We start from the raw sequence: 57,671 nt of genomic DNA on the forward strand, positions 1-57,671 counted from the left end.
TCGTTAAAGGCACTGTGAAAGAAGTTGACGCCAAAGGCGCCATCATCGTTCTGGCCGACGATATCGAAGCGACTCTGAAAGCCTCCGAAATCAGCCGTGACCGCGTTGAAGACGCGCGCAACGTTCTGAAAGAAGGCCAGGAAGTAGAAGCCAAGATCATCAGCGTTGATCGCAAGAGCCGCGTAATCCAGCTCTCCATCAAGTCGAAAGACGATGCTGAAGAGAAAGAAGCTATCCAAAGCCTGAAGGCTGAAGAAGCTCCTACTGGCGACACCACCATGGCGGCACTGCTGCGCCAGGCAATGGCCAAACAGAACTAAGTTCTGCTTGATCATTAAAAAGGGCGACTTCGGTCGCCCTTTTTTGTGCCTGCGATTTGGTGGAGCGGCACCTCTCGCGTGAAACCAATCTTGTTACTCAATTGTCTGTTTCTTTATTCGGATCAATCGTCTATTCGCGACTAGGCTTAGGCTGAAGATCGCAGTAGTCGGGCAGATTGCCTGGCATAAGGAAGTGAATGAACAAGTTTATCGTGTTGGTCGGTGTGCTGATGTTGGCGGGCTGCGCCACGAGCGCCAAGACGCATGTGGTGCGCGGCGTCAGCGGCATCGAGGTCGATTGCTCGGGATTGGGCTCGAGTTGGGAGAAGTGTCAAAAGCGCGCCACAAAAGAATGCAAAGGCGCAGGCTACAAGGTCATTACCAGATCCGATGATGCCAAGGATGATGATCAGTATCCTTTTGGCTTCAATCCTGCGGGCTACCTGACGCGCACGATGTTGGTGATGTGTCGATAGGGTGGGCGTTTATAGAGCTTGTGCCCTGAAAACGGGCGTTTCAATGCGCAGGAAGATATGTCAATCCCTGGGCTGTTCAAAATCTTCCGGGCGTGCTAAAACCTTTCAAGCGCTGATCTAGCTGCTTGAAAAAGAAGGGAAAAATATGACGAAGTCGGAGTTGATCGAACGAATTGTCACCCATCAAGGGCTGCTCTCATCCAAGGATGTAGAACTGGCCATCAAGACCATGCTTGAACAAATGTCTCAATGTCTGGCCACCGGTGATCGAATCGAGATCCGCGGTTTTGGCAGCTTCTCCTTGCACTATCGCGCGCCGCGCGTTGGGCGTAATCCTAAAACCGGCCAGTCTGTGAGTCTGGACGGAAAATTCGTTCCGCATTTCAAGCCAGGTAAAGAACTGCGCGATCGTGTGAACGAAGAAGAGGAGGAGGGGGTTTGATCTTCGCTCTGAATTATCAAGGAGGCGTGCGTGCGTAACCTCAAACGTATTCTTCTCGGTGTTTTTGTTTTGCTGCTGGTGCTGGTTATTCTGGCTTTCATCCTTGAAAACCAGCAGTCGGTCGCGCTGATGTTTCTGGGGTGGTCGGGGCCTCAACTGCCTGTTTCGCTCGTCGCGGTTGTAGCGTTGCTAATCGGCATGCTGATTGGGCCAATTATTGGCTGGTTTCTTGGGCGTTCGACTCGAGCAGCGCGCAAACGTCTGGCGTAATCAAGGTCGGTGCGACGCGTAAATCAATTTGCACCACAGTTTGTCTATATCCATTAGTAAAACGCTCATTAAGCTGTAAAATGCTGCGCTTGTTCGATAGTGGCATATTTACACATCGATTCAGACAGACTCTGACAGAAGCCTGCTTTCCTGCGGTTTTTGCATTCATGGATTAGACGGTGCTCGTTGGTGACACTGTCAGCAACTCAAGGGTATGGTTTCGCGTGAAAATTCTAGTTACCGGCGGCGCCGGGTTTATCGGCTCGGCAGTCATCCGTCACATCATCTCCAATACCACTGACTCTGTCGTCAACGTCGACAAGTTGACTTACGCCGGTAACCTGGAGTCCTTGGCTGAAGTCAGTCAGAACTCACGTTATGCGTTCGAGCGCGTTGATATCTGCGATCGCGAACAAATTGATCGCGTCCTGCGTGAGCACCAGCCGGATGCCATCATGCATTTGGCAGCGGAATCGCACGTCGACCGTTCGATCTCTGGCCCGTCCGAGTTCATCCAGACAAATATCATTGGCACTTACACTCTCTTGGAAGCCTCGCGTCACTACTGGGCGGCCATGGATGATGCACGTAAGGCCAATTTCCGCTTTCACCATATTTCCACTGACGAAGTGTACGGTGATCTGGAAGGCCCGGAGGATCTCTTCACTGAAACCACTCCGTATCAACCAAGCTCGCCGTACTCGGCCAGCAAGGCAAGTTCCGACCACCTGGTTCGTGCCTGGGCGCGCACTTACGGCCTGCCGACGTTGGTCACCAACTGCTCGAACAACTATGGCCCTTGCCACTTCCCTGAGAAATTGATTCCTCTGATCATTCTCAACGCACTGGAAGGCAAGCCATTGCCGGTGTACGGGAAGGGCGATCAAATTCGCGATTGGCTGTATGTTGAAGACCACGCACGTGCCTTGTACAAAGTCGTCACCGAGGGTGTTCTGGGTGAGACCTACAACATCGGCGGTCATAACGAAAAGCAAAACATCGAAGTGGTGCATACCCTTTGCGCGCTGCTGGATGAGTTGCGTCCTGACTCTGCTCACCGTCCGCACGCTAGCTTGATCACTTACGTGCAAGATCGCCCAGGTCACGACCTGCGTTACGCGATCGATGCGAGCAAGATCGAGCGTGAGCTTGGCTGGACGCCGGAAGAGACTTTCGAAACCGGTATTCGTAAAACTGTCGAATGGTACCTCACCAATACTGAGTGGGTTGAGCACGTGAAAAGCGGTAGCTACCAGCAGTGGATCGACCAGAATTACAGTGGTCGTTCGGGTCAGGAATGAAGATCCTTTTGTTAGGGAAAAACGGCCAAGTGGGCTGGGAGCTGCAACGCTCTCTGGCCTCTCTTGGCGAGTTGATAGCCCTTGATCGGAATTCAGATGCGGGGCTTTGTGGGGAACTCTCGGATCTTGAGAGGCTGCGCGCCACCATCCGCAAGGTCGAACCTGACTTCATCGTAAACGCTGCTGCGTACACGGCGGTCGATAAGGCTGAATCCGAGAGGGCGACGGCCAGTCGCATCAATGGCGAGGCATGCCAAGTCATGGCGCAAGAAGCAGCCGCCTCGGGCGCTTGGCTGGTTCACTATTCGACAGACTATGTTTTCAGCGGTCGGGGATCTGAATCCTGGCGAGAAGCCGATGCAGTCGCACCGGTAAACCATTACGGTGCAAGTAAACTGGCAGGTGAGCAGGCGATTATCGCTTCTGGCTGCAAGCACCTGATATTTCGTACCAGTTGGGTCTATGGGGCGCGCGGTAACAATTTTGCGAAAACCATGCTGCGTTTGGCCAAGGATCGTGAAACTCTAAATGTGATCGCTGATCAGATTGGAGCGCCTACGGGAGCCGATCTGATAGCTGATGTGACGGCGCTGGCGATACGGCAGGTGCAATTGCGGCCAGAGCTTTCAGGTTTGTATCACCTAGCGGCCGCGGGTGAGGTTTCATGGCACGGCTATGCTAGTCACGTGATCAGTTTTGCCTTAGCCAACGAAGAATCGTTAGCTGTTTCGCAGATAAATCCAATTGATACGACGGCGTACCCAACGCCTGCGCTACGACCTTTGAATTCGCGATTGAATACTCAAAAGTTGCGTGACAATTTTTCATTACACCTGCCGGATTGGCAGAGTGGTGTAACTCGAATGCTTAGGGAAGTTCTTAACAAATGACCACAACAAATCGTAAAGGCATCATCCTCGCTGGCGGTTCTGGCACGCGCCTGCATCCGTTGACTCTTGGTGTCTCTAAGCAGATGTTGCCGATCTACGACAAGCCGATGATTTTTTATCCGCTGTCGGTACTGATGCTTGCCGGCATGCGCGAGATTCTAATCATCTCTACTCCAGAAGACTTGCCGTGCTTTCGCAAGTTGTTGGGTGATGGCAGCCTCTATGGCATTAAGCTCACTTATGCTGAACAACCAAGTCCTGATGGTCTCGCGCAGGCATTCATCATAGGTGAAGAGTTCATCGGCGATGATCCGTGTTGTCTGATTCTGGGCGACAATATTTTCTATGGTCAGCATTTCTCCGACAATTTACGTTCTGCCAGCTCTCAGCAGCAGGGTGCTACTGTGTTCGGTTATCACGTTTCCGATCCTGAGCGTTTTGGCGTCGTCGAGTTCGATGCCACAGGTAAGGCGCTGAGTATCGAAGAGAAGCCTCTAAAGCCAAAGTCCAACTATGCAGTGACCGGCCTGTACTTTTACGACAACGACGTTGTCGAAGTTGCCAAGAGTATCAAGCCTTCTGATCGTGGCGAGCTAGAAATTACCGACGTGAACCGCGTTTACCTCGAGCGCAAAACCCTCAGCGTCGAAATGCTGGGTCGCGGGTTTGCGTGGCTTGATACCGGTACTCATGATTCTCTGCTGGAGGCCAGTCACTTTGTTCATACGATTGAGCAACGACAGGGCCTAAAGGTTGCCTGTCTCGAAGAAATTGCTTACCACAATGGCTGGATTACTGCGCAACAACTAGCCTCGCAAGCGAGCGCGTTGAAAAAGACAGGCTACGGGCAGTATCTGCAAAAGCTGCTGGATACGTCCGACCATTAAGAAGCGGCAGTTATTTTCTGAGCGGTGACGTTCGACGCGTTTTGACAGGATCGGCATGTCAGTAAAACACCCCAAGGTTGCAGTTTTGCTGGCCGCATTCAACGGCATGCAGTGGATAAAGGAGCAGTTGGACTCGATCCTTAATCAGGCTGCCGTTGATGTGACTGTATTCATCAGTATCGACCCTTCAGTGGACGGTACTGAATTGTGGTGCGCTGACTACGCAGTTCATCATCCCTCCGTAGTTGTGCTTCCACCCGCGGGTAGTTTTGGCGGTGCTTCGCGTAATTTCTTTCGACTCCTGCGTGATGTCAATTTCGATGGATACGACCTAGTTGCATTTGCTGATCAGGATGATGTCTGGCATCCGCTAAAGCTCAAGCGAGCAGGCGAAGTGCTCACTTCACAAGCTGCGGATGGCTATTCCAGTAACGTCACTGCGTTCTGGGATGATGGTCGGACGCATTTGATCGACAAAGCTCAGCCTCAGGTTGCCTGGGATTTTCTTTTCGAAGCCGCTGGTCCTGGTTGTACCTATGTTCTGGGTAAAGCCTTGGCCACAAAGCTAAAGTTGTCAGTGGCTGCTCAATGGGTCGAATTGCAAGACGTCAGTTTGCATGATTGGTATTGCTACGCATTTGCTCGCAGTAACGGATTGAAATGGATTATCGACCCCGTTCCCACCATGCAATATCGACAACATCAGAGTAACCAAGTCGGCGCGAATATTGGTGTCGGTTCTTTGTTGATGCGCTACAAAACTATTCACGATGGTTGGTGGTTCTCTCAAGTGCAACTCATTGCAGTGCTCGTTGGAAAACAGCGCCATCCGTTTGTACAGCGATGGCTTTTGCTGGGTCGAAAACAATTGATACTGCTTTCGTTCAGCGCGTGGGCATGCAGGAGGCGTTTCCGGGACAAAGTGTTCTTTTTTCTGATTTGCTGGGCTACGGCGATTGTCGGGAAAAAAACAAAATGAAAAGACCAGTTATCCTCGTTACAGGTGCGACGGGGTTGGTGGGGGAAGCGGTGGTCATGCGGCTACTGGTTGATCGTCAATTCGTCCCGGTGGCAGCTGTGCGTGGTGGGAGCCGACTCGTCGGACTGTGCAAGGTTGTTCCGTTTGTACTCGCAGAACAATCTTGCTTGCCAGCCCTTGAGGAGGTTGATGTCGTCGTTCATTGCGCTGCCAGAGTGCACGTGATGAGTGAAACTGCGTTAGATGCACTGGCGGAGTTTCGAGCCATCAACGTGGAGGGAACGGTCAATCTGGCGCGTCAGGCTGCGGCAGCCGGCGTCAAACGGTTCATCTTTATCAGCTCGATCAAAGTGAATGGCGAGCGCACCATTTCGCACAAACCTTTCCGGTTCGATGATCCACCGGCTCCTCAGGATCCTTATGGCATTTCTAAGTGGGAGGCGGAGCAAGCGCTTTCGCAAATAGCGCTGGAAACTGGCATGGAGTTGGTCGTTATTCGCCCGCCGCTGGTTTACGGTCCGCGGGTGAAAGGTAATTTTCTTAGTATGATGTCTTGGTTGAACAAGCGGGTCAGTCTGCCGTTGGGTTGTATATCCAACCGCAGAAGCCTGGTTTCGTTAGCTAATCTGGTGGATCTGATCATAACGTGTATCGATCATCCCGCCGCCGCCGGTAATGCATTTCTGGTCAGTGATGGTGATAGTTGCTCGACTACACAGCTGATTATGGACATTGGTCATTTAATTGGTCAACCGGCGCCGTTGATTCCGGTGCCGGTGTGGATGCTCAAGAGCTTTTTAATTTTGATAGGAAAGCGAATAGTTGCACAGCGTTTGTTCGATACTCTTGAGGTTAATATTGTCAGAACTGAACAGCATTTGGGTTGGACGCCTCCTGTGTCCAGGGAGAGAGCGCTTCGTCAAACAATAGAACACTATCTCGAGACGTTAAAAAAATGATTTTTTACTGCCTGTTGGGTGCGGTATTTTTCGCTTCATTGTCCATGACCTATGTACTGAGGCGTTACGCGCTGGCAAACAGTCTAATTGATATCCCTAACGCTCGCAGCTCACACACTCTTCCGACACCTCGAGGTGGTGGAGTCGCAATCGTTGTTTCTTTTTTGCTGGGGCTACCGGTGTTGCATAGTTTGCAACTAGTTGACCTGTCGACGTTAATAGCCTTTATTGGAGCGGGGGCTTTAATTTCAATATTGGGGTTTGCGGACGATCACGGACACGTCGCAGCCCGATGGCGTTTGACTGGCCATTTTCTGGCGGCAGGATGGATTTTTTTCTGGCTAGGAGTTGGGATAAAGCTCTCGATTCTTGGTTTTGTTATTGATTTAAAGTGGTTCACTCCTGTGCTGTTTGTCGTATTTATTGTCTGGATGCTCAATCTGTACAATTTTATGGATGGAATTGATGGTCTCGCGAGTCTCGAAGCTATCTCTGTTTGTTTATCTGCTTGCCTGGTTTACTGGCTGGGTGGAAATCGGGAGTTGATTTGGCCGTTGCTATTGTTGGTGGGAGCAGTGACCGGATTTCTGTGTTGGAACTTCCCTCCTGCGCGGATTTTCATGGGCGATGCTGGCAGCGGTTTTTTGGGAGTGACCCTGGCGGGCGCGGCCATCATTGCGACGGCCAGGAAACCAGAGCTTCTGTGGTGTTGGTTAATACTCTTGGGAATCTTCATTGTCGATGCGACGTGGACGCTTTTAAGGCGACTGCTGCGCGGTGATAAAATTTATGAAGCACACCGAACGCATGCCTATCAGTATGCTTCAAGGCAGTATAGGAGCCATAAAAGTGTTGTTTACGCGGTCTTGGCTATTAACATTCTGTGGTTAACGCCCTTGGCAATTTTAGTCGCTGTCGGCTGGTTTTCAGGAATAATAGCTTTGGTCGTTGCCTATGCTCCTCTGGTAGTGATTGCGTGCAAATATCAAGCAGGCGCGCTGGAACACCAGAGATAGCAAAGGGCTTCATTCATTGATCGCGGGCCGAAGCAGTGTCTGGGGTTGGTAGATTGGTTCGTTACGATTAACCGATTTTATAGATAAAATATGTTTTTACAGGTGATGTTGTGGGTATGAGGAATTCAGATAAGTCGTTTGCCGCTCGGTGGTTGGCAGGTGTGAGTCGCCTGATGACTCACCCCAAGGCGGTTCTTCGCCCGCTATATCAGAAGTTTCCGATTCTTGCGAGTATTCGCGTGAGGGTGGGCCTCCTTTCAAAGTCAATTCGCACTCGTGTATTTTCGGTCATCTATTCCAAAGATAATGCGCAAGCCATTCAGAGCTTGTCTGATCGCCGTTTTTCTCATGTTGCATCCAATATAATCGTCGATGAACTCCCGGTTATCGATGTCAGTATTGTTACATATAACAGTGAAAAGTGGGTTGAAGGTTTCTTTGAATCTCTGAGATCTCAGGACTATCCCTGCACTAAGCTGAATATTTTCATAGTTGATAACGGTTCTTCCGATAATACGATTCAAGCTCTTGAACGGTGGCGAGCAGCGTTGGTCAACGTTGTTGCGGGTTTTAAAGTTGATCGTGGGCAGAACGTGGGCTTTGGTGCGGGTCATAATCTAGCAATTACACAGGGTCGAGCTGAATTTTTTCTCGTCACCAATATAGATATTCATTTTTCTCCGACTTCAATAATGAAAGTTGTGTCAAATGCTTTGTCTGAATCGGGTGACAAGGTTGCCTCGTGGGAATTGAGACAGGCCCCTTACGAGCATCCAAAATATTACGATCCGGTCACGTTGGAAACCAACTGGTCTTCACACGCGTGCGTGCTGATTAAGCGTGCCGCCTATTTTCGAGTCGGCGGATATGAGCACCAGATATTCATGTATGGAGAGGATGTCGAACTCTCTTACCGCTTCAGGTCTTATGGGTATCTGCTCAAATACTGCCCATCCGCCATTGTTTACCATTACACCTATGAGCATGAAAATCAGGTAAAGCCCCTGCAGTATGTGGGAAGCACCTTGGCCAACGGTTATATCAGGCTTCGTTACGGGCGCCTGCTTGACAAAATCGGCGGCGCAACCTTAATGTTTTTGCTATTACTGCGGCCGCAAGTGTATCCAGGATCTCGCCAGGATGTTCTCGCTAGTTTTCGAAAGCTAATAAACAAGATGAGCCATTTTCTGAAAGGTAAAGGTCCCGAGAATGCAGTTTGCTTTCCATTTAGGGGCTTTGATTATGAATTGATTCGTGAAGGCGCGTTCTGGCCCATAGGGGATCAGTTTTCTGATCTCCCTTTAATTACAATTGTTACCCGTACGTATCAAAAAAGGGATGAGTATCTCCGGCAGTCCATCATCTCTGTGCTCAACCAGACCTATCCTAATATCGAATTGGTCGTGGTTGAAGATGGCGGCTCATCCATGAAATCTTTGGTGGAGAATTTCTCCGCACTTAACCGTTGCAGTATTCGATTTTACGGGATGGACAAGGTCGGACGATCCGTCACTGGAAACTACGGTCTGGAAATGGCTCGTGGTAAGTACTGCATGTTTCTCGATGATGACGATTTGCTGTTCTCTGATCATGTTGAGGTTTTGGTTTCGGCGCTGTCGAAAAACGAGAATGCAGTAGCGGCCTATTCGTTAGCCATGGAGGTCGGCACTGTAAGTAATGGTGAAGGAGGCCGGTATCTCGAGACCAGCCACGAAACGCATCCTGTCTTCAAGCAAGCTTTCGATTATGATGTGCTGCTCGATCACAATTACATTCCTATTCAATCGCTGCTCTTTAACAGAGAGTTGTATTTGGCGCGTGGCGGATTCGAAACGGACATGAGTAATTTAGAAGATTGGAATCTTTGGCTGCGTTATGCATATAAAAATTCCTTTTGCTATGTTCCGAAGACTACGTCGCTGTTTCGAACGCCGGCTGATCCGGATGTGCGAATCAATCGGCATAAACTGCTTCACCATGCCTATCTTGATGCTCGGAACCGAGCGATAAAATCCTGTGAGAATTACATTTGACTGCATGTTGAAAAACCGCCTGCTCAGGCGGTTTTTTAATGTTGTTTACTCATTGTTTTTTGAGGGGAGTCTGGTCTTTTTCAAGCAGTGTGCGATCAACAGGAGGCAGGTTGAAATTGTTTTGTGGTATCTGTCAGTGTGCCGGCATTGAATGTGTTAGCGCATCCAAGCTGTAGTTTGCGTAGGAAAAGTCGTGTTTCTATCTGGGTTTGGATGCTATCATTTGGCGCCTCAATTACCCCGATGCAGGTGTTTCTCAGGCCCGGAACGATGCGGGTATTGCCGTCCAAAGGTAGCCGCCAATCCCGTGGACTGCTCACTATGTACGATTTCAGGTTGGGCACCTGCTTAAGGATATGCTGCTTATATGAAAGGAAAGCCACCAAATATGCATGACTTCATGCCGAATGTCCTCAAGCAGCGTGCAGAGGAAGCCGGTGTCTCTCTTGAAAGCTTTCGTTTTTCATTTTTGGGTCTGATTCCGTCGCGTGCATTTTGCGCAAGCCGGTATGGGTATGAACATTTTTCTGTTGAGGTTTTTGCTTGATGCGTCAGTTTTCTGCCAACCCTTTGGAAATGTTCGCCACATTATGGCGTAACGCAGCTTTGATTAAAGCATCGACCATCCGCGAGGTTCTGGGTCGTTACCGTGGATCTGCGATGGGCCTGCTGTGGTCTTTTTTCAACCCGCTGCTAATGCTAGCGGTGTACACCTTTGTGTTCAGCGCGGTACTCCGGGCTCGATGGAGTGTCGACAGTGACTCCAAAACCGAATTCGCGTTGATTCTCTTTGCCGGCTTGATTGTCTTCAATTTATTCGCCGAGTGCATCAACCGCGCTCCCGGCCTGATTCTCGGGAAAGTCAATTTTGTGAAGAAAGTGGTTTACCCGCTAGAGATTCTGCCTGTCGTTGTTCTGGGGTCTGCGTTGTTTCACGCCGCTATCAGTCTTGGCGTATGGTTTATCGCTTATAGCATCTTTTTTGGCGTACCTCACGCAACTGCGTTTTATCTTCCGTTGATCGTTATTCCTTTTGTCATGTTTATCATTGGGGTCAGTTGGGCGTTAGCGTCGCTGGGTGTTTACTTGCGCGATGTCTCCCAATTCATCGGTATCTTGACCACTGTCCTCATGTTCTTGAGCCCTATTTTTTACCCAGCTACAGCGCTCCCAGAAGCGTATCGGCATCTGCTTTACCTCAATCCGTTGACACCAGCGATTGAAATGACGCGTGATGTGCTGTTTTGGGGGAAACTGCCGGATTTTGAGATTTTGGGAATTTACTGGTTAGCCACAACCTGCATTGCCGCTCTGGGTTTTGCCTGGTTCCAGAAAACACGTAAGGGTTTTGCTGATGTCCTCTGAAGTCGCGATTAAAGTTGAGAACCTTAGCAAGTGCTATGAGATTTATGATCAGCCGCGTGATCGGCTGAAGCAATTTTTGGTACCTCGCATGCAAGGTGCCGTACGCATGCGACGTAGCCAGTTCTTTCGTGAGTTCTGGGCCGTCAAAGGCGTTTCTTTCGAAGTCAAAAAAGGTGAGACCGTCGGCATTGTCGGGTGTAACGGGAGTGGTAAATCCACTTTGTTGCAAATGATTTGTGGAACGTTGAACCCTACGACCGGAAGTGTACAGACGCACGGCCGTATTGCCGCGTTGCTGGAATTGGGCTCAGGTTTTGATCCTGAGTTCACCGGGCGCGACAATGTTTATATGAATGCAGCTGTGTTGGGGCTGGCCAAAGAAGAAATCGATCAGCGATTCGACGAGATTGCGGCGTTTGCGGATATTGGGCATTTCATTGAACAACCCGTTAAGAGTTACTCAAGCGGGATGGTAGTACGTCTGGCGTTTGCTGTTCAGGCAATGATTGATCCCGATATTTTTATTGTTGACGAAGCATTAGCTGTCGGCGACGAAAAGTTTCAACGAAAATGTTTTGCGCGAATGGAAGAGCTGAAAAGTAAAGGCACATCCATTTTGTTCGTATCGCACTCGGCTTCTAGCATCATCGAGTTATGCGATAGAACGCTGTTTCTAGATCATGGTGTTCGACTGATGTACGGCCCCGCCCCTCAAGCCGTGCGAGCTTACCAAAAGCTTATTTACGCGCCAGAGGCAGAGTACAAGCGACTCGTTGAGCAGTATTTGGCTGCTGACCAATCTGGCAATGCCGTGGACACGAATAAGCTCGATAATGCGGTGCTTCGTTCAGTCGAAACCAATGAGCCAGATGGCGATGCATTCGATGCAGGATTGGTGCCCGAAACTACGGCGATTTATCCAACCCAAGGCGCGGAGATAAAGTCTTTTTCGATCTTGGATGCCGAAGGGCGCGTCGTTAATGTGCTGCAAGCCGGTAAAACCTACCAAGTTCAAGTGGCTGGCCACTTTATGGAAGATTTCAACGGCACCTACTGGGGGCTTCACATTCGAAACGTCTCGGGAGCCGTCATTACGGGTCAACGTTTCCCTGAAGACGGTACTTTTTTTGAGCGAGTGAAAGCTGGAAGTGATTTTAATGTGAAGTTTTCCTTCCAGATGAGTTTGTTGCCCGGCGTGTACTTTATTGGCGGCGGTGTGTGGTCGAACCAAGAGCCAAGCTGCGCTCACCGAATTATGGATGCCATCATGTTCCGTGTCGTACCTGGGACAAAACTGAATTCATTCGGTTATGTCGACTTGATGTCTGGCCCGCCCGAGGCTGCGGTTGGCTGATTGGCATCTTTACGATGGCAGCCGCCGATGGCCGAACATGCATCGACGGTGCGCCTCAAGGATGTTAATTGGGGGTGGGTACAGGCACTTTTGCTTGTACACGGAATTTATAGGCTTGGAAGTTTGATGCTGCACAGCAGCATATAGATAGGGTTTTTGACGGTTATGCTAAATATCAGTGATTGGCCACCAAGTGACGAAGAACGTGTATTCAATTATCTACGTTGGAGTGGTTACCGTTCGGAGCGCTACAAACTCCTGTATGTGAGCACTCCAAAAGTAGCATGCACTTCATTAAAGTGGTGGTTTGCCTCTCTGGAAGATTGCTCGAAAGCACTGAACGATATCACTGATAGTGCTGAAAGCAATCCAGATCAAGTCGTTCATGAAATGCATAAAGTTGCTCCGCATGTGACTGGTCTGCAAGCGCCTGAGCTCATGGAGGCATTAACGTCTGATTCGTATTTTCGGTTTGCCGTCGTCAGAAATCCGTACAAGCGCATCTTTTCCGCTTGGCAGTCTAAACTGTTGCTGCAGGAACCCCAGCAGGTTGGGCCTTATCTTCAGCGAGATTTTTATCACCAGCCATTGAAAGATGCGTCTGATATAGCTTCGGCATTTGAGGGGTTTCTCGAACATCTTGCCAGCCAAGAAGCACCATCTTATTGGGATCAACACTGGACGCCGCAGGTTGCTCTGTTGCGTCCAGACCTTATCAACTACTCCATGTTGATCAAAATTGAGCAGTCGGAACAGCTCAGTAAAGCACTCGCGGAGCACGTGGGCCAATATATTCCAGATCCTTTTGCCGAACGTCGTTCAAACGAAAGTCTGATCCCTTATCTTCCTGAGTTTATTACGCAGCGTAGCGCTGAGTTAATTCGCAAGCTATATGCCGAAGACTTCGTTGCATTTGGCTACGACAGGGCGTTGCCGGAAACTAAAGGAACATTTTCAGAAGCTGAGCTGAGCCTGGCGTTACGCGCAGTCAAACTGATTCGCGGGCGCCATCAACGATTGGGGGAGCGCACCGCAAAAATCGCCTCGTTAAACCAGACTGCGGCAGAGCTTCAATCGAAAATTGCTTCGTTGGACGAGTCTTCCGAGGCGTTTCAAACAAAAATCGCTTATTTGAATACTGCGATAAGCGAAGGCGGTGCGAGAATCACCAGCCTCGGTCTTCTCGTCATCGAACGTGAAACAGAGATCTCTCGTCTCAATACCAGGATTCTTGATCTTGAGGCCACAGTCTCGGATCTTAATCTTAATAGCGCACGTGTGGTCGAATACGACGAAAAACTCACTGAACTGAGGCACGCGCTTGTTGAGCGTGATGGGCAAATTATTTCGTTGAATAAGGCCAACTCTGAGCGAGACGGACAGATCTCAAGTCTGCGTTACGCCATAGTTGAGCTTGAAGCTCAGTTAAGGGTGTTCACGCATCTCGACACTGCGCGCGAGGGGGAGATCAATAGCTACACGATGGCCATTGATGGTCTAAAACATGCTTTGCTCGAGCGTGATGGGAAAGTTGTCAATCTTAACTCGGTTCTCTGTGAGCGCGACGCTCAGATCAATAACCTAAAACACGCTGTCGTCGAGCGTGATGGTGAGGTGGGTGGGCTCAAGGATGAAATCGTGCAGATAATTCTGCAAAAAGATGCAGAGGTTGACTCACTCAAGCATGAGGTTGGATGTATTGCCCGGCAAAAAGACGTGGATGTGGAAGCGCTCAAGCGAGAACTCGGTAAAGTGCTTGCGTCTCGATCTTGGCGTATGACTTCTCCAGTGCGCCGGGTTGGTAACTTCCTGCGCCGCACTAAACGTGTACTCAGCGCTCCTTCATTGAGCAAAACGATTGAGGTCTTGCGCGGACGTCGTGATTTCCGTAACCAGTTGACCCTCGGTCTGGTGCGCGGAAGCAATCTTTTTGATAAAGAGTTTTATCTGGCCAATAACGCAGATGTGCGCGAAAAAGGCATCGACCCGCTCCAGCACTTCATGCTCCATGGTTGGAGAGAACAGCGTAGTCCTTCGGCGCTCTTTAGTGTCTCCAGATATTTGAGCGACAATCAGGACGTTGCATCCGCACGGATCAATCCGTTGGTTCACTATCTGAAGTTTGGGCAGCTGGAAGGGCGTTCGATTGCTACGCATTCGCGCCATTCCTCAGATTTGTCTGATGCGCAACCAGTGGCGAAAATGTCCGTCTCTGTCGTTGAAGCACAAGTGGAAGCTATTAGAAAGTCTGGCAAATTTGACGAGTCCTATTATTTTGCGATGAATTCGGATTTGTTGCCTGGGCAAATAGACGCCCTACGCCATTATTGCGAGTTTGGCTGGCGTGAGGGTCGAAACCCCTCTGATGAATTTGACACGCGTTCCTATATTGAAACGTATAAAGACATCAAAGCGGCGGATATCAATCCATTCTGGCACTACGTTGTAGCAGGTGCCTCGGAACATCGTGTAGCTGTGCCGGGATCGGTTGTCCGTTATGAGGGCGACATTCGATTTGGTCAAGTCGATAGCGATATTAAACTCTTCGCTCTCTATGTGACGCCTCAATGGGATGTACTGAAGAGTTCTCGCTCATCCTCCAAGGGCGGCGCGCAGTTGCTTCCGGATGACTCTTTCGGCTTTTACAATGTGCTGGACGCCGATACGTTGCGCAGACAGGCGCGATTAGCAAAATCTCACGGTTTCTACGGCTTTTGCTTTGAATCAAAAGAGTCTGTTGGCAATGATTTCGCTGATCAGCCAGTTGGCGTATTCCTGAAGGATAAAGACATCGATTTGTCGTTCTGTCTAAGACTTTCAGTGCATTGTGGTCTGCTACCAGAGCGTCTTGCAGAGGCAGTTGCAGATAAGCGTTATGCGCGAATTGATGGTCGGCCTGTTCTGGTAGTCTCACTTCTGGAAAACCAGGATGCGAAAGTACTGAGTCAACTGCGTAAAAAACTTGCTGAACTAAAGATCTCTGCCTATCTGATCGTGCAAACAGTACAAATTAACAGTGATGTGAAAAAAAGCATTGCGACTGGCTTATGCGATGCGATCCTTGACTTGCCTGTTTTCGCTGTTCCGGGGGAAACGGGAGGGTTTGTACCGCAACTGAAAAATGGAGTTGCAACCGTCCCTTATTCGGTCATTGTTGCCAACGGTATTTCACGTACAAAGCATGCTCAGTTGCATTCTTTTCCGGTTTATAACGGAATTACTTTGGCCCGTGATGCAAGTGCAGCTGATTCCCAGCCACCCTTGGTATACACGCGTTTTGGATCTCAGCAGTATCGTCGCTGGCTGGACGCGGCAATTGCCAGCACCCGCAGCATGCATGCTAATGATCGTCGTCTATTGTTTGTCAATGCCTGGAATGACTGGAGTCAAGGGCTGTTCCTTGAGCCGGATAAAGTTGCGGGTTATGGTCGTGTAAACGAAACGAGCTGTGCGCTTCTTGATATTGAATCGAACAGGTTCATGCCAAAAGTCTCGGTACTCGTGCCGAACTATAATCATGAACGTTTCTTGCGTCGTCGCCTGGACAGTATTTATGCTCAGACGTATCAGAATATTGAAGTTATTCTGATGGATGATTGCTCCACGGATCAAAGTCGTAGGGTCTTGAGCGAGTACGCCGACAAATACCCCGATGTTACGATCAAACTCTTCAACGAGACGAACTCGGGCGGAGTGTTCCGTCAGTGGGCCAAGGGTATCAAGGCTGCAACGGGCGACCTGGTGTGGATTGCCGAGAGCGATGACTACTGCGATGAACACTTCTTGCAGGCTCTTGTTCGAACATTTGAAGATGAAGCCGTGATGCTCGCTTATGCTCGCTGTGAGTTCGTCACTAGCGATGAAGTTGTCATGGAAGACGAGTTCCATATTTACGTAAGTGATCTGGAGGGCTCTGATAAATGGCGCGAATCGTACGTAGAAACGGCTCATAATGAAGTTCGCACGGCCCTTGGGATTAAAAACACGATTCCGAATGCCAGCGGCGTGATTTTCAAGCGTCCGGTCAATATGCCGCTTCTTGATGACGAAACGTGGTTGTCGATGCGCGTGGCAGGGGATTGGGTTTTCTACTTGCACCTTATCCGCGGTGGCAAGATTGCTTACTCCATCGATGGCACGAATTTCTTCCGTCGTTATGTAGGCAGCACGGCACAAACGACATACCAGAGAGAAGTTTTCTATTATGAGCTAGGCCTCGCCAGCCGGACGATACAGGCACTTTATGACGTGCCGCTGTCAGTGATGGAACTTTGCGAGGAGAGCAGTAAAAGACTTTACGACCATAACGTCGGGAACTCTCAAGAAGAGTTTTTGCAATGGTATCGCCGCGATGAAATTCTGAAGGCGCGTGCCAACCGTAAGCCAAATATCATGGTTTCGACCATCGGCTTCTATCCTGGTGGCGCCGAGATTCTGCCGATTCGTTTGGCGAACGAGTTCAAGCGCCAAGGGCATTCCGTATTCCTACTCAGTGCTGGGCTGACTGCTCGAGAGGATGGCGTGCGTCGTATGTTGCGTAGCGATGTTCCGCTTGTGGAAACATCTGATCTAGAAGAAGTCAAATCGGTCATCCGCCACTTCGGTGTTGAGGCTATGAATACTCACCAATGGCACATTCAGAAATCGCCTTCGGAACTGCCTGATGTCTTTGCTGGGGTGAAGTCTCACGTAGCGTCGCTGCACGGCATGATTGAACATGGTGCTGCTTTTGCGGTAACGGAAGAGCAACTTCGCGCGGCAGACAGCGGCGTCACGACGTGGGTTTACACCGCAGAGAAAAATATTGTCCCGTTCGCTAAGTTCTCACTCTACGAGAATGGTTCCCAGCGTTTTGTCAAAGTACCTAACGGCTTGCAGCCTCCGAATATTGTGGCCATTGAGCGTACCCAACTGGGGATTCCACAAGACGCTTTCGTGCTGTGCTGCGTCAGCCGCGCGATTCCGGATAAGGGTTGGGAAGAAACAATTCGGGCGGTAGAACTGGCACGGGAGCTAACGGGTCGAGACATTCGTTTGTTGTTGGTCGGTAACGGTCCTGTCTATGACGAGTATCTGCGAGACGGTGCACCAGACTTTGTTTACCTGGCAGGCTTCAGTGATAACTCGGTTGGCCACTATGCTGCGGCTGACATGGGTGTCATGTTAACCAAGTTTAAATCCGAGAGTTTCCCGCTGACTATTGTCGACTGCCTGTTTGCGGGCAGGCCATATCTGGCGTCCGATGTAGGCGATATCAGGAACATGTTAACAATTGATGAGCACATCGCAGGTGAGGTTATTGCACTCGATGATTGGGAGATCCCGATCAAAAAGGCTGCTCGCGTTATTGCTTCTTTTGCGACCGACAAGGCGCAGTATCTTCACGCATTGGGGTTGGTAAAAGAGGTTTCCAACCGCTATCGAATCGATGCGGTTGCAGAGCAGTATGTCAGTCTGTTCGAGCGTGATATTCGCGCCAGTCGTAAGATCGACTCTGCTGAATAAGGCAATTTTCTGACGTCATTGCCACCCCTTCTGCTGATGGCAGGGGTGGTGAGCGACGCATTACAGTGTGCTGCCTTCTGAGATGCAGCAGGGCGGGAGCGGAGTTCGGCGCAGGCGTTTATTGCTCTGTTCATCGGCTCCTTTTGTATTTTTTTGGGTTCGACTGATACATTTCTTTTTACAACGTTTTGTACAGATCAAGCGTATAACGCTTTTTTGCTGTGTTTATATACAGGATCTCAGGCCGTTGAAGCATTGGAGGCTACGTTGAAAAATACCGAGAACACCTCGACGAAGAGAGCTATTCGGTCGCTTGTATTGGGTGGACGCGGCTTCATCGGCACTCATCTGATTGATGCATTGCTTGATCAGGGGCATGCGGTGCGTTGTTTTGACCGGCCAAATGTAGTCGAGCTTGGGGAGTCCCATGCCACGCATGCAGATTTCGAGTTGTTTGAAGGTGATTTCACCAGTGAAGCTGATGTCACAGAAGCGTTGCGCGATTGCGATGTGTGTTATCACCTTGTTTCCACCACATTGCCTAAATCTTCAAATGCGGATCCCGTTTTTGATGTCGAGAGTAATCTTGTCGGAACCGTACGCTTGCTGAACCTGGCGCTGAAGGCCGGCATCAAGAAGGTTGTTTTCGTGTCTTCGGGAGGAACTGTTTACGGTGATCCGGTTCAGGTACCCATCCCCGAAACTCACGCAACTGATCCGGCGTGTTCGTACGGAATCACCAAGCTGGCTATTGAGAAGTATCTGGCGCTGTTCCATCGTTTACATGGTCTGGATTACACCGTTTTACGTCTGGCAAACCCTTATGGTGAAGGGCAGCGAACGCATGCCAATCAGGGTGCAGTTGCCGTATTCCTGGGTAAAGTCTTGCGTGATGAACCCATTGAAATATGGGGCGATGGGTCGGTGGTGCGCGATTACGTGCATGTTGCCGATGTTGTTCAGGCATTGCTGGCTTCCCTTGAGCCTTCACGGGACGAACATGTATTCAACATCGGTTCCGGTCACGGGCACAGTTTGAATGACGTGCTTGATACGATTGAAAGAATCACTGGTCGCAAGGCAGACCGTCATTATTTATCGGCTCGTGGTTTTGATGTACCTGTAAGTGTTTTGAGCATTGAGCGGGCCCGGCAGTCTTTGGGGTGGGAGCCTGCTGTAGAATTTGATGAGGGGCTGCAGCGTTTTGTGACATGGTTGCAGGAATGCCCGGACTCCAGAATCGCTTGATGAGATTTCGGTGGCTTGGTGGGTACCCCAGGTGCTGAGTGTGAGCAAACATAAAAAGCCCGCTGAATTTCAGCGGGCTTTTTTATGAAAAATCTTTAAGGTTTTGCTAGTGTGCGCTATTGCCGATGCTGAAATAATCTCCAGAGCATTGAAAAAGGGGAGCGCTTGACTTGTATGGTTGTACTGTCAGGCGCTGCGGACTGATCAGTGGTGTGTCTGCACCGCGCCAGCAGTGGACGTAACCTCGGCTCGATCATCACGGCGTGAGCCGCAGGATCGTAATGATGATTGCCAGGGTCTGGGTTTCGCAAGTGGTTTTTGAGTACCCCAGTGTCGTCCAGTGACATGTGATCGAAGTTCAGATGACTTACTCCCTCGCGATCGCAAAAAGCGCCCATCATACGATTGAATTTGATGGTGAGTTCTGTTCGCTCGGCGAGTGACGCTGTTACCTCTTTGCGCAGATTGGCCACTTCGCCCCATTGAACATCGTCTTGAATGGTTGGAAGAGGAGTGCTGACACAAATGACATCAAAAGTTTTCGCCAGATCCCGCAGTAGTTTCTGGTAATTGGTAATCGCTTGTTCAAGCATTTGATCGACAGCGCTACCATGCTTTTGAGCCCTGTACCAGATCACAAATCCTGTATCTACCTCTCCTAGCATCACGATTGCGGTTTTGGCATTCGTTGCTTCAAGGGCCGCCAAGTATTGCGGCATGGCTTGGGTGACTGCGTTCGGGTTCTTCAAGCCCGATACGGTCGCGCCGCCCACCGACGTTACTTCGAAAGAATGCTCGGGAAAGAGCTCAGTCATTTTTTCTGAACTGAAAACCAAAGCGTGCGAATCGCCGAGTACAAGTACAGGCGTCATTATCCGGGTAGTTCCTGCTTCAAGGCCTTGAGTCATATTAGGTCATTCGTTGGCATGTACATGCTGTTATGAGTGACAGAAGGATGCCAACCAAATACTCGATGGCGCCTCCACTGGAGTGCTCAGTTTTGAGCAGCAGAGAACTTACCCGCGATTTTTCTGCCCAGTGCTGACGCATAAAGACGAAGTTCTGGTACTGCCGTGGCTTCCCAATAATTGGCTTTTAACATCGGGCCGACGTAACTCAGCCAGTCGGACGGGATCGTGTCTCGGGTTTCAACAGCGAGGTTGTCATCAACTCTAAGTCCAAGGCCAAGCGGATCTACAGCGATGAGACCGTCGGCAATCAGCTGGCAGATAAGCGGTTCATCAATCAAGCCCGGATTGGAGTTGGGACCCGTGCAGTTGATGATCAGATTTACTTCTATTTTTTTGAGTCCTAGGTTCCCGCGTTGCTCAATGGTCACCAAGGTTTTGCCACTTGCAGACTCAACGGCTTTGATGCGGCCGGCAAAGGGGACAATTTTCTCAAGCGTTAGTGCTTGTTCGAATAGTTCATAGGTTTGCGGCGCAACACGATGGCGATGGACGTCCCAATAGGGCTGTAGGTGACGTAGAAACCGACTTTGTTCATGGACTGGAAGGCGCTTCCATAACAGTGAAGTTATGGGTCGCAGTGCCGCAACGATGTCTCGCCAGTTCAACCCACTAGCTGCGCCAGCTTTGACGTGATCTTTCACGACCCGCAAGTAGCTTAAGGCAGTTGGCGCGACGGATAAAAGTTCTTCCTGTAGAGATGAGGGCGGTAAGAAAGAGCTCTTTCCTGTTCGGTGTGGCAAAGGCAATAGACCTCGCCGCGACAGCAAATAAATTTTGCCGTTACCTAGTGTCAACGGGCCGAGACTTGAAATAACATCAAGGGCAGTAAGACCGCTTCCTAGAAGTAATATCGACGTGTCCTTGGCAGACCCTACGGTTATCGAGTCACTCCAAGGGTTTTCTATGTACTGCGTCGTCTGGAGTATACATTCCAGCGCTGCGGGGGTACGGGGAGGGAAGTGACCAAACGCAAGAATGACGTGGTCGGCAAAGATTGTTTTGCCGCTAATCAGTTCTATCCGGGATCCTTGGTCATACGGTTTAAGTGTTTTAACCTCAGCTGTAATTCGCTGTATGTTGATTCTGTTCTTCACCTCTTCTTCGGCGCTGTCCAGTAACGAGGCAAGATAGTCGCCATAGAGCTTTCTGGATACAAACGATCCGGAGGTTGTACCGGGGAGGCAGGCTTGGCAGTACTCAAGGAATGAGTTTGGGTTGTCAACCTGTGCACTCATGTTTCCCGCTGGTACGTTTAGAAGATGTCTCGAGCTGCTCGTACCATAAGCCAGGCCGCGGGCCACCGTACCGGAACGGTTGATGATGATGAGTCGTGAATCCTGAGGTGCGGAACGCAGAAACTCTATGGCGGAGACAGTTCCACTGAAGCCGGCCCCGATGATTACCAACGTCTTCATTTCATTGTCTGCTCGTTGATGTAGTCGACAATACGCTGCGCTGCGTTCTGTAGATCATCCTCCAGGGTATTGATCCTGATTTGCGGATTTTCCGGCGCTTCATATGCCGAGTCGATGCCTGTGAAGTTTTTTATCAGGCCTTGACGAGCTTTTTTATACAGTCCCTTGGGATCCCTTCTTTCGCATTCATTGAGTGGGGTGTCGATAAAAACCTCCACGAAATTTTCTGTCCCGATCACTTCCCTGGCTAAGGCTCGGTCACGCAGAAACGGAGAAATGAATGCGGTAATGACGATCAGGCCTGCGTCTATGAAAAGCTTCGCGACTTCGGAAATGCGACGTATGTTCTCCACTCGATCGTTGTCGCTGAATCCTAAATCGTGACAAAGACCTAATCGAACATTATCGCCATCAAGTAAGTAGGTATGTCGACCGTCATTGCAAAGTGCTATCTCTAGTGCGTTGGCGATAGATGATTTGCCTGCGCCACTGAGTCCTGTTAGCCAAATCACAATAGGCCGCTGATTTTTTATGATGCTGCGGCGCTTTGCGTCCACAGCTGATATGTGAGCTACTAGATTTTCGGACATGATGTCTCGTGAATACTGATAGATTTAAAAATTATAACTACTTGATTGGGGATCGTTTGCGTGCAGGGTGAGTTCCATTCCCCTACGTTTTCTGATTCCTTGACTCTGATGACAGGATTACCAAACTGCCATCATCTGTGGGGCTCCAAAAGCATTTTTACATTTCAGATAATCAGTGGATTGTAGCTATGCTTTGGTTAAATTGCTTGTGATGAATCGCGGGCATGCGTCGCCCCAGATTCGATTCCTTATCTTGTCTGGCCAAGTATTCGAATGACCTCCCATGCATTGAGGGTAGAATTGTGCATCGACTGCCAAAGGAGGGAGCAACGTGCTCGGAGGTGTGAATGGATAAAGTGCGGATGTTGTTGCTGGGACTGCCTCGCAAGCAAAAACGTATGCTGCAGGTCGGGACAGACGTGGTTTTGGTCTGGGGCGCGTTGTGGTTGTCGTTCATCGTGCGGTTGGGCATTGACGATATGTACAATCCAGTCCGAGCTCATGGATGGCTTTTTTTATGCGCTCCGGTCATCGCCATTCCATTGTTTATACGTTTCGGTATGTATCGGGCGGTGATGCGCTATTTTGGTAACGATGCACTCATTGCCATCGTCAAAGCTGTCAGTCTGTCGTCACTGATTTTAGCGGTAGTTGTTTATTGGTACAGCAATCACGAAGCCGTCGTTCCTCGATCGATCATTTTCAATTATTGGTGGCTCAGCATGATCGTCATTGGCGGCTTGCGCCTGTGCATGCGCCAATATTTCATGGGGGACTGGTTCACGGCTGCTCAACATGTTCCTTTTACGAGTCGTGAAGACGGATTGACCAAAGTCGCGATATATGGAGCCGGCGTGGCTGGTAATCAACTCGTTGCGGCTTTACGAATGGGAAAGGTGATGCGTCCCGTAGCCTTCATTGATGATGATTCGGGGATTTCTGATCGATCAATTTCCGGGTTACAGGTCTATAAACCCAAACACATTCAACAAATGATTGATGTCACCGGCGCGCAAGAGATCCTATTGGCGCTACCATCCTCCACCCGGGCGCGACGCAGGGAGATTTTGAATCATCTCGAGGGCTTTCCGCTGCATGTGCGGAGCGTTCCTAATTTCACTGATCTTGCGAGTGGTCGGGTCAAGGTTGAAGATATTCAGGAAGTGGATATCGCAGACTTGCTCGGACGAGATGCTGTACCAGCCCACTCCGATTTATTGGCGCACTGCATTAAAGGCAAGATCGTGATGGTAACCGGGGCGGGAGGTTCCATCGGCTCAGAATTGTGTCGGCAGATTTTTTCGTTGGCTCCCACTACTCTTTTGTTGTTTGAACATAGTGAATTTAACCTCTACTGCATCCTGTCTGAGTTGGAGCAAAGGGCCCGTCGTGAAGCTGTCTCTGTGCGATTACTGCCGATGCTTGGGTCGATCCGTCATCAGGACAAGTTGCTGGACGTGATGAAAACCTGGAAGGTCGATACGGTCTACCATGCCGCAGCTTACAAACACGTACCGATGGTCGAGCACAACATTGCTGAAGGTGTGTTGAACAATGTCATTGGCACACTCAACACGGCTCAAGCCGCATTGCAGTCCGGAGTGTCGAACTTCGTCCTCATTTCCACAGACAAAGCGGTGCGCCCGACCAACGTCATGGGAAGTACCAAGCGTTTGGCAGAACTCACCCTTCAGGCACTGAGCCGTGAAATCGCTCCGGTTCTGTTCGGTGATAAAGCCAACGTTTCTCGAGTCAACAAAACCCGCTTCACTATGGTTCGTTTCGGCAATGTGCTTGGATCCTCAGGGTCGGTAATCCCGTTGTTTCACAGTCAGATAAAGGCCGGTGGGCCGCTGACGGTCACACACCCGAAAATTACCCGCTACTTCATGACCATTCCTGAGGCGGCGCAACTGGTGATTCAGGCGGGTTCGATGGGGCAGGGCGGTGACGTATTCGTACTGGATATGGGCGAACCGGTGAAAATCGTCGAACTCGCCGAGAAAATGATTCACCTTTCCGGTTTAAGCATTCGTTCGGAGCGCAATCCGCAAGGCGATATTTCCATCGAGTTCACGGGGTTGCGCCCAGGTGAAAAACTCTTCGAGGAACTGTTGATCGGGGATAACGTCTCCGCTACATCGCACCCGATGATCATGACAGCCAGCGAAGATCATCTGCCATGGGATGTATTGAAAGGCAGGTTGAGCGAACTACTCAATGCCGTGGAGAAGGACGATTATTCCCGAGTACGTCAATTGCTGCGCGAAACCGTCAGCGGCTACACCCCCGACGGCGAGATCGTCGACTGGATCTACCAGCAACGCCGCCTCGAGCCCTGATTGTTTCACATCCAGTAACGTACACACTTTTGACTTGTGCCCTCCATGGCCTAGGGTTGAAGAGCAGCTTGGGAAAAGCTGCTTCTCAATTCGATGTCATGGAGCTTCAACTATGCGTACCGGTTACTTCTATTCTTTGATTTTTGCTCTGTTTACCAGCGTCTCGATCGCCGCAGTTGCCGCGCCTGTGACGCTCACAGAGTCTCTAAATACGCCTCGCTCAATTGAAGTGACAGCAGTGCCAGAGCATCCAAAACTCGATCTCAATGACGCGGATGCGGCGACATTGCAGAAGGAGCTTTCCGGTGTCGGAGAAGCCAAGGCTAAAGCGATTGTTGCGTATCGTGAAACAAATGGCCCGTTTGCATCGATTGATGAGTTGCTCGAGGTGAAAGGCATCGGCAAGGCGATCCTTGATCGCAACCGTGAAAAGCTGGAAGTGAACTAAGCTGATTGTTCAACGCCAAGGGGCCGGTCATTGACCGGCCTTTCTGTTTTCTGGCGGGCAGATCCAGCATGGGATTTCGCGAGCGTTCGTCGGACAGCTAAAAATTACGGCTATCATAATGCGTTTAAATTATGCCTATAATAATTTCGCGATCAATGATCGAAACCTATTTTCCCTTTATGAATTTCAGGAGCATCGTCATGAATGCTGTCAAGCCCCAGGGTACCGCTCTCGTCACCGGCGCATCATCCGGCATTGGTGCAATTTACGCAGAAAGGTTGGCTACCCGCGGGTTCGATTTGCTGCTGGTGGCGCGTGACAAGGAGCGTCTGGAAACCACCGCGAGCCATTTACGCGAGGCCCACGGCATTCAGGTTGAAGTGCTCAAAGCGGATCTGACGCAAAAGGATGATGTGCTCAAACTTGAGCAGCGCCTGCGCAGCGACTCAAGCATCAGCCTGTTGGTGAACAATGCCGGGGTTGCCGCTGATGGTCTCTTGGCCAATGCCGATATGGATAAGCTCGAGCGTCTGATTCAGCTTAACGTCACCACGGTGACTCGTTTGGCTTCGGCTGCGGCAGCGAGTTTTGCCAAAGCCGGACGCGGCACGATTATTAATATCGCCTCGGTAGTGGCGCTGTTCCCCGAGCGTTTCAACGCCACGTACAGTGCGAGCAAGGCTTATGTGTTGAGCCTGACTCAATCGCTGCATGCTGAACTCGACGGCACTGGCGTCAAGATTCAAGCCGTGCTGCCTGGCGTGACCCGTACCGAAATCTGGGAACGTTCCGGCATCGATGCCAGCGGCATTCCTGCAGAAATGGTCATGGACGCGGGCGAGATGGTCGATGCTGCGTTGGCGGGCCTGGATCAGGGCGAGTTAATCACCATTCCATCCTTGCCTGATGCGGGCGAGTGGCAAGCGTTTGTTGCGGCCCGGCATGTCATGGCGCCGAACCTGTCCCGCAGTGCTGCGGCCAGTCGTTATAAGTAAGTCCCTTGCAAGTTGGTCAGAGGAAAGCGCGGTATGAATCAGCGTCGAATTGTAGTTACCGGGATGGGTCTGGTTTCGCCTTTGGGCAGTGATGTCGAAGTCGTTTGGCAGCGGTTACTGGGCGCGCGATCTGGTTTGCGCACTCTACCGGAAGCGGTGAGCGCTGATTTGCCCACCCGCGTCGGCGGCATAGTGCCAACGCTGGCGGAGGACGCCGAAGGCGGTTTCGATCCCGATCGCGCCACGCCACCGAAAGAACAGAAGAAAATGGATCGCTTCATTCTGTTCGCCATGGAGGCGGCGCGGCAGGCATTGGAGCAGGCAGGATGGCATCCGACCGACGCTGCGGATCAGGAACGCACGGCGACGATCATCGGCTCCGGCGTAGGTGGTTTCGGTGCGATCGCCGATGCAGTGCGCACCACGGACAGCCGTGGCCCACGACGTTTGTCGCCGTTCACCATTCCGTCATTTCTGGTGAATCTGGCGGCGGGTCATGTGTCGATCCAGCATGGTTTGAAAGGCCCCTTGGGTGCACCGGTAACGGCATGTGCCGCTGGCGTTCAGGCAATCGGCGATGCGGCCAGATTGATTCGAGTCGGCGAAGCGGACATTGCTGTGTGCGGCGGGGCGGAGGCGGCGATTGATCGGGTCAGCCTCGCTGGTTTTGCGGCAGCCCGAGCCCTGTCCAGCGGCTACAACGACACGCCGGAACGTGCCTCGCGTCCATTCGACAGTGGTCGTGACGGTTTTGTGATGGGCGAGGGCGCTGGGTTGCTGGTCATTGAGTCACTGGAGCATGCGCTTGCGCGCGGGGCAAAACCGCTGGCCGAATTGGTCGGTTACGGTACCAGCGCTGATGCGTATCACCTGACTGCCGGGCCTGAAGACGGCAGCGGTGCGCGACGGGCGATGGAACTGGCACTGGCTCAGGCCGGCATTAAAGCCGCTGAGGTGCAGCATCTCAACGCCCACGCCACTTCAACGCCGGTCGGGGATCTGGGCGAGTTGGCGGCGATCAAAAGTGTGTTCGGTACAGAAAACAAAATCGCCGTGACTTCGACCAAATCGTCCACCGGACATTTGCTCGGCGCTGCGGGTGGGCTGGAGGCGATCTTCACGCTGTTGGCGATTCGTGATCAGGTGGTGCCGCCGACGCTCAATTTTGAAAATCCGGATCCTGCGAGCGAAGGCGTGGACATCGTGCACGGCAAGGCGCGTTCGATGCCAATCGAATATGCGCTGTCCAACGGCTTCGGCTTCGGTGGGGTCAATGCCAGCGTGTTGTTCAAACGCTGGAAAGACTAGTCCTGCTGATTTTTCAGATGCGCGCGCGTAACGCCGAGAATGCGCTGGGCCAGCTCAGGATCTTCGACGCTACGCGCAAGTACCAATGCTCCCAACAGAGTGGCCATGATCACGATGCTGCGATCAGCGGCACTCTCGCCACCGAGGGTGTTCTGCACTTGCTCGAGTCGCGCATTAAGCACAGCGTCGGTGGTCGGGCTTGGTTGTCCGCGCAAACCGAGCTCCGAAGACATGGTCGGTAACGGGCAACCTTCATGGGGCGAGGTGTAGTGCCATTCGGACAGGTAACTGTCGATGAAGGCTTCCAGAGGTTGCTCTTCAGAAAACAACATCGCGCAGTGCGCATCGAGCTGAGCGCCGGCTTCTTGCAGGGCCTTCTCCACCAATTCGTCCTTGGATTTGAAGTGCGAGTAGAAGCCACCGTGGGTCAACCCCAGTGCCTTCATCAAGGGTTGCAAGCCTGTGGCGCCGATTCCGTCCTTGCGAAATCGTGCCGAGGCCTCCTTGATGATGCGCTGATGGGTCTGGGCTTTATGGTCCTGCGAGTAACGCATCTGAAACTCTCTCCGCAACAATGCCCCCATCTTAACCACACAAAATTAAATGGTGACTGTACTTCTACTTCTAAAAAGCATGCAGATAAGTCCAAAGCGTATAAAAAACACAAACCCCGCCGATTGGGCGGGGTCTGGTTCAGCGGTCTTGCGCTTCTTTGGCGTCCGCTTCGGCGTTGCGTGCAGCCACGCGTTTGCGTTCTTCATCAGTCAGTTCGACCTTGTTGGCGGTGTCTCGCAACATCATCAAACCGCCAACGATCGAGCCGATTGCAACGACCAGAATCAACCAGGCATACCAGGGCATAACGGCTCTCCTTAATGGCAGATCGATCGACGAGGATTTCGCCGTGCGACGCTGCTTACCACTTTTGAGCGAAGCGACTTCGCGGTGGTTCCATTCTAGGCCTGATATCCCCGCAGCACCTTAATTCCCTGTAGGAGCTGCCGAAGGCTGCGATCTGTTGATCTTGTGTTTTTAACAAGCAAAGTCAAAAGATCGCAGCGTGCCGCAGCTCCTACAGGGGACTTATTGGCCCGTGAGCATGGCGTCGGCCGGCGCATTGGCGCGCAACTGGCCGGTGAGCAGGAAGTAGCCGAAGCCCACGGCCATGAAGCCGAGGAAAATCAGCCCGATCAACGCGTTGAACCACGCCATCGCCACCAGGCACACCACCGCCAAAACCAGCGCGATCATCGGGATCAGCGGATAGCACGGCGCGCGGAAAGTACGCTCCAGGTTCGGCTCCGATTTGCGCAGTTTGAACAGGCTGAGCATGCTCATGATGTACATCACGATCGCGCCGAATACGGCCATGGTGATCATCGCGGCGGTGAGGGTCATGCCGCCGAGGTTGATCAGGCCGTCGCTGTAGATGGCGGCGATGCCGATGATGCCGCCGACAATGATCGCGCGGTGCGGCGTCTGGAAGCGGGAGAGTTTTGCCAGCGAAGCGGGCAGGTAGCCGGCGCGGGCGAGTGCGAAGAACTGCCGCGAGTAGCCGAGGATGATCCCGTGGAAACTCGCCACCAACCCGAACAGGCCGATCCAGACCAACATGTGCAGCCAGCCCGAATTGTCGCCGACCACGGTTTTCATGGCTTGCGGCAGTGGATCGTTGATGTTGGCCAAGGTGCGCCAGTCACCGACGCCGCCGGCAAAGAACATCACGCCCATCGCCAATAAAACCAGAGTGAGAATGCCGCTGATATAGGCCTTGGGAATCGTGCGTTTCGGATCCTTGGCTTCTTCGGCGGCCATCGCCGCGCCTTCGATGGCGAGGAAAAACCAGATCGCAAAGGGAATCGCCGCGAACATCCCGGCAATCGCGGGTGCGCCGAATACATCGGAACCCGCCCAGCCATTCAGAGCGAAATTGCTGAAGCTGAAGGCCGGCGCGACCACGCCCATGAATACGAGCAACTCGGCGACGGCCAGCACGCAGACAATCAATTCAAACGTCGCCGCCAGTTTCACCCCGAGAATGTTCAAGCCCATAAAGACGATATACGCGCCGACCGCTGCGTGTTTCGGATCAAGTGCCGGAAACTGCACATTCAAATAAGCGCCGATGGCCAGCGCAATCGCCGGTGGCGCGAAGACGAATTCGATCAGCGTCGCCAACCCTGCGATCAGCCCACCTTTCTCACCGAAGGCTCGACGGCTGTAGGCAAACGGCCCGCCAGCATGGGGAATCGCGGTGGTCAGTTCGGTGAAGCTGAAGATAAAGCAGGTGTACATGGTCGCGACCATGAACGAAGTCACCAGAAAACCCAGCGTGCCAGCGACGCCCCAGCCGTAACTCCAGCCGAAATATTCCCCGGAAATCACCAGGCCGACGGCGATGCCCCACAGGTGCAACGTGCCCAGCGTGGGTTTGAGTTGTGTGTTCATGCGCTTGCTCCCTGAACGGTTTGGAAAGCTCGGGGGAGGGCGCGTGCAGTGGGCGTGCCATTGCGGTGAAACAAGTCGTAATAAGTTGAATGGGGTCGTATCGGGGATGGTTGCAGTGGGATAGCTGCATTTTGTGCGCCAGTTGAGTGCGATGTTGGCGGTTATGCCGTCTTCGCGAGCAGGCTCGCTCCCACAGGAGAATGCATTGTTAGGGCGAGCGCATTTCAAAATGTGGGAGCGAGCTTGCTCGCGAAGAGGCCTGGTCTGACGACGCAAATGCCTGCTGTAACGCCCGCATAAAACCACTCTTTACGCTTTCTTTATGCCCAGCCAACCCCCTCGGTCTCGTTCCTTTACAGCCTCCTTTCCGACAATCACCCCACACGCGGCAATACGCCGTAACACGGAGATCTTCCATGAGCGTTCTGGACGGGGTGTCACTGCTACTGGCAGTGGGGCTGTTCATTTATCTGTTGGTTGCGCTGTTGCGCGCGGATCGGAACTAGGAGCGGCTATGCACAGTTATGACTATTGGCTGATCCTCGCGTTTTTTGCGTTGGTCTTGCTGCCGGCGCCGTTCCTCGGGCGCTTCTACTACAAAGTGATGGAAGGTCAGCGCACCTGGCTGACGCCGATTCTTGGCCCGGTCGAGCGCGGTTGCTATCGCATCTCCGGTGTCGATCCCGAGGCTGAACAGAGCTGGCAGAAGTACACGCTGGCGCTGCTCGCGTTCAACCTCGCCGGTTTCCTGTTGCTGTTCGCGATTTTGTTGTTTCAGGATTACTTGCCGCTGAATCCGCAGAACCTGCCGGGCCAGGAATGGACGCAGGCGTTCAACACCGCGATCAGTTTCATGACCAACACCAACTGGCAGTCCTACAGCGGCGAAGCGACCCTCAGCTACCTGAGCCAGATGGTCGGCCTGACCGTGCAGAACTTCGTCAGCGCCGCCACCGGCCTCGCCGTACTGGTCGCGCTGTGCCGTGGCATTGGCCGTAAATCGACGAAAACCCTCGGCAACTTCTGGGTCGACATGACCCGCGCCACACTCTACGGCTTGCTGCCGCTGTGCCTGCTGCTGGCGCTGTATCTTGTCTGGCAAGGCGTGCCGCAAACCTTCGCGCAGTATGTGCATGCGGTAACGATGCAGGGCGTTGATCAAGTGATCCCGCTCGGCCCTGCGGCCAGCCAGATTGCGATCAAGCAACTGGGCACCAACGGTGGCGGCTTCTTCGGCGTCAACTCGGCACACCCGTTCGAGAACCCGACCGCGTGGAGCAACCTGTTCGAAGTCACCTCGATCATTCTGATCCCGGTGGCGCTGGTGTTCACCTTCGGTCATTACGTCAAAGACCTGCGTCAGAGCCGCGCGATCATCGCCTGCATGCTGGCGCTGTTCCTGATCGGCGGCGCGACCTCGTTGTGGGCCGAGTACCAACCGAACCCGACCCTGAACAACGCCGCCGTCGAACAGACCGCGCCGCTGGAAGGCAAGGAAGCGCGCTTCGGCACCACCGCCACCGTGCTTTGGTCGGTGACCACCACGGCCGCGTCGAACGGTTCGGTCAACGGCATGCACGACAGCCTCAACCCGCTCAGCGGCATGGTCGCGCTGGTCAACATGATGGTCGGCGAAGTGATCTTCGGCGGCGTCGGTGCCGGGCTTTACGGCATGTTGCTCAACGTGCTGATCGCGGTGTTTCTCGCCGGTTTGATGATCGGCCGAACCCCGGAATATCTCGGCAAAAAACTCCAGGCGCGGGAAGTGCAATTGCTCGTGGTGACCTTGCTGGTGATGCCGGTCGGCGTGCTGGTGCTCGGTGCGATTGCCGCAGCGGTGCCCAGTGCTGCGGCGACCATCAGCAACCCCGGCCCGCACGGTTTCAGCCAGTTGCTCTACGCCTACACCTCGGCGAGTGCCAACAACGGTTCGGCGTTCGGTGGCCTCAGCGCGAACACGCCGTTCCACAACTTGATGTTGGGTCTGGGCATGTTGATCGGCCGTTTCGGTTACATCCTCCCGGTTCTGGCCTTGGCCGGCAGTCTGGCGATGAAGAAAACCGCACCGATCGGCCAGAACAGCTTCCCGACCCACGGCCCGCTGTTCGTGACCCTGTTGACCGTGACCATTTTGCTGGTGGGCGGCCTGACCTTCCTGCCAACCCTGGCGCTCGGCCCAATCGCCGAACACCTGAGCATGGGCTTCTGAGGACTGAATGATGAATATGCCCGCAATCAAACCCGCTGTCGTCAAGGCACCGGAGCAAGCGAAAACCGCGATCTCGGCCCTGTGGCGTCCGGCGCTGGTGCAAGCTTTCGTCAAACTCGACCCTCGGCAGTTGAAGCGTTCGCCGGTGATGCTGGTGGTCGAACTGACCGCGATTTTCACCACCGTGCTGTGCTTCATTCCCGATGCCGATGTGCCGACCTTTGTCGCTGCACAAATCGCCTTGTGGCTGTGGTTCACCGTGCTGTTCGCCAACTTCGCCGAGGCCTTGGCCGAAGGTCGCGGCAAGGCCCGCGCCGACAGTCTCAAGGCTGGCAGCGAAGGCCTCAGCGCTCGACGCAAACAAGCCAATGGCAGCTTTCAGGTCGTGCCTGCGGCAAGTCTGCGCAAGGGCGATGTGGTGCGCGTCGAAGCCGGGGAAATGATCCCCGGTGACGGCGAAGTCATCGAAGGCATCGCGGCGGTCAACGAAGCGGCGATCACCGGTGAATCCGCGCCAGTGATTCGCGAGTCCGGCGGCGACCGTTCGGCCGTCACCGGCAACACCCGACTGGTGTCCGACTGGTTGCTGGTGAAGATCACCGTCAACCCGGGCGAGTCGACCCTCGATCGCATGATCGCCCTGGTCGAAGGCGCCAAACGCCAGAAAACCCCGAACGAAGTGGCGCTGGATATTCTGCTGATCGGCCTGACGTTGATATTCCTGTTGGTGGTCGTGACCCTGCAACCGTTCGCCCATTTTGCCAACGGCAGTTTGCCGCTGGTGTTCCTGGTCGCGCTGCTGGTCACTCTGATTCCGACCACCATTGGCGGTCTGCTGTCGGCCATCGGTATTGCCGGGATGGATCGTCTGGTGCGCCTCAACGTCATTGCCAAGTCTGGCCGCGCGGTGGAAGCGGCGGGCGACGTGCACGTGCTGCTGCTCGACAAGACCGGCACCATCACTTTCGGTAACCGTCGCTGCAGCGCGGTGTATGCCGCGCCGGGTGTGAATGGTCGTGAGTTGGCCGAGGGCGCGTTGTTTGCTTCGCTGGCCGACGACACCGCTGAAGGCAAGTCGATCGTCGAATACCTGCGCGGTCTGCATCCGCAAGCTGAACCGGCGCCGGAAACGCTGACGGGCGTGCCGTTCAGCGCCGAGACTCGTTTATCCGGCGTCGACTATCAGGGCCGTGTGTATCGCAAAGGCGCGGTGGATTCGCTGCTGAGTTTCCTCGGCCAGAAACGCTCGGATCTGGCCCCGGCGCTGTCGCGGGAAATCGACAAGATCGCCCAGAGTGGCGGCACGCCGTTGCTGGTCTGTGCCGACGGCAAATTGCTCGGCGCGATCCACCTCAAGGACGTGGTCAAACCGGGCATCCGCGAGCGTTTTGCTGAACTGCGCAAACTGGGGATTCGTACGGTGATGGTCACCGGCGACAACCCGCTCACCGCTGCTGCGATTGCCGCTGAAGCGGGCGTCGATGACGTCCTCGCTGAGGCCACGCCGGAGAAAAAACTCGCGCGTATTCGTCACGAGCAAAACGACGGTCGTCTGGTTGCGATGTGCGGCGACGGCGCCAATGATGCTCCGGCGCTGGCCCAGGCTGACGTTGGTATGGCGATGAACGACGGCACACAAGCGGCGCGTGAAGCGGCGAACATGGTCGATCTCGACAGCGACCCGACCAAGCTGCTCGACGTGGTGCAGATCGGCAAGGAATTGCTGGTGACCCGTGGTGCGCTGACGACCTTTTCCATCGCCAACGACGTGGCCAAATACTTCGCCATTCTGCCAGCGCTGTTTGCCTCGATTTATCCGCAACTGGGGGTGCTGAACATCATGCAGTTGACCAGCCCGCAGAGCGCGATTCTCTCGGCGATTGTGTTTAACGCATTGATCATCGTTGTGCTGATTCCGCTGGCATTGCGCGGTGTGCGCGTGCAGGCAGCGAGTGCGGCGGCGTTGTTGCGGCGCAATCTGTTGATCTATGGATTGGGCGGGATTCTGGTGCCGTTTGTGGGGATCAAGGCGATCGACATGCTGCTCACGGCCTTGCATTTGGTTTGAGGCTGGAAGAGCCCCTCACCCTAGCCCTCTCCCGGGGGGAGAGGGGACTGACCGAGGTGTTTGTGAGAGCTGCACCGACCTGAGCTATCGAGTCGAACTCAGGTTTTGAAAAGCACAGCGATCGGCTCCCTCACCCTAGCCCTCTCCCGGAGGGAGAGGGGACTGATTGAGGGTGTTATTGAGAGCTGCACCGACCTGAGCTATCGAGTCGAACTCAGGTTTTGAAAAGCATAGAGATCGGCTCCCTTTCCCCTCGCCCCCTTGGGGGAGAGGGCTGGGGTGAGGGGGAAGCGATCCCCCTGACACCCCACAAAAAGTTTGCCCAACGAATTCGAGGATTTTGAAATGTCCACAATGATACGTCCCGCCCTCAGCCTGCTGGTGCTGATGACCCTGGTCACCGGCGTCGCTTACCCGCTGGTGGTCACCGGCATCGCCCAGGTCGCTTTCCCCGAGCAAGCCAACGGCAGCCTCGTCCACGATGCCACCGGCAAAGTCCGCGGCTCATCCCTGATCGCTCAGGATTTCGTCGGCGACGCCTGGTTCCATCCACGTCCTTCCGCCGGCGCTTTCGCCACCGTGTCCAGCAGCGCCAGCAACCTCGCGCCGAGCAACCCGGCACTCGCCACGCGGGTGATCGACGACGCCAACAAATTGCAGGTGCCAGGCCAGGGCCCGGTGCCGTTGGCGCTATTGACCACCTCCGGCAGCGGCCTCGATCCGCACTTGCCACCGGCGGCAATTGCCTATCAACTGGCGCGAGTCGCGGCAGCGCGCAATCTGCCGGTCGCGACCTTGCAGCAACTGCTCGATGCGCACATCGAACAGCCGCTGGTGGGGCCGCCGGTGGTCAATGTGCTGGAGCTGAACATGGCACTGGAAAACCTGTAGAAGATGATCGTTCCCACGCTCTGCGTGGGAATGCATCAATGGACGCTCCGCGTCCGCTTTGGTGGGACGCAGAGCGTCCCGGGCTGCATTCCCACGCAGAGCGTGGGAACGATCATCAGGAAGAGAGAGCATCAAGCATGAGCGACTCCGGCCGCGCCGACGCACTGTTAGCAGACCTGCCCCGCGATGGCCGGGGCCGGCTCAAGGTTTTCCTCGGCGCCGCCCCCGGTGTCGGCAAAACCTACGCCATGCTTCAGGCCGCGCACACGCAACTCCGTCAGGGCGTAAAAGTCCTCGCCGGCGTCGTCGAAACCCATGGCCGTGCCGAAACCGAAGCGCTCCTTGGCGGCTTGCCGCAGCAACCGCTGCTGCGCTCGGAATACCGTGGCGTGATGCTCGAAGAAATGGATCTCGACGGCATCCTCGCGGCCAAACCGAAACTGGTGCTGGTCGATGAACTGGCCCACAGCAACGCCCCCGGCAGTCGCCACGACAAACGCTGGCAAGACATTCAGGAACTGCTCGCCGCCGGCATCGACGTGTTCACCACGGTCAACGTCCAGCACCTCGAAAGTCTTAACGATCAGGTACGCGGCATCACCGGTGTGCAGGTGCGCGAAACCCTGCCGGACTGGGTGCTGCAAGAGGCTTACGAACTGCTGCTGATCGACCTGCCGCCACGCGAATTGCTCGAGCGTCTGCGCGAAGGCAAGGTCTATGTGCCGGAGCAGGCGCGCGCGGCGATCGATGCGTTTTTCACCCAGACCAACCTCACTGCATTGCGCGAACTGGCGATGCAAACCGCCGCCGCGCAAGTCGATAACGATCTTGCGCAAGGTTATCGCCAACTCGGTCAAGCCGCGCCGGCGGTGCGTGGCAGATTGTTGGTCGGAGTCGATGGCGACGCGCAGGCCGAACGCCTTGTGCGCCACGCCAGCCGCGTCGCGCAGCGTCGACATTTGCCATGGAGTCTGGTGCACGTCGACAACGGCAGCGTGCGCGACGAACAATCGCGGCTGCGTCTGCAAAGCGCTCAGCAATTGGCCGAACGCCTCGGCGGTGAAGTGGTTTTATTGCGCGCCGGTGAGGTGGCGAAAACCCTGATTCAGCACGCCGCTGAACGTCGGGCGAGTCTGGTGCTGGTCGGCCAGTCGCGACCGCGTTTGCGTCGTCGACTGTTCGGTGGCGGTCTCGCAGCGCGTTTGCTGCGCCAGGCCCACGGTCTGGAAATCAACGTCCTCGACAGCGATCACCAACAGCATCAACCGCGTCAGCGCAACCCGCTGACGCTGGTGTGGTTCGATTACGCGCTGGCGCTGGTCGCGACGGTGTTGGCCAGCGCCTTGGCATGGGCGGTGTCGAGTGTGTTGCCGCTGCCGAACATCTCGCTGGTGTTCCTCGCGGCGGTGTTGCTGGTGGCGGTGCGCAGCAGCCTCGGCCCGGCGTTGGCCTGTGCAGCGCTGTCGTTTCTTACTTACGATTTTCTGTTCATTCCGCCGAATTTTTCCTTCAGCATCCAGCGCGAAGAAGACGTGCTGACTCTGTTGTTTTTCCTCTTGATGGCGGCGCTCACCGGCAACCTTGCGGCGCGTCAGCGTCGACAATTGCAGGCGTTGCGCGACACCCAGGAAGAGACCACCGAACTGCTCGATCTGTCGCGCAAACTCACCGCCGCCACCGATCGCCAAGCCGTGGTCAGTGCCGCTGCGCAACACCTCAACGGCTGGAGCGATCTGCAACTGTGCCTGCTCAATCGCGACGGTCAGGGCGGCTGGAAAGTCGAGACCGGCGGGCCGCTGCAATTCACCGAAGCCGAACGCGCCGCCGCCGATTGGGCCTGGCAACACGATCAACCGGCGGGCATGGGCACCGGCACGTTGCCGTTCGGGCGTTGGTGGTGGTGGCCGTTGTCGGTCGAGGATGGGCCGCTGGCGCTGCTCGGTGTTTGCGCCAAAGAAGGCCAGACCTTGAGCGGTCAGCGCCGACGTCTGCTGACAGCATTGAGCCAGCCGCTGGCGCAGGCACTGGCCCGGGCGCAACTGGCCGACGATCTCGAAGCCGCACGCCTGCATGGCGAAACCGAGCAATTGCGCAGTGCGCTGCTGGCCTCGGTTTCGCACGATTTGCGCACACCGTTGACCGCCATGCGCGGCAGCATCGACAGCCTGTTGGCGCTCGGCGAAGCGATCCCGTTGGAGGATCGCCGCGAGCTGCTCGAAGGCACGCGCGACGAAGCCGAGCGTCTTGATCGCTACATCCAGAATCTGCTCGACATGACCCGCCTCGGCCACGGCGCGTTGAAGCTGGCGCGGGACTGGGTGTCACCGGCGGACATCGTCGGCAGTTCGCTCAATCGTCTGCGCGCGGTGCTGGCGCCGTTGCAGGTCAGCACCGAGGTGCCGGCCGAGTTGCCGTTGCTGTTCGTGCATGCAGCGCTGATCGAGCAGGCGTTGGTCAACGTGATGGAAAACGCCGCACGGTTTTCGCCAAATCACGGTCGTCTGCAATTACGCGCCGGCGCCGATGACAGCGAGATTTTCTTCTCGGTCAGTGACGAAGGCCCGGGGATTCCCGAAGACGAGCGGGCGAAGATTTTCGATATGTTCTACACCGCCGCACGCGGTGATCGCGGCGGGCAGGGCACCGGTCTTGGCCTGGCAATCTGTCAGGGCATGGTCGGTGCACATGGCGGACGCATCACCGTCGCTGACGGCATCGAAGGTCGCGGCACCTGCATCACCCTGCACCTGCCGTTGCAGGCGCAACCGGGGATGGACAATGAAGCCTGATGTCGACTGCGCTACTCTCTTGCCCATCTTTTGTGATGATGTGAATTCATGAGCCAGACCGCGACCATTTTGGTCATCGACGACGAACCGCAGATCCGCAAATTCCTGCGCATCAGCCTCGCCTCACAAGGCTACAAAGTGCTCGAGGCTGGCACTGGCGCCGAGGGCCTGGCGCAAGCGGCGCTGAATAAACCGGACTTGCTGGTGCTCGACCTCGGCCTGCCGGACATGGACGGCCAGCAAGTGCTCCGTGAGTTTCGCGAATGGGCCACGGCGCCGGTATTGGTGCTGTCGGTGCGTGCCAGCGAAGGGCAGAAAGTCGAGGCACTGGATGGCGGCGCCAACGACTACGTGACCAAGCCGTTCGGTATTCAGGAATTTCTCGCGCGGGTGCGGGCGTTGTTGCGTCAGGCGCCGGCGGGGGAGGCGCAACAAGCAGCGCTGAGTTTTGGCCCGCTGACCGTGGATCTGGCCTATCGGCGGGTGCTGCTCGACGGCGTCGAAGTGGCGCTGACCCGTAAGGAATACGCAGTGTTGGCGCAACTGGCGCGGCATCCGGGAAGGGTGATCACCCAGCAGCAATTGCTCAAGGATATCTGGGGGCCGACGCACACCGAGGACAGTCATTATTTGCGGATAGTGGTGGGGCATTTGCGGCAGAAACTGGCGGATGATCCGACGCGGCCACGGTTTATTGTGACGGAGGCGGGGGTTGGGTATCGGCTTATGGAGTTTGTGGGATAGCTAAAAGATCGCAGCCTTCGGCAGCTCCTACATTGCAATGCGTCCTCCTGTAGGAGCTGCCGAAGGCTGCGATCTTTTGATCTTTACTGCTGTTGCTCACTCTCATACCGATCCATCGTATCCCGCGCAATCTCCCGCCCCAGCGCGATCAATTCCGGCGCTTTGTAAAACTCGAAAAACCGGCAAACCCGCTTCGGTACGTTGATCAAAATATCCGGCGGATACCCGGCAATCTTGTACTGCGCCAGCGAGGTCTGCATCACCTCGAAACTCTGGTTGATCAGATCCAGCAATGACGCCGGTCCAACGTTATCGATGATGAATGAACCCGTCGCCGATTTCGGTGCGCCTTCACGCTCAGGCGCGGCGGCCGGTTGCTGATTGTCGGGGTCGGCGCCTTCCAGCCACGGATTGATATCCGCCGCTTCCGCACGCAACGCTTCCTGTTCCAGCTTCAACAACTGTTCAGCCTGGGTGCGGCGAAACGGCATCTTCGAGCCCAACGAACTGATCAAACTGTCGAAACGCGAACGAAACGCCGGCGGACGCTGGATCACCGGCAGTTTGTAATGCCGCTGGTTGGTCGAGTTGAGATTGACCGCGATGATCAAATCACAGTGGCTGGACACCACCGGCACGATCGGCAGCGGATTGAGAATGCCGCCATCGACCAGCATGCGGTTGCCTTGCATCACCGGGGTGAACAGGCTGGGAATCGCCGCCGAAGCGCGCATGGCCTGGTGCAGACAGCCTTCCTGAAACCAGATTTCCTGTTGATTGGTGAGGTCGGCGGCGACAGCGGTGTAGGGGATGCGCAGGTCTTCGATATTGATCTCGCCGACGATTTTGCGGATCTGCCCGAAGACCTTTTCACCGCGAATTGCGCCGAGGCGGAAACTCACGTCGACCAGTCGCAGCACATCTAGGTAATCAAGACTTTCGATCCAGTTGCGGTATTCATCAAGTTTGCCGGCAGCGTAGATTCCCCCAACCACCGCGCCCATCGAACAACCGGCAATGCAGGCGATTTCGTAACCGCGTTTTTCGATTTCTTCAATGACTCCGATATGGGCATAGCCCCGGGCGCCACCGGAGCCCAGTACCAGCGCGACACGCTTTTTCATCCAGCTTCCTCCCGACAAGGTTGCACAATGCACCCATCGGGCAAGCGGCTCAATCGCCGAGGTCGCTCAGCGGCGCAGTCGCGTCGTTTTTTCGATACTTCATGGCCGCGCGGGGCTATCCTTTTCGCCACCGCAGAATCACGGCCGCACAAGGCACTTTTTCGCCGCCGAACCGTCTTACCTGCACGACTGTTGACCTATTTTTGAGGTGTAAGTGATGAAAGCCTGGATCTGTGTGCCCTTGATCGCCCTGGCATTGGCCGGTTGCGCCGGCAAGACTGCGTACCGCGACAGTTGCGGCAGCCAGCTCGACACGGCGTGGCATGAACTGGATCTGGCCAAGGCCGAAGGCTTTGCCGGCACCGTCAGTTATTCCAAAGCGTTGTCGTTGCTGACAGCGGCCAAAACCCAGCAGCAATTCGAAGGTTTCGAAGGTTGCGCGAGCAAGGCCGAGAAGGCGCGTTTCTACATTCGCGAATCCCGCGCCGGCCGTTAAGCGGCTGACCTGAAGCAAGGATGCTGCGCTGACGAGGCGCCAGACTCCTCCCCAAGACGTTCTGAAGGAACAAGTGATGTCTGCGTTGGTTGATCGGTTGGTGGCTCATATCCTGAGCATTGAAGTGCGATTGCTCAGTTGCCAGGCGCGGCTGACGGCGCGTACTGATCCTGAGGCGCTGCATGATCTGCGCACTACGGTGCGCCGCTTGCGCAGTCTGTTGCGGCCATTGCGCGGCTTGCCCGGGGTTGAGCAACTGGAAGACGCGGCCTCGGCAGTCGGTCAATTGACCACGCCGTGGCGCGATCGTGAAGTGCTCGCGGCTTACTTGCTCGAACACGATCAACCCGAGGCGGCGCAACGGCGCATGGCGCAGATGGCGGAGGCGTATCCGGCACTGGCGGCGAGTGCCGAGGTGGCCTCGCTGCTGATGATTCTCGACGCTTTTCCACGGTTTATTCGTGCGTCTCAGCGTCAGGGCTTGCTCAAAGGTCTGGCTAAACGCATCGAAAAACGCCTCGGCAAACAATGGAAGAATCTCGATCAGGCGCTGCATGATCCGGCGCATGATCGCCATCGTCTGCGTCTGTTGATCAAGCGTGTGCGTTACGGCATCGAGGCGTATCCAGAACTGGATCGCCTGCCGGAAGCGGCGCTGCCACGCTTGAAGTCTGCGCAAGGGGCTCTGGGCGATTGGCACGATTGCTGGCAGTGGCTGGCGAAATCTGAACTGGAAACCGATCTGCAACCGTGTGTCGCCACCTGGCAGGCAGGTTTGATCCAAGCCGAGACCAAGGCCGATCGTGTGCTCGAAAAACTCAGCCGCACCTGCTTCAAATCCTGAACACACCGCGTCACCCCCTGTAGGAGCTGCCGCAGGCTGCGATCTTTTGATCTTGATTTTTCAACATCAAAAGATCGCAGCCTGCGGCAGCTCCTACAGGGAATGGTGTCTGATCTGTCAGCGCATTTGACCGGAATAGACGCTGCGGTGCTCTCCGGCTGTGGTTAAGATCCCTGCATTCATTTTCGTTTTCTGAGGTTGCCATGCGCTTTTGTGATCTGCTCGATGCGGTGCGCCGCCAGCCGGAACTGTCGATCCCCGCCGAATGGGCTCAGGGCCGCGCCAGTTTTGGCGGCCTCGTCGCCGCGCTGCAATACGAAGCCATGCGCGCCAAGGTGCCGGCGGATCGACCAGTGCGTTCGCTGGCGATCACCTTCGTCGGCCCGGTCGAGCCGGAAGTCCCGGTGAGTTTTGAAGTGGATGTGCTGCGTGAAGGCAAAGCCGTCAGCCAGGTGCTGGGCCGGGCGATGCAGAACGGTCAGGTGGTCACGCTGGTGCAAGGCAGTTTTGGCGCCTCGCGTCCTTCGGAAGTGGCGATTGCCGCTGAGCCTGCGCCGGACATGAAGCACTGGGACGAATGTCAGGAACTGCCCTATATCAAAGGCGTGCTGCCAGAATTCATGCGTCACCTGGCGATGCGCTGGACGATCGGCGGTTTGCCGTTTACCGGTAATTCTTCGCGGGACATGGGCGGTTGGGTACGTTTGCGTGGCGACGTGAAGGAAGAGCCAGTGACCGAGGCGCACATTCTTGCGCTGGTGGATGCGTGGCCGCCGTCGCTGCTGCCGCATCTGAAGAAGCCGGCCATGGGCAGCACGCTGACCTGGACCATCGAATTCGTCCAGCCGTTACGTGAATTGAGCACGCTGGACTGGTGCAAGTACCGCGTGGAAACCGAGTACGCCGCCGACGGCTACGGGCATGCCGCCGCCAAGCTGTGGAGCGCGGAGGGCGAGTTGATTGCCATGAGTCGGCAGACCGTCACGATCTTCGCCTGACTCAATGCCGACGGTGACGCTCCCGCCAGGCGCGCCACCAGCCGCCGCTGAGAAAGAACCGTGGAAAAGTCAGAAACTGCTCGACCAGCAAACGTGAAATCGCGTCTTTGCGATCACTGAACGGCTCGGAGGCTTGCGCCTCCAAGCGGTGCCCGTGACGCTGCAAACCTAGTGCCGCGACGATGCCAATCACGCCGATGGCGACACTGGCCAGGCTCAGGCTGAACACGCCAGAGACGATCAACAAAAACGCCACGATGAACAACGGCACGGCAATCAGGTGCAACACCAGATTGGTCGGGTGCTGATGATTGCCCGGGTACGCGCGCCATTGCCACGCGGGAAGGTTGGGGTGACGTTTGCCCATGATGTGGCTACTCCTCGATCCATGTTGATTGCATGGATGAAGAATAGGCCGGGGCGGCGAGGGCGGCGAATCGAGGTTGGCTATTGGCGTCATAGGCATGATGGACACAAAAGATCGCAGCCTTCGGCAGCTCCTACATTAGAGGCGTACACCTGTAGGAGCTGCCGAAGGCTGCGATCTTTTGATCCTCAGAGTTTCAACTGCCCAATCGCCTTGCTCAGTTCCCCAGCCAACGTCGCCAACTCATTACTGGTCGTCGCCGAATCCACCGTCTGCTGCACGGTGTTCTCGGTCACATCGCGAATGCTCACCACCGCCCGATTCATCTCCTCGGCAACCTGACTCTGCTGCTCAGCCGCCACGGCGATCTGCGTATTGCTCTCGCGCATCTGCGCCACCGCGCCGGTGATCTCGGCCAGCGCCGCGCCAGCTTCCTGCGCCTGCTGCACACAATCGTCTGCCTTATACGAACTCTCTTGCATGAAATCCACCGCGTCGCGCGTGCCGGCCTGCAAAGCCGACACCATCGTGGTGATCTCATCAGTCGAAGCCTGCACACGTTTCGCGAGGTGGCGCACTTCATCGGCGACCACCGCAAAACCACGGCCCATTTCCCCCGCACGCGCGGCCTCGATGGCAGCATTGAGAGCAAGCAGATTGGTCTGCTCGGCGATGCTGTGAATCACGCTGACCACACCGTTGATCTTCTGACTGTCTTCAGCCAGGCGTTGAATCATCTCGGCCGTCTGCTGCACGCCGCTGGATAGACCGGCAATCGAATGCTGCACGCGCGCCACCACTTGCTGACCACTGCCGGCCAGACCGTCAGCGGTCTGCGACAAATCGCGAGTGGCGCCCGCGTGCTGGGCGATGTGATAGACCGTGGCGGTCATTTCATTGATCGCCGTGGCCGCTTGATCGGTTTCACTCTGCTGGCCGAGCATGCCATGACGCACTTCGTCCATGCTCGCCGCCAGACGCGCCGCGCCGACATCCAATTGCCGCGCGGTGTTGGCGACGGTGGTGACCACACGCTGATAACCCGCCTGCATCGCGTTGAACGCACTGGCCATCTGCCCGACTTCATCTATGCAGGCCAATGGCACGCGGGCCGAGAGGTCGCCGCTTTTCTCGACGTGCAGCATTACGTCTTTCAGGGTGTTGAGTTGGCTGAGCAGGAAGCGGATCAACAGTTGTGAAGCGCCGAGCATGGCCAGCATCAGGATCAAGACGGCCACGGCGAAGTTGGCAAAACGCTCATCGAATACCTGCGTCAGGCTCGGGCCATAAGCGATCACGGCGACGCGTTGACCGTCGGCACGGCTGAACACCTCGGCGCCCATCAACGGGTTTTTGCCGAACAATGGCATCGGGTTGATCTCGATCCAGCCGTTGCTGTCGGCGATTTCCAATAACGGTTGATCGTTGAGGCGCGGCGCTTCACCGCGTTTGAAGGTCAATACTTGATCGGCTTTGGGCAGCGCTTGCCCGACCGGCCAGGCCTTGAGCAACTGCGCCTGAGCCTGCGCGGAGGCCTTTGATGCATGACTGCGCGCCTGTTGTTCGAGGTGTACGGCGTACAACACCAACAACAACGTGGTGACGAAGGCGACCGCGTTGACCGCCCAGAATTTGTATTTCAGCGAGATATTGCTAAGCCAGGCACCCATGGAGGTCTTCTCTGATAGCGGAAACAGCATTGGCAAGGTGCCAGTATTGTGCCGCTACGGAGGGATCTGGATTTGATGTGGGTCAAAAGATTAAAAGATCGCAGCCTGCGGCAGCTCCTACATTGGGAAGGTGTACACCCTGTAGGAGCTGCCGAAGGCTGCAATCTTTTGCGGCTTACACCAACGTTGGGAGATTGAAGAACGCGCGGGCGCACGCGGTGGTGTGCGCAGCCAGGTCTTCCTCGGTTTCCCCGCGATGCAGAGCAACCTCGCGCAACACCTCCGTCAGATACGCCGGCTCATTACGCCCGTTCTTCGGTTTCGGTCGCAACGTACGCGGTAACAAATAAGGCGCATCGCTTTCCAGCATCAGCCGTCCGCGTTTGATCTCTTTTACCAGCGGATGCAGATGCGTGCCCCGACGCTCGTCGCAGATCCAGCCGGTAATGCCGATGTGCAGATCCATGTCGAGATAACTGAACAGCGCTTTTTGCTCACCGGTAAAGCAATGCACCACCGCAGCAGGCAACTGATCGCGGAAGCCTTTCAGTATCTCCAGTAGTCGCTGACTGGCATCGCGCTCATGCAGGAACACCGGCAACTGCAGCTCGACGGCCAGCGCCAAATGTTCTTCCAAGACTTTCTCCTGCTGCGGACGCGGGGAAAAATCGCGATTGAAATCCAGCCCGCATTCGCCCACCGCGACCACGTTCGATTCCTTCAGCAAACTGCGCAAACGCCTGGCGCTGTCAGCGCTCCAGTCGCTGGCCGAGTGTGGGTGAATGCCAGCGGTGGCGAACAGCCGTTGACCGCTCTCATCCAGTTGCTGACACAGCTCCAGCGCCTGTTCGCTACCCTCGACGCTGGTGCCGGTCACCACCAGTTGGCAGACCCCAGCGGCGTAGGCGCGGTCGAGTACGGCCTGGTGTTTGTCGGCGAAACTTGGGTTGGTCAGGTTGACGCCGATATCGATGAGTTGCATGGTTGCTACCTCGGGCCGAAGGCCGGAAAGCATACCAGAGCTGTAGATTCATAAGAAAAGCCAAGAACTACAACGAGTTAAAGCTGTCTTTTGATGCCGCGAGACCCGTCTGATTGGCAGCAATGCCAACGCTGTGCCAGTCTCTCGCACCTTGCCAGCGCTCCAGGCGCTCTGTTTTCGTCGGTGATTTCGACCGTTGAGCGGTGAAATTGCCCCGTATTCTTTCCGGAGAGTGGATGGTTCGTCCCTCGGTTTTGTTGCTGTTGTGTGGATCGCTGCTGCTGCCGATGACGGCGGTTGCGCGCCTGCCCGGGCCGCTGCAAGCCGTGCCGGCCGCCAAGGTGCGCGATCTCTCGGAGATCCGCAGCAGTCGCGTGTTGCGGGTGCTGGTCAATCAGAGCCGCAACAGCTCCGGCGAAGTCCAGGGGCAGGCCATCGGCGTCGAATACCATCGCCTGCGCGCCTTCGAGCAATACCTCAACGGTCACGCCCGTGACGGTCAGGAAATCACCCTCAAGATCATCCCCAAATCCAAGGATCAATTGCTCGGCGCCTTACAGCGTGGCGAAGGTGATCTGGTGGCGCCGGGAGAATTGCTCGACCTGCAACCGGGTCACGCGGTGGCCAGCAGCGAACCGATCGCCAGCAACGTGCCGCTGATCCTGGTCGGCATCAAGGGCGAGCGACGCTACACCAAGGTTGAACAGCTCTCCGGTAAAACCCTCGCCTTGCCGACCGGCAGCGCAGCGGGGGAGGCCGTCAGCCAGCTGAATCAGAAACTGGCGCTGCACAAACTGGCGCCGATCAAGATCGAATGGGTCGACCCGACACTGGCGGTCGAAGATGTGCTGGAAATGGTGCAGGGCGGGATTTTCCACCTGACCATCGTCGAGCAACCCATCGCCGAGCGTTGGGGCAAGATCCTGCCGAAATTGCGTTTTGATCGGCAGTTGATGATCAGCGAGCCTGGCGAAGAGTACTGGTTCGTCCGCCGCGATGCCTCGATGTTGCGGGCAAGCATTGATCGCTTTTTGATCGGTTACAAAAAACCGTCCAACGAAGATGCGGCGTTTCTGCGCATTTACCGTCGCCTCTATCAAGTTCACTATCCATTGGCCAAGGCTGACCGCCAGCGTCTGGAAAAACTGCGCCCGACCCTGCAAAAACACGCTGACGCGCAAAAAATGGATTGGCTGAACCTGGCGGCGCTGGCGTTCAAGGAGTCCGCGCTGCAACCCAATGCCCGCAGCGGCAGTGGCCCAACCGGGCTGATGCAGATCACCCCGTCCGCCGCGCAACGCGTCGGCGTCGACAATATTCAGAATCTTGATGCCAACGTGCAGGCCGGGGCCAAGTACCTCGCGATGATCCGGCGCAAGTTCTTCAACAGTCCCAAGCTCAACGAGCGCGAGCGCATGGCCTTTACGCTCGCGGCTTACAACATCGGCCCGGAGCGGGTGCAAGGCATGCGCGCCGAGGCTCGGCGGCGCGGTTTGAATCCCAATCAATGGTTCTTCCAGGTCGAGCGCATTGCCATGGAGCAGGTGGGAATGGGGCCGGTCAGCTATGTTAATAGCGTGAACAAGTATTACTTGGCGTTCGACCGGGAGCGGGAGTCGTTGGAGCCCGGAGGACAAAAAGTAGCCTCACGCAAATGATCTAATAATTTGATTGTTATGGCGGAATAATTGCGCTTTTATCATGAAATTAACTGATTAATATAGCGGCCAACCAACACACACTTCTCGCAAAACAAGGAATGCTTCCATGAGCTCACTGATCAACAAAGTCCTGTTCACCCGCGCCGGTTACGGTCTGACCATCCTGCGCATCGCTGTCGGTGTGATCTTCGCGGCTCACGGTTCGCAAAAGCTGTTTGGACTGTTCGGTGGTTACGGTTTGTCCGGCACCGCGCAATACATGGACAGCATCGGTCTGCACCCGGGTTACCTGATGGCAACCTTGGCGGGTGGTACCGAGTTCTTCGCCGGTCTGGCGCTGATCATCGGTTTGCTGGTTCGTCCGGCGGCGCTGGGCCTGACCTTCCTGTCGCTGGTGGCGATCTTCACCGTACACATCAGCAACGGTTTGTTCATGGCCAACAACGGTTACGAATTTGCCCTGGCCCTGCTCGGTGGCAGCCTCGCAGTACTGATCGAAGGCGCCGGCAAACTCTCGGTGGATCGCGCCATCGCTGGCTGATCGCAAAACCTGGACAAAAAAAGGCCCGTATCGTGAGATACGGGCCTTTTTGTTTGTTACTGCGACTGGCTTGCTGCGCCGGGTTTAACCGCGACGGCGCAGGGCGTCGATACGCTCTTCTAGCGGCGGGTGGCTCATGAACATGCGCGCGAAGCCCTGCTTGATGCCACCGTTGATGCCGAAAGCATTCAGGGTGTCCGGCATATGCACCGGCAAGCCCTGTTCGGCGCGCAGACGCTGCAGGGCACCGATCATGGCGCTGGTACCGGCCAGACGTGCACCGGCTTCGTCAGCACGGAATTCGCGTTTACGCGAGAACCACATGACGATCGAGCTGGCCAGAATGCCCAGCACCAGTTCGGCGAAAATGGTCGCCACGTAGTAGGCGATGCCTTGGCCTTCTTCGTTTTTAAAGATCACTTTGTCGACGAAGTTGCCGATGATCCGTGCAAAGAACATCACGAAGGTGTTCACCACGCCCTGGATCAACGCCAGCGTGACCATGTCACCGTTGGCCACGTGGCCGATTTCGTGAGCCAGCACGGCCTTCACTTCATCGGGCGAAAAACGCTCGAGCAGGCCCTGACTGACCGCGACCAGCGCGTCGTTCTTGTTCCAGCCGGTGGCGAAGGCGTTCGCCTCGTAGGCCGGGAAAATACCGACTTCGGGCATCTTGATCCCGGCTTCGCGGGACAATTGCTCGACGGTTTGCAGCAGCCATTGCTCATGCCGGGTGCGTGGCTGGCTGATGATCTGGGTGCTGGTGCTCATCTTCGCCATCCACTTGGAGATGAACAGCGAGAACAGCGAACCGGCAAAACCAAAGACCGCACAGAAAACCAGCAGCTGACTAAGGTTGAGATCAACCCCGTTGGCCGCCATGAACCCGTTGAAGCCGAACAGGCTCAGGGTGATGCTGGCTATCAGCACGACCGCCAGGTTAGTGGCCAAAAACAGCAGGATGCGCATCATGGTTGTAGAAATCTCCTCAAGCTAAAGATGTAGCGTACTGCGGGGTATATAAGGTGCTGCAGCGGGCTATTCAACTGAGTGACTATTTCAAACTGTGTCCTACAGTGAATTCTTCGGTGCAAGGTTCATTTCCCACAACGTAAACCGACAGGGATGACAAACAGCCGCGACCCGTCGCGACTACGTCAGACGCACGTGATCGGTACGAGTCGCAAGTGTAGAAGGCGTACGCAAAGGGTGGGGCGCAGAAGTGTTGCCGAATCAGACAGTGCGCAACGTTCGGGGCGTTGCGCACTGCTGGCCTATCACTGGCGGTAGGACTTGAGGAAGTTGCCGATGCGGCCGATGGCCATTTCCAGATCATCGACGCGCGGCAGGGTGACCACACGGAAGTGATCCGGCCACGGCCAGTTGAACGCCGTGCCTTGCACCACCAGCAGCTTCTCGGAGAGCAGCAGGTCGAGGACGAATTTTTCGTCGTTATGGATCGGGCAGACTTTCGGATCGATTTTCGGGAACGCGTACAGCGCGCCCATCGGCTTGACGCAACTCACGCCCGGAATGTCGTTGAGCAATTCCCACGTACGGTTGCGTTGTTCCAGCAGACGCCCTTGCGGCAGCACCAGATCATTGATGCTCTGATAGCCGCCGAGTGCGGTCTGAATCGCGTGCTGGCTCGGCACGTTGGCGCACAGACGCATGTTCGCCAGCATGTCGATGCCTTCGATGTAGCTCTGCGCGTTGTGTTTCGGCCCGGAGATGGCGATCCAGCCCGAACGGAAACCGGCCACGCGGTAGGACTTCGACAGACCGTTGAAGGTCAGGCACAGCAGATCCGGGGCCAGCGACGCGGTGCAGATGTGCACGGCGTCGTCATACAGGATCTTGTCGTAGATTTCGTCGGAGAACACCACCAGGTTGTGCGCGCGGGCGATTTCCAGCATGCCCAGCAACACTTCCTTGGAATACACCGCGCCGGTCGGGTTATTCGGGTTGATGATCACCATCGCTTTGGTGTTCGGGGTGATCTTGGCCTTGATGTCGGCCAGATCCGGGAACCAGTCGGCGCCTTCGTCGCACAGGTAATGCACGGCGTTACCACCCGCCAGGCTCACGGCCGCCGTCCACAGCGGATAGTCCGGGGCCGGCACCAGCACTTCGTCGCCGTTGTTGAGCAGCGCCTGCAGCGACATCACGATCAGCTCGGACACGCCGTTGCCCAGGTAGATGTCTTCGATGCCGACACCTTCAACCTGCTTTTGCTGGTAGTACTGCATCACCGCTTTGCGCGCGCTGAACAGGCCTTTGGAATCGCTGTAGCCTTGCGCGGTCGGCAGGTTGCGGATCACATCCTGAAGAATTTCGTCCGGCGCCTCGAAACCAAACGGTGCCGGGTTGCCGATATTCAGCTTGAGGATGCGCTGGCCTTCCTCTTCCAGACGTTTGGCGTGCTTGAGCACCGGGCCGCGAATGTCGTAGCAGACGTTGGCGAGCTTGTTCGATTTGCTGAACTGCATGGCGATGTGATCCCGAAAATGAACGATCCAGACGCTGTATGAACTACCGTACTGGGATTCCTGCGTTTGCATGCCAGACGGGTGCCGGAACGTGACGCTGCAAAAAATCCGTTTGAGTGCATGTAACGCGGCTGCCAGACTGGCATCAAATGAGGCGCAATCATACGTGCCGCTCGATCCGTGGAAAAGGTACAGATCGGGCTTTTTCAGCCGCTGAGGTGTGATGATGGAAAAGTTGGAAAAAACCCTGGAAGAATGGCGTGAGATGCTCGACCCCGAGCAGTACAACGTTTGCCGTCTCAGTGCGACCGAACGACCGTTCTCCGGCAAGTACAATGCGACCAAAACCGACGGTGTTTATCATTGCGTGTGCTGCAATGAGCCACTGTTCGATTCCAAGACCAAATTCGACTCCGGCTGCGGCTGGCCGAGCTTCTACGCGCCCATCGGCGAAAGCGCGATGACCGAAATCCGTGACACCACTCACGGCATGATTCGCACTGAAGTGAAATGCGCTCGCTGTGACGCTCACCTGGGTCACGTATTCCCGGACGGCCCGCCGCCGACGGGTCTGCGTTATTGCATCAATTCGGTGTGCCTGAACCTCGAACCACGCGAGTAACCTCACGATAAAACCCCTGTAGGCGCTGCCGAAGGCTGCGATCTTTGATCTTGCTTTAAAAAACAACGTCAAAAGATCGCAGCCTTCGGCAGCTCCTACAGGGGTGTAATCCGATAAATTAAATTGCACACAATTTAATTGCTCGCTATGTTTGCCCTTTGCCACTTCCTGCGGAGCCCGACCCATGAGCGACAACCTGCTGAATATCCCGTGCACCACCATCAAGGGTGAGCAAAAGACCCTGGCCGACTACGCCGGCAAAGCGGTGCTGGTGGTCAACACAGCGAGCAAGTGCGGTTTCACCCCGCAATACAAAGGCCTCGAAGAACTGTGGCAGACCTACAAGGATCAAGGCCTGGTGGTGCTGGGCTTTCCGTGCAATCAGTTCGGCAAACAGGAGCCGGGCAATGAAGGCGCGATCAGTGAGTTCTGCGAGCTGAATTTCGGCGTGAGTTTCCCGCTGTTCAAGAAGATCGACGTCAACGGTGCCGATGCGCACCCGCTGTTCGTGCAGTTGAAAAAACGCGCACCGGGCCTGCTGGGTTCGCAGGGCATCAAGTGGAATTTCACCAAGTTCCTGATCGGCAAGGACGGTCAACTGGTCAAGCGTTTCGCCCCGACCACCAAACCACAGGATCTGAACGGCGAGATCGAAGCGCTGCTGAAATGAACAGCCTGTCCGTCGATTCGATGCAGCTCGACAACCAGTTGTGTTTCAAGCTGTACGCCGCATCTCGCGCAGTGATTCGCGCCTACAAGCCGATGCTCGATCAGCTCGGCCTGACCTATCCGCAATATCTGGTGATGCTGGTGTTGTGGGAGTGGCAGGAAAGCGCCCCGGAGCAACCGACGGTGAAAGCGCTGGGCGAACGTCTGGCACTGGATTCCGGGACGCTGACGCCGTTGCTCAAGCGTCTGGAGCAAATGCACTGGGTGCAGCGCCAGCGTTCGGCCCGCGATGAGCGAGAGGTGCATTTGAGCCTGACGCCCGCCGGGCAAGCATTGCGCGAGCAGGTCGGGCCGCTCAAAGCGAAGTTGTTGTGCGACAGCGGTGTGGATCTTGATCGGCTCAACGAATTGCGCAACGGCCTCGATCACTTGCTCGGGCAGATCAAGGCTTTGGCGTAATCGGCACCCATTGATCAAGCAGCGCTGCCAGTTCTTCGCGGCGAAACGGTTTGGCCAGATAGTCGCTCATGCCCGCCGCGCGGCAGCGTTCTCGTTCTTCGGACATGGCGTTGGCGGTCAGGGCGACGATCGGCAATTGCGGCCAGCGCCCGCTCTGGCGAATCTGCCGACTCGCTTCGTAGCCGTCCATCACCGGCATGTTGCAGTCCATCAGCACCATGTCGAAATCATGGAATTCCAGTTGATCCAACGCCTCGGCACCGTGAGCCGCGACCACCACTTCGCAGCCAAGCTTGCCGAGCATGCCTTTGGCCACCAGTTGATTGACCGGGTTGTCCTCGACCAACAGAACACGAGCTCGCCGAAGCGAGGGTGCAGCCTCCAGAGGTGTATCACCGACAGCGGTGATGTCCGCTTGCAAGGTTCTGCGCAGATTCTGATACAGCGCGTTGCGAGCCAGCGGTCGCGCCTGCTGCTGCAGTGGCGCCAGCGCCGCGGCTTCTTCGCTGGGCAGAAAACTGCCATAAGCGGTGACCAGTAAAATCGGCGCCTTAATGGTGGGGCGCAGGCCGAACAGGCATTCCGGGCAATCGGTGATCAATACGTCAGGCGTGCGGCCCAGCAATGAATCATCAATCGTGCACTGGTCGTATTCGATGCCCCAGCCCGGCAGCAAACTTTTCAGCAGTTCCGCCAGGCCACTGCTGCCAGCGGTGATGGCGAGGACTTTGCCGTGCAGCGGTGCCGGAGCGATCGCGCGGGTATGGCTGGGCAGCGGCAATTCGGCGCAGAACTGGCTGCCGAAACCGGCTTCCGAACTGATCGTCAGACGGCCCTGCATGGCTTCGCACAGGTTGTAGGTCAATGCCAGACCCAGCCCGGTGCCGCCATATTGCCGAGTAATGCCAGCGCCAGCCTGAGTAAACGGCTGGAAGATTTTCACCTGCGCTTCCTGCGCGATGCCAATCCCGGTGTCACAGACTTCGATGCGCACGCCATCCTTATAGGCCGACAAGCGCACATCGACGCGACCGAAACGGGTGAACTTCAACGCGTTCGACAGCAGGTTGCTGACGATCTGCCGAACCCGGGTCGGGTCGCCGAGTACCAGCGCGGGGAAGTGCGGATCGATCAGGCAGGTCAGTTCGACGCTCGGCGCAGCATTCTGCGAGAGCAGATTGGCGGTGTCCTCGACCAGCGCACCGAGGTCGAACGGAATGTGTTCGAGCTCCAGTTGACCGGCATCGAATTTCGACAGATCGAGAATATCGTTGAGCAATTCCACCAGCACTTTCCCCGAGTCGTGGGCGATCGCCAGTTGTTGTTGCTGTTCGGCATTCAGCGGGCCGTCCAGCGATAGCGCGATCATCCCCAGCAAGCCGTTGAGCGGCGTGCGAATTTCATGACTCATGTTGGCGAGAAACGCCGAGCGTGCCTCGGCCATGTCCAACGCGGTGCTGCGGGCGACTTCGAGCTCCTGATTGGATTGGCTGAGCCGCGTGTTGATCGCCTTGAGTTCAGCGGTGCGCGAGGAAACGATGGTTTCCAGTTGGCTGAGGTAATCGGTCAGGCGGTTTTCCGCGTTGCGGCGCTGCTGGATTTCCGTGGCGATGTTTTCGAATTGCTGATTGGCGACTTTGACCAGCACACCAATTTCGTCATTGGCATGCCCGGCGGGGCATTCCAGGGTTGTCGGTTCTGCGCTGCGCGGGTCGCGACTGCTGAGTTCGCGAATCACCCGCACCAGTGGTTTGGTCAGCATCACGTAGAACAACGCCAGCAGAATGCCGGTAAGAATCAGGCTGCGGGCGAAACCGTTGAGCAAGGTGATTTCCGCCCGGCGCAGAAAGCGGCTGCCAAAGGCGTAAGTGTCGACTTCAAGGCTCAGCACCCCTAGCGATTCGGTGGGCAGGTGGTCGAGGTAGAGGCGGTCTTCGAACTGGCGTTTGGCGCCGAACAGGGCGTCGCTGATCATCCGGTAGCCGCTTTGCAGTTCGGGACGTTTGACGCTGGCCAGTACCGTATCGTTGTTATCGGTCAGTTGCGCGGAAATGATGGCCGGCGAACGCAGCAGGCCGAGGGTGAGTTCCTGGGCCAGTTCGGCGTCGATGTTGTAAGCGATGCGAGACGCCGGATTGTGGCTGATTTCCAGCAAAGACAGGATTTCACGGTTGATGGAAGCGTCTTCACTGGCATAATCGATGCCGATTTGCAGCAGGCTGAGCAGCGTGCCCAGAATGAACCCGACCAGCACAGTAAGCTTGGCTTGCTTGTACGACAGCCGTTGGGTGAATTTGATATCCATGGGGTGTTGAACCACTTCCGTTTCCCTTCGCTGCTCAAGCATAGTCGATCATGTATGGATACCGAGGTTCCCGAATCGCCTTGTAACAAGGCTGGGTGCGGGACTTTAAGTCTGTGTGTCGTGGCTGGATCGCCATCATCACTGTGAACGAGCCCGAGGAAAAGACGTGGATTCCCGATTGAATGCTTTTCTTGAACGCGCCGAGTCGGTTCTGGCGCGGATCGAACCCTTGTTGCCTGCACCGCGTCCGGTGATCGACTGGAACACTTGCCTGGCCGCGCGCTGGCAGCGTGACGGGCGCAGCGGTTATTTGCTGCCGCTGGAAGTCAGCCTCGACATGCGTCTGTCCGACCTGATCGGCGTCGACCGTCAGCTCGAACAACTGGGCCGCAACACCCAGCAATTCCTTGACGGCATGCCGGCCAACCACGCCTTGTTGTGGGGCTCGCGCGGCACCGGTAAATCCTCGCTGGTGCGCGCACTGCTGGCGGAACACGCCGCAGCCGGCCTGCGTTTGATCGAGATCGAACGCGATCATCTGGCCGACCTGCCGCGCGTGGTCGAGCAGATCGGCAAGCTGCCACAGCGCTTTGTGTTGTTCTGTGATGACCTGTCGTTCGAGTCCGGCGAAGGCGATTACCGCGTGCTGAAAAGCGTGCTGGACGGCTCGCTGGAACAGGCGCCGGACAACGTCTTGTTGTACGCCACTTCCAACCGTCGTCACCTGGTGCCGGAGAAGGAAAGCGACAACGAAAACTGGAAACGCGTCGACGGCGAGTTGCACCCAAGCGAAGCGGTGGAGGACAAGATTGCTCTGTCGGATCGCTTTGGCCTGTGGCTGTCGTTCTACCCATTCACCCAAGAACACTTCCTCGACGTCGTTGAACACTGGATCGGCCAGTTGGCAGCCAAGGCCAATCTGAGCTGGCAGCGCGACGAAGAGCTGGACATCCTCGCCGTGCGTTGGGCCACTGGCCGCGGCAATCGCAACGGACGTTGCGCGTACCAATTCGCCCGCTACTGGGTGGGACTGAAATTGTTGGAGCACAAGGCATGATTGATTTGCAACAAAGCGGCCAGGGTCTCGAAGGCTATGGCATGTTGGCCGCGCAACTGGAATCGCTGCTGGCGGACGAACGCGATTTCATCGCCAACGCCGCGCAGTTTTCGGCGTTCCTGTTTAACCAGCTTGATGACCTGAACTGGGCGGGCTTCTACCTCAACCGCAACGAAGAGCTGGTGCTCGGCCCGTTTCAGGGTCAGATCGCTTGCGTGCGCATTCCGTTTGGTCGCGGTGTCTGCGGCGCGGCGGCAGCAACCTTGCAGACGCAGCGAGTCGAAGACGTTCACGCGTTTCCCGGCCATATCGCTTGCGACAGCGCGTCGAACAGTGAACTGGTCGTGCCGTTGGTCAAGGACGGCCGCCTGATTGGCGTGCTTGACCTCGACAGCCCGAGGCTGGCGCGTTTTGGCGCTGACGATCAGGCTGGCATCGAGCAACTGGCGGCGATTTTCCTGCGCCTGACCGACTGCTGATCATGCGCTGACGCCAGCCTTGCGGAGCAGGCTGGCGGGATCCACCGCATCGATCTGCTGCGGATCGAGAAAGCGCGTGGCGTACTGCAAATACACGCCTTCGTTGATGAACAGGCCGAACAGCTCAGGATCAATGTGCGACTCGTGGCTCATTGTCGCCATGATGTTCAGCGCCTCGCTCAAGGATTTGGCCTTTTTGTAAGGCCTATCTGCCGCCGTCAGTGCCTCGAAAATATCGGCAATCGCCATCATCCGTGCCGGCAGGCTCATTTCTTCGCGTTTCAGACGTTTCGGATAACCGGTGCCGTCCATTTTTTCATGATGGCCGCCGGCGATTTCCGCGACGCTGTCCAGATGCCCGGGGAAGGGCAGATGGCTGAGCATCAGGATCGTCTGCACCATGTGATGGTTGATGATGTAGCGTTCTTCGCGGGTCAGCGTGCCGCGGGTGATGCTCAGGTTGTACAACTCGCCGCGGTTGTATTTGTAGCGCGGCACGTCGAGTTTGAAACCCCACGGATTGTCTTCCGGAATCAGCTCACTGTCGGCGCGTTCGAGCAAGTGTTCGGGCTTGTCCGCAAGCAGTTTTTCCCGCACTGGCAGAGTCGGCGCCGAGGTTCGCGACTGGCGACGGTTTTCTTCCCATGACACCCCCAAACGATCGTCGAGTGTGCGCATCCATGTGCGCTGGCCCAGCTCATTCAGTCGTTGCAGATCCGCTTCGGCCATCGCCTCACTGCCCAGATTGCAGCGGGCGACGAAGGCGAAATCGTCATCCAGTGCCGACAACGTGGTGTCGCGCATAACGCTCAGCTGTTCTTCGTTTCCGCCCATGGCCAGTGCTTGCCAGTAGCTGATCCACGCATCGCGTTTGAGCACCTCAAAGCGCGTGCGAATCTCATGGATACGGTCGTTGATGGTCTCCAGTTTGGTGGCTTTGTCGACTACGTATTCAGGCGTGGTGACCTTGCCGCAATCGTGCAGCCACGCGGCAATGTGCAGCGCCTCCCATTCATCTTCGCTGGGTTGATAGGCCTTGAAAGCTGGCGCATGGCTGGCGGCTGCTGCGTGGGCGAGCATTAGGGTCAGTTCCGGCACGCGCTGGCAATGGCCGCCGGTGTAGGGGCTTTTTGCATCGATGGCGCCGGCCAGCAATTGAATGAAGGCGTCCAGCAGTTGTTTCTGTTTGGCCTGCAACCGTTGGCTTTCGATGCTCACCGCGGCGGCGCCGGACACGGCCTGGAGAAAGGCGATGCGATCCGGTCGCAGTTTTTCCAGATCGGCGGACGTGCCGCTGTCGTTCACCAGCAAGATCAGCAGACCGATGGTTTCGTTGTGGCGGTTGCGCAGGCGAATGCCGATCAGGTGCACGCGCGGCGAAGCCATCGCGAGCAAGACTTTTTGCAGGTCGCCGGCCTGTTCGAAACCCAGGTTGCTCACCACGTTGTCGGCGTGTGCCAGTTGCTGAAACCATGCCGGACCTTGATGTGCCTGCAGGTCGTGGCCCTGAATAGCGAAATCTTCGAGGGTTTGCGCGGTGCCGTCGATGACCACCCCGTAAGGTTCCATGCGGTTGCCGTCGCTTTCGCGCAGGTAGATCAGGCCTGCCTGAGCCTGGGCGATCTGCACGGTTTCGAACAGCACTCGCTGTAACAGCGGCGCGAATCGAGTCTCGGCGCAGAGGCTGTCGGTGATGCGGAAGAAACTCGCCAGCGTGTCTTTCATTCGCGCCATCGACACACTCAACTGATCGACTTCCAGCACCGGTGAGCGTCGGGTCAGGGGGAAATTGAAATCGAAACTGCGAATTGCGTCGGCCTCCTTGACCAGCGCGTGCAGGGGTTTGACCAGAATTCGTGAGATCAACCAGCCCAGCGGCAGGCACAGCAATAACGTCGCGAGGGTAATCAGCGCGCCTTGCCAGCGCATGCGGTACGCGTCGACCAGCAACTCGTCCTCTGGCACCAGCAAGGCCAATTGCAGACCGCGCGGCCCACCTTCCTGCATGCTGCTGCGGGCGACGATCCATTGGCGACCTTCGGATTCCAGGCGATTGCCTTTGTGCGCGCCGGACAGCAACGCATGCAATTGCGGACTGAGATCAGTCACCTTGGCCAGCCGTGCGGTGCGATCGTCGACGATCAGACGGCTGCTGTCGGGGTAGGCCACGGCATTGCCGTCGGCATCGAACAAGGCGATTTCGGTGGCCGGGGTGACCACGTGTTTGGTCAGGGTCGCGGACAGCGCTTCCAGCGTCAGATCGGCGCCAATCACGGCGTTTTCGCCACTGCGCCGGGCGAGGGTGGTGCCGACATTGTGGGTGGAGAAAAATACGTAGGGTTCGGTGGTGATTTGCTCGGCCTGCTGTCGGGCGCTGGTAAACCAGGCGCGGGTACGCGGGTCATAAAGGTCTTCGGGGTTGTCCTGTCGGCTGATCGGCGTGAGCGATTGATCAAAGAACAGCGATTGCGACCGTGGCTGGCCATCGGCACCGTGCTCAATGCTCCAGACCTGAAACGCTGCGGCCTCCGGTGCTTCGAGCAGGGTTTTCAAAGCACCATTGCGCAACGGTCGCACCATGAAGAAGTCACCGTTTGCATAACCCAGATACAGCGAGGCCAGGTCCGGATTGTCCGTCAGTGACT

The 57,671-nt window shown here is 55.7% G+C and carries 50 protein-coding genes (1 of these 50 running past the window's edge); 36 read left to right on the forward strand and 14 right to left on the reverse strand.

The genetic code is table 11. From position 1 onward, the window contains the following. The 16 genes from ACIP66_RS14345 to ACIP66_RS14420 all read left to right on the forward strand — a co-directional run. Positions 1–320: S1 RNA-binding domain-containing protein (locus ACIP66_RS14345; protein ID WP_400648824.1), on the forward strand; the 320-nt coding region annotated here is incomplete at its 5' end. A gap of 197 nt (positions 321–517) precedes the next feature. Next, positions 518–796 carry a hypothetical protein gene (locus tag ACIP66_RS14350; protein ID WP_212543750.1) on the forward strand — a complete coding sequence of 93 codons (279 nt, stop codon included), beginning with the start codon at positions 518–520 and terminating at the stop codon, positions 794–796. Between the two features lie 145 nt (positions 797–941). Then, positions 942–1,238 (forward strand): integration host factor subunit beta, encoded by a 297-nt coding sequence (gene ihfB / locus ACIP66_RS14355; RefSeq protein ID WP_003189779.1) that lies wholly within the window; start codon positions 942–944, stop codon positions 1,236–1,238. Positions 1,239–1,268: 30 nt separating this feature from the next. Then, positions 1,269–1,508 (forward strand): LapA family protein, encoded by a 240-nt coding sequence (locus ACIP66_RS14360; protein ID WP_400648826.1) that lies wholly within the window; start codon positions 1,269–1,271, stop codon positions 1,506–1,508. A 224-nt stretch (positions 1,509–1,732) separates the two neighbouring features. Beyond that, a complete protein-coding gene (rfbB, locus tag ACIP66_RS14365) occupies positions 1,733–2,809 on the forward strand; it encodes a dTDP-glucose 4,6-dehydratase (RefSeq protein ID WP_400648827.1) in 1,077 nt (358 codons plus the stop codon). After that, positions 2,806–3,699 carry a dTDP-4-dehydrorhamnose reductase gene (gene rfbD / locus ACIP66_RS14370; protein ID WP_400648829.1) on the forward strand — a complete coding sequence of 298 codons (894 nt, stop codon included), beginning with the start codon at positions 2,806–2,808 and terminating at the stop codon, positions 3,697–3,699. The genes rfbB and rfbD overlap by 4 nt, the downstream gene beginning before the upstream one ends. Next, entirely contained in the window at positions 3,696–4,586 is an 891-nt protein-coding gene (gene rfbA / locus ACIP66_RS14375) for a glucose-1-phosphate thymidylyltransferase RfbA (protein ID WP_400648831.1), read from the forward strand. Before rfbD ends, rfbA begins: the two co-directional genes overlap by 4 nt. A 55-nt stretch (positions 4,587–4,641) precedes the next feature. Continuing rightward, complete coding sequence (locus ACIP66_RS14380) at positions 4,642–5,565, forward strand: glycosyltransferase (RefSeq protein ID WP_400648832.1); 924 nt, start codon at positions 4,642–4,644, stop codon at positions 5,563–5,565. Then, complete coding sequence (locus tag ACIP66_RS14385) at positions 5,484–6,524, forward strand: UDP-glucose 4-epimerase family protein (RefSeq protein ID WP_400648834.1); 1,041 nt, start codon at positions 5,484–5,486, stop codon at positions 6,522–6,524. The genes ACIP66_RS14380 and ACIP66_RS14385 overlap by 82 nt, the downstream gene beginning before the upstream one ends. Beyond that, positions 6,521–7,540 (forward strand): glycosyltransferase family 4 protein, encoded by a 1,020-nt coding sequence (locus ACIP66_RS14390; protein ID WP_400648836.1) that lies wholly within the window; start codon positions 6,521–6,523, stop codon positions 7,538–7,540. Before ACIP66_RS14385 ends, ACIP66_RS14390 begins: the two co-directional genes overlap by 4 nt. Before the next feature lie 173 nt (positions 7,541–7,713). After that, entirely contained in the window at positions 7,714–9,573 is a 1,860-nt protein-coding gene (locus ACIP66_RS14395) for a glycosyltransferase family 2 protein (RefSeq protein ID WP_400648838.1), read from the forward strand. A 367-nt stretch (positions 9,574–9,940) separates the two neighbouring features. Further along, positions 9,941–10,120, forward strand: coding sequence for a hypothetical protein (locus ACIP66_RS14400; RefSeq protein WP_400648839.1), 180 nt, complete (start codon positions 9,941–9,943; stop codon positions 10,118–10,120). Further along, positions 10,120–10,938, forward strand: a complete 819-nt coding sequence (locus ACIP66_RS14405) for an ABC transporter permease (RefSeq protein WP_400648841.1) — start codon at positions 10,120–10,122, stop codon at positions 10,936–10,938. Before ACIP66_RS14400 ends, ACIP66_RS14405 begins: the two co-directional genes overlap by 1 nt. Next, complete coding sequence (locus ACIP66_RS14410) at positions 10,928–12,292, forward strand: ABC transporter ATP-binding protein (RefSeq protein WP_400648842.1); 1,365 nt, start codon at positions 10,928–10,930, stop codon at positions 12,290–12,292. Before ACIP66_RS14405 ends, ACIP66_RS14410 begins: the two co-directional genes overlap by 11 nt. Positions 12,293–12,457: 165 nt before the next feature. Next, positions 12,458–17,797, forward strand: a complete 5,340-nt coding sequence (locus ACIP66_RS14415) for a glycoside hydrolase family 99-like domain-containing protein (protein WP_400648844.1) — start codon at positions 12,458–12,460, stop codon at positions 17,795–17,797. A 267-nt stretch (positions 17,798–18,064) separates the two neighbouring features. Further along, positions 18,065–19,045, forward strand: a complete 981-nt coding sequence (locus ACIP66_RS14420; RefSeq protein WP_400648845.1) for an NAD-dependent epimerase/dehydratase family protein — start codon at positions 18,065–18,067, stop codon at positions 19,043–19,045. A 116-nt stretch (positions 19,046–19,161) separates the two neighbouring features. On the opposite strand, the gene ACIP66_RS14425 is transcribed toward ACIP66_RS14420, so the two are convergent. From ACIP66_RS14425 to cysC, 3 genes are all read right to left on the reverse strand, one after another. Next, entirely contained in the window at positions 19,162–19,917 is a 756-nt protein-coding gene (locus tag ACIP66_RS14425) for an SGNH/GDSL hydrolase family protein (protein WP_400648846.1), read from the reverse strand. Positions 19,918–20,039: 122 nt separating this feature from the next. Further along, positions 20,040–21,431, reverse strand: coding sequence for an FAD/NAD(P)-binding protein (locus tag ACIP66_RS14430; RefSeq protein WP_400648848.1), 1,392 nt, complete (start codon positions 21,429–21,431; stop codon positions 20,040–20,042). Continuing rightward, entirely contained in the window at positions 21,428–22,021 is a 594-nt protein-coding gene (gene cysC / locus ACIP66_RS14435; RefSeq protein ID WP_400648849.1) for an adenylyl-sulfate kinase, read from the reverse strand. The genes ACIP66_RS14430 and cysC overlap by 4 nt, the downstream gene beginning before the upstream one ends. Before the next feature lie 347 nt (positions 22,022–22,368). Here cysC and ACIP66_RS14440 point away from each other — a divergent pair, with 347 nt between their 5' ends. The 4 genes from ACIP66_RS14440 to fabF all read left to right on the forward strand — a co-directional run bounded on the left by ACIP66_RS14440 (position 22,369) and on the right by fabF (position 27,114). Beyond that, on the forward strand, positions 22,369–24,363 hold the full coding sequence (locus ACIP66_RS14440; RefSeq protein ID WP_400648850.1) for a polysaccharide biosynthesis protein: 1,995 nt from the start codon (positions 22,369–22,371) through the stop codon (positions 24,361–24,363). Positions 24,364–24,475: 112 nt separating this feature from the next. After that, positions 24,476–24,811 carry a ComEA family DNA-binding protein gene (locus tag ACIP66_RS14445; RefSeq protein WP_400648851.1) on the forward strand — a complete coding sequence of 112 codons (336 nt, stop codon included), beginning with the start codon at positions 24,476–24,478 and terminating at the stop codon, positions 24,809–24,811. Positions 24,812–25,011: 200 nt separating this feature from the next. After that, positions 25,012–25,806, forward strand: coding sequence for an SDR family NAD(P)-dependent oxidoreductase (locus ACIP66_RS14450; protein WP_400648852.1), 795 nt, complete (start codon positions 25,012–25,014; stop codon positions 25,804–25,806). Positions 25,807–25,839: 33 nt separating this feature from the next. Continuing rightward, positions 25,840–27,114: a beta-ketoacyl-ACP synthase II gene (gene fabF, locus ACIP66_RS14455; protein WP_400648854.1), complete on the forward strand. Its 1,275-nt coding sequence runs from the start codon at positions 25,840–25,842 to the stop codon at positions 27,112–27,114. On the opposite strand, the gene ACIP66_RS14460 is transcribed toward fabF, so the two are convergent. The 3 genes from ACIP66_RS14460 to eat form a co-directional block, all read right to left on the reverse strand. Continuing rightward, positions 27,111–27,668, reverse strand: coding sequence for a TetR/AcrR family transcriptional regulator (locus ACIP66_RS14460; protein WP_212543728.1), 558 nt, complete (start codon positions 27,666–27,668; stop codon positions 27,111–27,113). The genes fabF and ACIP66_RS14460 overlap by 4 nt on opposite strands. 139 nt (positions 27,669–27,807) lie before the next feature. Then, entirely contained in the window at positions 27,808–27,975 is a 168-nt protein-coding gene (locus tag ACIP66_RS14465) for a DUF2897 family protein (RefSeq protein WP_080896048.1), read from the reverse strand. A gap of 222 nt (positions 27,976–28,197) precedes the next feature. Continuing rightward, on the reverse strand, positions 28,198–29,562 hold the full coding sequence (gene eat, locus ACIP66_RS14470; protein WP_053122419.1) for an ethanolamine permease: 1,365 nt from the start codon (positions 29,560–29,562) through the stop codon (positions 28,198–28,200). Between the two features lie 416 nt (positions 29,563–29,978). Here eat and kdpF point away from each other — a divergent pair, with 416 nt between their 5' ends. The 6 genes from kdpF (at position 29,979) to ACIP66_RS14500 (ending at position 38,263) form a co-directional block, all read left to right on the forward strand. Continuing rightward, on the forward strand, positions 29,979–30,068 hold the full coding sequence (gene kdpF / locus ACIP66_RS14475) for a K(+)-transporting ATPase subunit F (protein WP_007899818.1): 90 nt from the start codon (positions 29,979–29,981) through the stop codon (positions 30,066–30,068). 8 nt (positions 30,069–30,076) lie between these two features. Further along, entirely contained in the window at positions 30,077–31,771 is a 1,695-nt protein-coding gene (kdpA, locus tag ACIP66_RS14480; protein WP_400648856.1) for a potassium-transporting ATPase subunit KdpA, read from the forward strand. 10 nt (positions 31,772–31,781) lie between these two features. Continuing rightward, positions 31,782–33,839, forward strand: coding sequence for a potassium-transporting ATPase subunit KdpB (gene kdpB, locus ACIP66_RS14485; protein ID WP_400648857.1), 2,058 nt, complete (start codon positions 31,782–31,784; stop codon positions 33,837–33,839). Positions 33,840–34,184: 345 nt separating this feature from the next. Beyond that, entirely contained in the window at positions 34,185–34,730 is a 546-nt protein-coding gene (kdpC, locus tag ACIP66_RS14490) for a potassium-transporting ATPase subunit KdpC (RefSeq protein WP_400648859.1), read from the forward strand. A gap of 137 nt (positions 34,731–34,867) precedes the next feature. After that, on the forward strand, positions 34,868–37,519 hold the full coding sequence (locus tag ACIP66_RS14495) for a DUF4118 domain-containing protein (RefSeq protein ID WP_400648860.1): 2,652 nt from the start codon (positions 34,868–34,870) through the stop codon (positions 37,517–37,519). 48 nt (positions 37,520–37,567) lie between these two features. Then, the gene (locus tag ACIP66_RS14500; RefSeq protein ID WP_053122408.1) at positions 37,568–38,263 is read left to right on the forward strand and encodes a response regulator; all 696 of its coding nucleotides are present in this window, start codon (positions 37,568–37,570) and stop codon (positions 38,261–38,263) included. An 83-nt stretch (positions 38,264–38,346) separates the two neighbouring features. On the opposite strand, the gene ACIP66_RS14505 is transcribed toward ACIP66_RS14500, so the two are convergent. Beyond that, on the reverse strand, positions 38,347–39,387 hold the full coding sequence (locus tag ACIP66_RS14505; RefSeq protein WP_159811562.1) for a patatin-like phospholipase family protein: 1,041 nt from the start codon (positions 39,385–39,387) through the stop codon (positions 38,347–38,349). Positions 39,388–39,604: 217 nt separating this feature from the next. On the opposite strand from ACIP66_RS14505, the gene ACIP66_RS14510 reads away from it, so the two are divergent. The 3 genes from ACIP66_RS14510 (at position 39,605) to ACIP66_RS14520 (ending at position 41,725) form a co-directional block, all read left to right on the forward strand. Continuing rightward, the gene (locus ACIP66_RS14510) at positions 39,605–39,883 is read left to right on the forward strand and encodes a hypothetical protein (protein WP_053122404.1); all 279 of its coding nucleotides are present in this window, start codon (positions 39,605–39,607) and stop codon (positions 39,881–39,883) included. A gap of 76 nt (positions 39,884–39,959) precedes the next feature. Further along, positions 39,960–40,727 (forward strand): CHAD domain-containing protein, encoded by a 768-nt coding sequence (locus tag ACIP66_RS14515; protein ID WP_400648862.1) that lies wholly within the window; start codon positions 39,960–39,962, stop codon positions 40,725–40,727. A gap of 203 nt (positions 40,728–40,930) precedes the next feature. After that, a complete protein-coding gene (locus tag ACIP66_RS14520) occupies positions 40,931–41,725 on the forward strand; it encodes an acyl-CoA thioesterase II (RefSeq protein WP_053122383.1) in 795 nt (264 codons plus the stop codon). A 1-nt stretch (position 41,726) separates the two neighbouring features. On the opposite strand, the gene ACIP66_RS14525 is transcribed toward ACIP66_RS14520, so the two are convergent. From ACIP66_RS14525 to ACIP66_RS14535, 3 genes are all read right to left on the reverse strand, one after another. After that, on the reverse strand, positions 41,727–42,092 hold the full coding sequence (locus ACIP66_RS14525) for an Mpo1-like protein (RefSeq protein ID WP_053122382.1): 366 nt from the start codon (positions 42,090–42,092) through the stop codon (positions 41,727–41,729). A 188-nt stretch (positions 42,093–42,280) separates the two neighbouring features. After that, positions 42,281–43,762: a methyl-accepting chemotaxis protein gene (locus tag ACIP66_RS14530; protein WP_400648864.1), complete on the reverse strand. Its 1,482-nt coding sequence runs from the start codon at positions 43,760–43,762 to the stop codon at positions 42,281–42,283. A 175-nt stretch (positions 43,763–43,937) separates the two neighbouring features. After that, positions 43,938–44,744, reverse strand: a complete 807-nt coding sequence (locus tag ACIP66_RS14535) for a TatD family hydrolase (RefSeq protein WP_400648866.1) — start codon at positions 44,742–44,744, stop codon at positions 43,938–43,940. A 236-nt stretch (positions 44,745–44,980) separates the two neighbouring features. On the opposite strand from ACIP66_RS14535, the gene ACIP66_RS14540 reads away from it, so the two are divergent. Continuing rightward, on the forward strand, positions 44,981–46,402 hold the full coding sequence (locus ACIP66_RS14540; RefSeq protein ID WP_400648868.1) for a transglycosylase SLT domain-containing protein: 1,422 nt from the start codon (positions 44,981–44,983) through the stop codon (positions 46,400–46,402). Positions 46,403–46,511: 109 nt separating this feature from the next. Then, positions 46,512–46,946 (forward strand): DoxX family protein, encoded by a 435-nt coding sequence (locus tag ACIP66_RS14545; RefSeq protein WP_053122374.1) that lies wholly within the window; start codon positions 46,512–46,514, stop codon positions 46,944–46,946. Positions 46,947–47,030: 84 nt separating this feature from the next. Here ACIP66_RS14545 and htpX read toward each other — a convergent pair whose 3' ends face one another. Further along, positions 47,031–47,918, reverse strand: a complete 888-nt coding sequence (gene htpX, locus ACIP66_RS14550) for a protease HtpX (protein ID WP_053122372.1) — start codon at positions 47,916–47,918, stop codon at positions 47,031–47,033. A gap of 305 nt (positions 47,919–48,223) precedes the next feature. Next, entirely contained in the window at positions 48,224–49,435 is a 1,212-nt protein-coding gene (locus ACIP66_RS14555) for a pyridoxal phosphate-dependent aminotransferase (RefSeq protein WP_016770856.1), read from the reverse strand. 226 nt (positions 49,436–49,661) lie between these two features. Here ACIP66_RS14555 and msrB point away from each other — a divergent pair, with 226 nt between their 5' ends. The 3 genes from msrB to ACIP66_RS14570 all read left to right on the forward strand — a co-directional run bounded on the left by msrB (position 49,662) and on the right by ACIP66_RS14570 (position 51,185). Next, entirely contained in the window at positions 49,662–50,057 is a 396-nt protein-coding gene (msrB, locus tag ACIP66_RS14560; RefSeq protein ID WP_053122371.1) for a peptide-methionine (R)-S-oxide reductase MsrB, read from the forward strand. Positions 50,058–50,241: 184 nt separating this feature from the next. Next, the gene (locus ACIP66_RS14565) at positions 50,242–50,727 is read left to right on the forward strand and encodes a glutathione peroxidase (RefSeq protein ID WP_053122369.1); all 486 of its coding nucleotides are present in this window, start codon (positions 50,242–50,244) and stop codon (positions 50,725–50,727) included. After that, positions 50,724–51,185: a MarR family winged helix-turn-helix transcriptional regulator gene (locus ACIP66_RS14570; RefSeq protein ID WP_212549034.1), complete on the forward strand. Its 462-nt coding sequence runs from the start codon at positions 50,724–50,726 to the stop codon at positions 51,183–51,185. The genes ACIP66_RS14565 and ACIP66_RS14570 overlap by 4 nt, the downstream gene beginning before the upstream one ends. Here the strand turns inward: ACIP66_RS14570 and ACIP66_RS14575 are convergent. After that, complete coding sequence (locus ACIP66_RS14575) at positions 51,169–53,490, reverse strand: response regulator (protein ID WP_400648871.1); 2,322 nt, start codon at positions 53,488–53,490, stop codon at positions 51,169–51,171. The genes ACIP66_RS14570 and ACIP66_RS14575 overlap by 17 nt on opposite strands. A gap of 166 nt (positions 53,491–53,656) precedes the next feature. On the opposite strand from ACIP66_RS14575, the gene ACIP66_RS14580 reads away from it, so the two are divergent. Both ACIP66_RS14580 and ACIP66_RS14585 read left to right on the forward strand, forming a co-directional pair. Continuing rightward, positions 53,657–54,547, forward strand: coding sequence for an ATP-binding protein (locus ACIP66_RS14580; RefSeq protein ID WP_282352585.1), 891 nt, complete (start codon positions 53,657–53,659; stop codon positions 54,545–54,547). Beyond that, positions 54,544–55,026, forward strand: a complete 483-nt coding sequence (locus ACIP66_RS14585; RefSeq protein WP_400648872.1) for a GAF domain-containing protein — start codon at positions 54,544–54,546, stop codon at positions 55,024–55,026. The genes ACIP66_RS14580 and ACIP66_RS14585 overlap by 4 nt, the downstream gene beginning before the upstream one ends. On the opposite strand, the gene ACIP66_RS14590 is transcribed toward ACIP66_RS14585, so the two are convergent. After that, on the reverse strand, positions 55,027–57,671 hold the 3' portion of the coding sequence (locus ACIP66_RS14590) for an HD domain-containing phosphohydrolase (protein ID WP_400648873.1). 301 nt of this gene lie beyond the right edge of the window; 2,645 of the gene's 2,946 nt are visible here — the last part of the coding sequence; the start codon falls outside the window, past its right edge; the stop codon is at positions 55,027–55,029.

Source organism: Pseudomonas sp. NPDC088429 (genome assembly GCF_044753305.1).
Classification (GTDB): domain Bacteria; phylum Pseudomonadota; class Gammaproteobacteria; order Pseudomonadales; family Pseudomonadaceae; genus Aquipseudomonas; species Aquipseudomonas rustica.

Excerpts from the sequence above, each read along its gene's own strand:
- ACIP66_RS14350 (WP_212543750.1), top strand. The coding sequence starts at position 518 with ATGAACAAGTTTATCGTGTTGGTCGGTGTGCTGATGTTGGCGGGCTGC.
- ihfB (WP_003189779.1), top strand. The coding sequence starts at position 942 with ATGACGAAGTCGGAGTTGATCGAACGAATTGTCACCCATCAAGGGCTG.
- rfbD (WP_400648829.1), top strand. The coding sequence starts at position 2,806 with ATGAAGATCCTTTTGTTAGGGAAAAACGGCCAAGTGGGCTGGGAGCTG.
- rfbA (WP_400648831.1), top strand. The coding sequence starts at position 3,696 with ATGACCACAACAAATCGTAAAGGCATCATCCTCGCTGGCGGTTCTGGC.
- ACIP66_RS14380 (WP_400648832.1), top strand. The coding sequence starts at position 4,642 with ATGTCAGTAAAACACCCCAAGGTTGCAGTTTTGCTGGCCGCATTCAAC.
- ACIP66_RS14385 (WP_400648834.1), top strand. The coding sequence starts at position 5,484 with ATGCAGGAGGCGTTTCCGGGACAAAGTGTTCTTTTTTCTGATTTGCTG.
- ACIP66_RS14390 (WP_400648836.1), top strand. The coding sequence starts at position 6,521 with ATGATTTTTTACTGCCTGTTGGGTGCGGTATTTTTCGCTTCATTGTCC.
- ACIP66_RS14395 (WP_400648838.1), top strand. The coding sequence starts at position 7,714 with ATGACTCACCCCAAGGCGGTTCTTCGCCCGCTATATCAGAAGTTTCCG.
- ACIP66_RS14400 (WP_400648839.1), top strand. The coding sequence starts at position 9,941 with ATGAAAGGAAAGCCACCAAATATGCATGACTTCATGCCGAATGTCCTC.
- ACIP66_RS14405 (WP_400648841.1), top strand. The coding sequence starts at position 10,120 with ATGCGTCAGTTTTCTGCCAACCCTTTGGAAATGTTCGCCACATTATGG.
- ACIP66_RS14410 (WP_400648842.1), top strand. The coding sequence starts at position 10,928 with ATGTCCTCTGAAGTCGCGATTAAAGTTGAGAACCTTAGCAAGTGCTAT.
- ACIP66_RS14415 (WP_400648844.1), top strand. The coding sequence starts at position 12,458 with ATGCTAAATATCAGTGATTGGCCACCAAGTGACGAAGAACGTGTATTC.
- ACIP66_RS14425 (WP_400648846.1), bottom strand. The coding sequence starts at position 19,917 with ATGACGCCTGTACTTGTACTCGGCGATTCGCACGCTTTGGTTTTCAGT.
- ACIP66_RS14430 (WP_400648848.1), bottom strand. The coding sequence starts at position 21,431 with ATGAAGACGTTGGTAATCATCGGGGCCGGCTTCAGTGGAACTGTCTCC.
- cysC (WP_400648849.1), bottom strand. The coding sequence starts at position 22,021 with ATGTCCGAAAATCTAGTAGCTCACATATCAGCTGTGGACGCAAAGCGC.
- ACIP66_RS14440 (WP_400648850.1), top strand. The coding sequence starts at position 22,369 with ATGGATAAAGTGCGGATGTTGTTGCTGGGACTGCCTCGCAAGCAAAAA.
- ACIP66_RS14445 (WP_400648851.1), top strand. The coding sequence starts at position 24,476 with ATGCGTACCGGTTACTTCTATTCTTTGATTTTTGCTCTGTTTACCAGC.
- ACIP66_RS14450 (WP_400648852.1), top strand. The coding sequence starts at position 25,012 with ATGAATGCTGTCAAGCCCCAGGGTACCGCTCTCGTCACCGGCGCATCA.
- fabF (WP_400648854.1), top strand. The coding sequence starts at position 25,840 with ATGAATCAGCGTCGAATTGTAGTTACCGGGATGGGTCTGGTTTCGCCT.
- ACIP66_RS14460 (WP_212543728.1), bottom strand. The coding sequence starts at position 27,668 with ATGCGTTACTCGCAGGACCATAAAGCCCAGACCCATCAGCGCATCATC.
- ACIP66_RS14465 (WP_080896048.1), bottom strand. The coding sequence starts at position 27,975 with ATGCCCTGGTATGCCTGGTTGATTCTGGTCGTTGCAATCGGCTCGATC.
- eat (WP_053122419.1), bottom strand. The coding sequence starts at position 29,562 with ATGAACACACAACTCAAACCCACGCTGGGCACGTTGCACCTGTGGGGC.
- kdpF (WP_007899818.1), top strand. The coding sequence starts at position 29,979 with ATGAGCGTTCTGGACGGGGTGTCACTGCTACTGGCAGTGGGGCTGTTC.
- kdpA (WP_400648856.1), top strand. The coding sequence starts at position 30,077 with ATGCACAGTTATGACTATTGGCTGATCCTCGCGTTTTTTGCGTTGGTC.
- kdpB (WP_400648857.1), top strand. The coding sequence starts at position 31,782 with ATGAATATGCCCGCAATCAAACCCGCTGTCGTCAAGGCACCGGAGCAA.
- kdpC (WP_400648859.1), top strand. The coding sequence starts at position 34,185 with ATGTCCACAATGATACGTCCCGCCCTCAGCCTGCTGGTGCTGATGACC.
- ACIP66_RS14495 (WP_400648860.1), top strand. The coding sequence starts at position 34,868 with ATGAGCGACTCCGGCCGCGCCGACGCACTGTTAGCAGACCTGCCCCGC.
- ACIP66_RS14500 (WP_053122408.1), top strand. The coding sequence starts at position 37,568 with ATGAGCCAGACCGCGACCATTTTGGTCATCGACGACGAACCGCAGATC.
- ACIP66_RS14505 (WP_159811562.1), bottom strand. The coding sequence starts at position 39,387 with ATGAAAAAGCGTGTCGCGCTGGTACTGGGCTCCGGTGGCGCCCGGGGC.
- ACIP66_RS14510 (WP_053122404.1), top strand. The coding sequence starts at position 39,605 with ATGAAAGCCTGGATCTGTGTGCCCTTGATCGCCCTGGCATTGGCCGGT.
- ACIP66_RS14515 (WP_400648862.1), top strand. The coding sequence starts at position 39,960 with ATGTCTGCGTTGGTTGATCGGTTGGTGGCTCATATCCTGAGCATTGAA.
- ACIP66_RS14520 (WP_053122383.1), top strand. The coding sequence starts at position 40,931 with ATGCGCTTTTGTGATCTGCTCGATGCGGTGCGCCGCCAGCCGGAACTG.
- ACIP66_RS14525 (WP_053122382.1), bottom strand. The coding sequence starts at position 42,092 with ATGGGCAAACGTCACCCCAACCTTCCCGCGTGGCAATGGCGCGCGTAC.
- ACIP66_RS14530 (WP_400648864.1), bottom strand. The coding sequence starts at position 43,762 with ATGGGTGCCTGGCTTAGCAATATCTCGCTGAAATACAAATTCTGGGCG.
- ACIP66_RS14535 (WP_400648866.1), bottom strand. The coding sequence starts at position 44,744 with ATGCAACTCATCGATATCGGCGTCAACCTGACCAACCCAAGTTTCGCC.
- ACIP66_RS14540 (WP_400648868.1), top strand. The coding sequence starts at position 44,981 with ATGGTTCGTCCCTCGGTTTTGTTGCTGTTGTGTGGATCGCTGCTGCTG.
- ACIP66_RS14545 (WP_053122374.1), top strand. The coding sequence starts at position 46,512 with ATGAGCTCACTGATCAACAAAGTCCTGTTCACCCGCGCCGGTTACGGT.
- htpX (WP_053122372.1), bottom strand. The coding sequence starts at position 47,918 with ATGATGCGCATCCTGCTGTTTTTGGCCACTAACCTGGCGGTCGTGCTG.
- ACIP66_RS14555 (WP_016770856.1), bottom strand. The coding sequence starts at position 49,435 with ATGCAGTTCAGCAAATCGAACAAGCTCGCCAACGTCTGCTACGACATT.
- msrB (WP_053122371.1), top strand. The coding sequence starts at position 49,662 with ATGGAAAAGTTGGAAAAAACCCTGGAAGAATGGCGTGAGATGCTCGAC.
- ACIP66_RS14565 (WP_053122369.1), top strand. The coding sequence starts at position 50,242 with ATGAGCGACAACCTGCTGAATATCCCGTGCACCACCATCAAGGGTGAG.
- ACIP66_RS14570 (WP_212549034.1), top strand. The coding sequence starts at position 50,724 with ATGAACAGCCTGTCCGTCGATTCGATGCAGCTCGACAACCAGTTGTGT.
- ACIP66_RS14575 (WP_400648871.1), bottom strand. The coding sequence starts at position 53,490 with ATGGATATCAAATTCACCCAACGGCTGTCGTACAAGCAAGCCAAGCTT.
- ACIP66_RS14585 (WP_400648872.1), top strand. The coding sequence starts at position 54,544 with ATGATTGATTTGCAACAAAGCGGCCAGGGTCTCGAAGGCTATGGCATG.